We start from the raw sequence: 55,108 nt of genomic DNA on the forward strand, positions 1-55,108 counted from the left end.
GGGCGATCATCCTGCAAACCCTGATGGAGCTGGACCAGTTGCTCGACGGTTTGCCCGTACTGGTCAAACGCGCCTTCCTGCTGGCCCAGCTCGATGGCCTGACCTACGCGCAAATCGCTGCCGAACTGGGGATTTCCATCGCCACCGTCAAACGTCATCTGAACAAAGCGGCCATGCGCTGCTATTTCGCCCTATGAACCCCACCACACACTTCTCGACCCAGGTCGCCGAACAGGCGGTGCAATGGCTGATGCAAATGCAGCAAGGCCCGCTCAACCCGCGCCAACAGGCCAAATGGCAACACTGGCTGGAGGCCCACAGCGAGCATCAACGGGCGTGGGAGCATATTCAGCGGGTCAACCAACGCCTGCGCGGCATGCCCTCGCCCCTGGCCCATGCGGCGTTGAACGCACCGCAATCCAGCAGCCGGCGCCAGGCCCTGAAACTGCTGCTGATCCTCGGCGTCGGCTCGGCGGCTACGTGGGGCTTGCGCCAGCAGCACTTGATCCCGCCGTTGACCGCCGACTATCGCAGCCCCCTCGGCCAGCGCCGCAAGGTACAACTGGCCGACGGCAGCCAGCTGCAACTCAATACTGCCAGTGCGGTGGATGTGCAATTCGATGGCCCACAGCGCCTGATCCGCCTGCTCGAAGGCGAGATATTGCTGCGCACCAGCACCCCGTTGCAGATCATCACCGGCCAGGGCGTCGTCAGCACCCAGGCGGCACAGGTGAATGTGCGTCAGTTCAACGATCACACCCAGATCGCGGTGCTGGATGGCCAGGTGGAGATTGCACCCAGGTCCTACAGCGGCCTGCCCCTGCCCCTGGAAAAATCCCACCAGGTCAACCTCACCCGCAAAGGTTGGGATACCCCGCGCCTCACCGATGCCAACACGGGTGCCTGGGCCGACGGCATGCTGGTGGCATCGCACATGCGCCTGGCAGATTTCCTCGAGGAGCTGAGCCGTTATCGCCGCGGCCAATTGCAGTGTGATCCGCAGGTGGCCAACCTGCTGATCTCCGGCAGCTACCCGCTGGACGACAGCGAGCGCATCCTCGACCTGCTGCAAATCAGCCTGCCAGTCAAAGTGCGGCGGTTTACCCGCTATTGGGTCAGCGTCGAAGCCCGCGCCTGAATTATTTTCGACACCCGTGAGCCGTTTTCCGTACCTCGCGTGACAGAGAGGGAAAGCCACCCTGTTTCCCACCTCTGAGGAACGTTCTTCATGCCCCAGCAACCGACTCGCCTGACGCCACTCGCCCGTACGCTGCGCCACTTGCTGCTGGGCGCCAGCCTCAGTTTCAGCGCCCTGCCTTACGCCCTGGCGGCCGAGGCCAAGCCTTATCACATCGCCCCGGCGTCTCTGGAAGCGGCATTGAATCAATTTGGGCGTGAGGCTGGCGTGCTGATTTCGTTTGGCTCCGAAGTGACTGCCGGCGCGCAAAGCCAGGGCCTGCAGGGCAACTACACCACCGAGCAAGGTTTGAACGCATTGCTCAAGGGCACCGGCCTGCAAGCCCGCGCCGAAGGTGACAATGCCTATAGCCTGCAACCCCTGAACGCGCCGGCCCCGCTGGAGCTGGGCACCTCCAATGTGGTGGGCGACTGGCTCGGCGATGCGGCGCAGATCAATGTGTTCGAACACCCCGGCGCCCGCGATGTGATCCGTCGTGAAGAATTCGAGCGCCAGGGCGCAACCCAGGCCCGTGACGTGCTCAACCGTATTCCCGGGGTCAACGCGCCGGAAAACAACGGCACCGGCAGCCACGACATGGCGTTGAACTTCGGCATTCGCGGGCTCAACCCGCGCCTGGCGTCGCGCTCGACGGTATTGATGGACGGCATTCCGGTGCCTTTCGCGCCGTATGGCCAGCCGCAGCTGTCGTTCGCGCCCATCAGCATGGGCAACATGGATGCCGTGGACGTGGTGCGCGGCGGTGGCGCGGTACGCTACGGGCCGCAGAACGTCGGCGGCGTGGTCAACTTCGTGACCCGGGCAATTCCCGATGCACCGATGGTCAAGGGCGGCCTGCAGACCGAGACCAGCCCGTCTTCCAGCCACGATGGCTTCAAGACCACCGGCAACCTGCTGGCCGGCGGCACCGCCGACAATGGCCTGGGCGGCGCGCTGCTGTATTCCGGCACCCGCGGCGGTGACTGGCGTGAACACAGCGACACCCAAATCGACGACCTGATCCTCAAGGGCCACTACCAGCTGGACGAAGCCAACAGCTTCAATGCCATGGCCCAGTACTACGAGGGTCAGGCCGATATGCCCGGTGGCTTGAGCACGGCGGCCTACAAGGCCGACCCGTATCAATCCACCCGGCCCTACGACAAGTTCTGGGGCCGCCGTACGATGTTCAACGTAGGCTATCGCTACCAGGAAGATCGCCGGGAATTCACCGTCAACAGCTTCTTTACCAAGACCTTGCGCAGCGGTTATCTGGACCAGGGCAGCTTCCTTTCGCTGTCGCCGCGCGAATATTGGGTACGCGGCCTGGAAACCCGCCTGGCCCAAGGCTTCGACCTCGGCCCGAGCAGCCACGAGGTGGGCGTGGGCTACCGCTACATCAACGAGGCCGGGCATGAATTGCGCTACCGCACGCCGATCAGCGCCAACCAGCAACTGCCCAACACCGACAGCCGCAACGACCGCGACACCCGGGGTGGCACCGAAGCCAACGCGTTCTTTATCGACGACCGAATCGATATCGGCAAATGGACCGTGACCCCGGGCATTCGCTACGAGATGATCAAGTCCCAGCAGACCAACAACCTGACCGACGTCAAATACAAGGGTGACTACAACACCGCCCTGCCGGCGTTGAACGTGCTGTATCACCTGACTGACGACTGGAACCTGTATGCCAACACCGAAGGTTCCTTTGGCAGCGTGCAGTACAGCCAGATGCCCAACCGTGTGAGCAGCGGTGCGGTCAAGCCAGAAAAGGCCCGCACCTGGGAAGTCGGCACGCGCTACGACAATGGCGCGCTGCGCGCAGAAATCGGCGCGTTCCTGATCAACTTCGACAACCAGTACGAAAGCAACCAGACCAACGACTCGGTGATCGCCCGGGGCGAAACGCGGCACCAGGGTATCGAGTCCAGCGTCAATTACGCCCTCGACGGCTTGAGCCCGGCGCTGGCTGGCTTTGATGTGTACGCCAGCTACGCCTATGTCGATGCAACCATCCGCGAAGACGGCCCGAACAAAGGCAACCGCGTGCCCTTCTCGTCCAAGCACAAAGGCACCCTGGGCGTGGGCTACACCGAAGGCCAATGGAAGTTGAACCTGGACAGCACCTACCAGAGCAGCCAATTCGCCGATAACGCCAACACCCAGGCCGAACGCGTGGATGGCAGCAATGGGCGCATCCCCGGCTACATGCTGTTCAGCAGCCGCGCGGCATACGACTTCGGCCCGCAGTTGTCGGATCTGAATGTGGCGGTGGGGGTGAAAAACATATTCAACACCCAGTACTTCACCCGTTCGTTTGACGATAACAACAAAGGCAAATACGTGGGAGAACCGCGCACCGTGTATGTGCAGACCTCAGTCGCGTTCTGACGGGCCGGCAAAGATCCTGAATACACTGCTGGCCAGCTCCGACATTTGATACCTATCAGCCACAAAAAAACGGGCCTGCATCTGCAGGCCCGTTTTTTATGGGGTTGAAAAACAGTCAGCAATCAGCTGTTAAGCGCAGCCTGTTCGTTTTCCAGGAATTCCTCTTCAAGCCCGGCTTCATCGACTTGGTTGTTGGGCGTGCGTTTCTCTGCACGCGGCTTGCCTTGCAGTCTGCCGAACAGATGCTCCAGCGCGTTATCCAGCTTGGTGGCCGCCCCGTCGATCGCTTGTTCCAGGGTGTCGGCTTTATGGATGACCGAAATCGGTTGATGGCCCTTTGGCCGCGCTTCCAGGCGGCAACTCAAATCATGGGGGCCCGGCTTGTCGCCGTTCTCATCCCGCAGGTAGACCTCGACGCGGGTCAGGTCTTCTTCATAACGTTCGAGCGTGCTCTCAATGGTAGTACGTACCCACTCCTCCAGTCGGATGCTGCTTTCAATATGGTTGTCGCTGTTGACTTGGATTTGCATAGTGTTTCCCTTATTTCAGCTAGCTCGCCAGAGATCACAACTGCAACACCGATGCGGTGAAACCATGACCTCTTAACTACACAATTGAGCACCTGAAGGAACAATTCAACCCCTATGCAAAGATAAATCCTACATTACAAATTAAGCCTGACAGCCGCTCAAAGCGCTGTTATCGTCGGGAGTTGGGTATCCCCACCTACCTGCGTAATTCCTCACAATTGACCCTCTCCCAAGGGGTGCAATCCGCGAAAAATCCCCGCCTCTTCCACCAGCCAGTCATGCACCGCACGTACGCCGGGATGGTTCAGTGCGCCTGGCGCATACAGCAGCACGTAGCGCTTGTGATTCGGTACCGCAAGGCCGAATGGCACGATCAGGGTGCCGCGCTCCAATTCGTCATTGAGCAAGGTGCGCCGGGCAATCGCCACGCCCATGCCGGCAATCGCCGCCTCGATGGTCAGGTGGTTGCGGTTAAAGGTGTGCCCACGTCGCACGTCGGCGTCGGGATAGCCGATCGCATTCAGGTAAAACTCCCACTCGGCGTATTCATAACTCCCACGCCAGGCAGTGATGTCGTGCAACAGCGGGAAGTGGGCCAGGTCGGCCGGACCGTGCAACGGCGGCCGCCCGCGCAACAGGCTTGGCGCGCACACCGGAAATATCTGCTCGTCGAGCAAGGCTGTGGATAACAAACCGGGATAACTGCCGTCGTTGAGGTCGATGGCCAGGTCAAAGTCGCCTTCGTGCAAGGCAATGCTGCTGTCCTCGGCCACCAACCGTAACTGGATATCCGGGAAACGCTGCTGCAAACGCGGCAAACGCGGCGTCAACCATTTGCCCAGAAAGGACGGAATCGAGCGCAGCCGCAGGGTGCCGCTGATCATCCCCGCATCCAGGCGCTGCAACTCGGCATCAATGCTGCCGTAGGCCTCGCTTACCGTGGTCGCCAGCCGCTGCCCTTCGGCACTCAACTCCACGCCACGCGCCCGGCGATGGAACAGGCGAAAGCCCAGACGCTCCTCCAGTTGGCGAATCTGCTGGCTGACCGCCCCAGGGGTGATGTGCAGTTCTTCGGCGCAACGGGTAAAGGATAAATGCCGTGCAGCGCAGGCAAATACGTGCAACCAGACATAGGTCTGGGCATGCAGGGGGCGAGCCATAGAGTTTAGTCCTGCTAAAGGGTGTCTTAGGATAATTCGTTGGTCAGTGCCGATCTAGAGGCTCAGTATCGCGCCTCTTCCGCTTGTCCTACAAAACATGGCAGCGATTTCCTACTCCATAGCTTGTAAGGCTTTAGCATGGCTATCAGCGTTTTTGATCTATTCAAGGTGGGCATCGGCCCATCCAGCTCCCATACCGTGGGCCCTATGCGGGCTGCGGCAACCTTCGCCCAGTCCCTCACCGACCAACAATTGCTGGAGCACACCCAACGCGTGGAAGTGCGCCTGTACGGCTCGCTGTCTGCCACCGGCGTGGGCCACGCCACCGATCGCGCGTGCGTGATGGGGTTGATGGGCGAATGGCCAGATCGGGTTGACCCCACCTCGATCGGGCCGCGTATCCAGCAGTTGCGCGAATCCTCCAGGTTGATGCTCGCAGGCCAAAAAGAAATTGCCTTCAGCTGGCAGCACGATCTCCTGCTGCTGGAGGAAAGCCTGCCCTACCACCCCAACGCCATGTCCCTGCATGCCTACGGGGCAAACGGCCTGTTGAGCGAACAGACCTACTACTCGGTGGGCGGTGGTTTCATCATCGAGGCGGCCGAGGCCGAGTCGGGTATTGCTCCCACCAGCGATGTAGAGCTGCCCTACGACTTTTCCAGCGCCGTAGAACTGCTGGCCCTGTGCAACAAGCATGGCCTGCGGGTTTCTGAATTGATGATGGCCAACGAACGCGCCTGGCGTAGCGATGAAGAAATCCGTAGTGGCCTGCTGCACATCTGGTCGGTAATGCGCGAGTGCGTCGAGCAAGGCCTGCGTGATGAAGGCATCTTGCCCGGCGGCCTGGATGTGCCGCGCCGCGCCGCAAAACTGCACCGCAGCCTGCTGGAAATCGGCAAACCGAATGTGATCACCTCGACCTTGTCGGCCATGGAGTGGGTCAACCTGTTCGCCCTCGCCGTCAACGAAGAAAACGCCGCCGGTGGGCGCATGGTCACCGCACCGACCAACGGCGCGGCCGGGATCATTCCGGCAGTGCTGCACTACTACATGAAGTTCAATGCTGATGCGTCCGACGATGATGTAGTCAACTTCTTCCTGGCCGCAGCCGCCGTCGGCATCCTGTGCAAGAAAAACGCCTCGATCTCCGGCGCTGAAGTCGGCTGCCAGGGCGAAGTCGGTTCGGCCTGCGCCATGGCCGCTGCGGGCCTGGCGGATATTCTCGGCGCCACCCCCGAGCAACTGGAAAACGCCGCCGAAATCGGCCTGGAGCACAACCTCGGCCTGACCTGCGACCCCGTCGGCGGCCTGGTCCAGGTGCCCTGCATCGAGCGCAACGCCATCGCCGCCGTCAAAGCCATCAACGCCACACAAATGGCCCTGCGTGGCGACGGCAAACACTTCATTTCCCTCGACCGGGTGATCCGCACCATGCGCGATACCGGCGCCGATATGCATGACAAATATAAAGAAACTTCACGGGGCGGCCTGGCGGTCAGCTGGGTGGAGTGCTGAGGAGCACTGCTACCTGCCCCCTACGTGAGCCCGCGCAAAAATAATAATGAGGCAATAACGATGACCGATGTACGTACACCTGCTGCCGAAAATCCCGCTGCTGTCACGCAAACCGTAACGACCGGCTGGAGCAAGCACGACACCACCTGGATGCTGGGCCTCTACGGTACCGCCATCGGTGCTGGCACTCTGTTTCTACCGATCAACGCCGGGGTCGGCGGCTTCTGGCCGCTGATCGTACTGGCGCTGCTGGCCTTCCCCATGACCTTCTTCGCCCACCGTGGGCTGACGCGCTTTGTGCTGTCGGGCAAATCCGGCGACATCACTGACGTGGTGGAAGAACATTTCGGCGTCGGCGCCGGCAAGCTGATCACCCTGCTGTACTTCTTCGCCATCTTCCCGATCCTGCTGGTGTACAGCGTCGCGCTGACCAACACCCTCGGCAGTTTCATGGAACACCAACTGCACATGACTGCGCCGCCACGGGCGATCCTGTCCCTGGTGCTGATCCTCGGCCTGATGGCCATTGTGCGATGCGGCCAGGGCGTGATCGTCAAGGCCATGAGCGTGCTGGTCTACCCGTTCGTCGCCGCCTTGCTGCTGTTGGCCGTAAGCCTGATCCCCAACTGGAACGGCGCGTTCTTCGCCTCCGCCAGCGAGGGCATGCCCCTGCCGGTGTTCTTCAAGACCCTGTGGCTGGCGATTCCGGTGATGGTGTTTTCGTTTAACCATTCGCCGATCATCTCGGCCTTTGCGGTGGACCAGAAACGCGTGTACGGCGCCCAAGCCGAACGCAAGAGCAGCGGCATCCTGGCCACGGCCCACGGCATGATGGTGCTGACGGTGATGTTCTTCTGCTTCAGTTGCGTACTGGCGCTGTCACCGGCTGATCTTGCCGCCGCCAAGGCGCAGAACATTTCGATCCTGTCCTACCTGGCCAACCACTTCCAGACCCCGGTCATCGCCTACGCGGCGCCGTTGATCGCGCTGGTGGCCATCACCAAATCCTTCCTCGGCCACTACATCGGCGCCAGCGAAGGCTTCCAGGGCCTGATCGTCAAAACCCTGCGCGGGCGCAACCGCACCTTGTCGGCGCGCTGGCTGGAACGCTGCACCGCGGTGTTCATGATCCTCAGTTGCTGGGCCGTGGCCACGTTCAACCCAAGCATCCTGGGCATGATCGAAACCCTCGGCGGGCCGATCATCGCGTGCTTGCTGTTCCTGATGCCGATGTACGCAATCCGCCGCGTGCCATCGCTGCGCCAGTATTCGGGCCAGGTGTCGAATGTGTTTGTGGTGTTGGTGGGGCTGATTGCGCTGTCGGCGGTCATTTTCTCGCTGGTGCCCTGAAACAGCTCACTGCACAGATCAACCTGCGGGAGCGGGCTTGCCCGCGATAGCGCTGCATCAGTCACTGAATGGTTGGCTGATCCACCGCAATCGCGGGCAAGCCCGCTCCCACAGGGGCAGTTCGTCGTCAGAAAGATAGCTGTACGGCACGCCCCTTGCTGTACACCCACTGAAGGAAAACGGAGCTTGCGACCGGTGGTCAGGCAACACGAACCAATCGCCATACCGGTCGTCAATCAGTGCATGTTCTTCTCAGGCGGTAACGCACCATGGACAATCCTTTTCAACTGATCACCGACACGTTCGCCCCCCAATACCGGGTCAACCTGAGCATCCAGCGCCTGGACGGCAGCATCATGCTGACCCTCTCCGATGACAGCGGCGTGGTCGCCAAACGCATGATCAGCGCCGAACAGCGCAACGACCCGCAACGGCTCAAACGCCTGGTGCAAAGTGTGCAATTCGGCATTGCCATTGAACAAGGGCACAGCGCCATGGAGATTTTGGCAGTGATGACCGACGGCGACAGTCACAAACTGCTGCAGCGCCCGCCGAGCAACCGGCCGCCCATCGCGGCCGGGCTCTGACTCAGGATTCGGACTTTTCCTTGACCGATGGGTAGCGCGACGAAGCAAAACGCACCACCAGGATGGCGAACGCCAACAACAGAATCCCGCCACACAAGTAAATGATGCCCAGGTCCGGGGCATTGTGGTGGGACACGTCGCCGATCAGCAGGCGGGTCAACGCCGTGATCGCCACGTAGAGCAGGAAGCGGATCGGCATGTGGTTGGTCTTGAAGTAGATCCCCACCATGGCGCCCAGCTCCAGGTAGATAAACAGCAACAGGATGTCATCAACGCTGATGCCGCCTTTTTGCAACATGTCGATAAAGGTCATTATTGCCGCATAGGCGGTGATTGCACCGATACCAAAAAGCGCCAGATAGTGAAACGCCTCCACTGCCAGGTTGCCCAGGGAATCTGCATTCGCGTGCAGGCTTTTGCGCACTTTGTCGGCCCACTTCATTTCTGTCATTGCTCACCACCACTGTTTAAAAAATAACCAACCCGGCCAATACCTGCGTCGTGCCTCACGGCTGATCGGATAATGCCCGTTCGGCGTGACGATAGTTAGGCATGCAGAAAAAAGGCCAGGGATTGCAGAGTGAGATGATGGCGGGTTGATATGAGGCACTTCAATCAATTGAATGTCTTGCGACCTTGGCGTCAATCAGCGCCCGCATTTCTGCCATGACGTGATCATGAGGGACGCCACGGCTTGGATCATCAAGGGCAGCGTTCACCTCGGAACGAAACCAGTGGTCATAACTGGCGGAGGGCTCTTGGGTATCTGCGGGGATATCTGAGGGAAAAGAAGTCTCGATAAAAATTCAAAGCCTATGCCGATTTTGTAGGAGCTGGCTTGCCAGCTCCTGTGTATTGGGATCGGCCTATGCCACCTGCTCTAGCGCGCGGTCAACCAGTAAACCACCCATCTCCACCAACTGGTGAATTGCCAACAGCAAGCTGCGCTGTGAGCCATCAAGATCAAAAGCCAGTGTGCTTGCCATTTCACGGGCGCTATTCAAGGTTTCGCTGGCGTTGACCAGTAAGGTTTGCGTATCAGCCCGAGGCGTTACGCTGAAAAGCGTCGCGGGGGGCTCCGGAGCAGGTTGAAGCGATTCAGACCGCAAGTAGTGATCAATGGCCCGATTGGCAGCCGCTTGCAGCCGAGCGTCATTGCGTGAGTTGTCTGGGGGGTTGGGGGAGTTCTTTTTCATGGCGTATCTCTTCTTGATCGAATGGAGATCCACCGCCGTCTGCCGCCAAGCAGATTGGGTGACGGATTGCACAAGGTTGGCGGACCGGTAAGAAGAAACCCAGCACCCCGAAGGGTCCCTGCGCAACCCGCCATGACATAGGAAAGCAGGCGTTAAAACGCCAGCAATCTTGTTGGGGGGTCGTTGCGCTATCTTCTACCGGGCCGCCAAGCCCACTCGCTGCATACGCAGCGCCCGAGGAAGGTAAGCCACCGGACAAATCCAGCGCAACCCCGGCAAGTTGTCAGAAATTTCCGTTGTAGCAAACCCCCATTTCCCAACTACATTAAAAAGCTGCTACCCAAACCCCATGGATTGGCTTATCCTTTTAGCTGTATATAAATACAGTAGTCGCAATAGACAACTATCGTGAAGGCATGTGAGGTGGTGAATGGCCGTCGAAGTGGTATACCGCAGCAGCCGAGATCTGGAGCGTTTGTTCATGGATAAAGCCGAAGCTGACCGTCATGACAAGATGCTTGAACTCGCTGAGTTGCTCGCAGAAGTGTTGCAAAAAGCCGTGCCGTCCCTGAGCGAGCAGCAGGTGGAAGAAGCCGGGATCTACATGGCGAAGAATCGCGATGTGTTTGCCAAGGCGTTCAAGAGCCAGCCGGATGCGTTGTCCGAGTTGCTGAACCCGGCGGCGGAATAAAGCCCGAATTGAACAGGCCCTGAATCGTTGATTCAGGGCCTTTTTAATAAGGGCTCGGCGTACAGCAGGCGCTCGGCCAGTTCATCGGCCACCCGCGCAGGTGAGCGTTTTTCGGCCTGGGCGTGGCCGAAGATTTCGGTCAGGCGGGTGCCGATGTTGGACAGGTGCGCGGTGATGGTCGCCAGGTCCGCGCCGTTGTGCTTGAGGGCGACATAGATCAGGCCGCCGGAGTTGATCACGTAGTCCGGTGCGTAGAGGATGCCACGCGCCTCCAATTGGTCGGCCACTTGCAGGTGGGTCAGTTGCGCGCTGGCGGAGCCGGCCACGGCGGCGCAACGCAGTTGGGCGACGCTCTGGCGGTTGAGGACGGCGCCCAGGCCGCACGGCGCGAGAATGTCGCACGGGGTGCTGAGCAAGGCTTCGTTGGCAATCGGGTGGGCGCCCAGTTGCTCCATGGCCAGTTGCACTTTGCCAGGGTCGATATCGCTCACCAGCAATTCGGCGCCAGCGGCGTGCAGTTGTTCGGCCAGGGCGTAGCCGACGTTGCCCAGGCCCTGGATTGCCACACGCAGGCCTTCCAGGTTGTCGCTGCCCAGGCGGGCCATGGCGGCGGTGCGGATGCCGGCGAATACGCCCATGGCCGCATGGGGTGACGGGTCGCCGGCGGCGGTGGTGCTGGTGACAAAGCGCGTGTGCTGGGCGATGCAGTCCATGTCGGCCACAGAGGTGCCGCTGTCGATGGCGGTGATATAGCGGCCATCGAGCTGCTCAATACACCGGCCGAAAGCCTCGAACAGCGCGGCGCGGCTTTCCACATGGGCCGGGCGGATGATCACCGCGTTGCCACCGCCCACCGGCAGACCGGCCAGCGCGGCCTTGTAACTCATGCCTTGGGCCAGGCGCGCGGCATCGGCCACGGCGCTTTCATCGTCGGGGTAGGCCAGGTAGCGACAGCCACCCAGGGCCGGCCCCAAGCGACTGCTGTGGATGGCAATGACCGCCTTCAACCCGGTCACCGGGTCAACGCTCAGGTGCAGGGATTCAAGGCGGGTGCTGTGCATGAGAGCAAACATCGTCAAGCTCCCGAATCACTTCTTGTAGTCGCCAAGTATAGGCTGCCGGGAAAAGGTTGCCGGAGCGTGCAGGAATAAGCAGCCCGTAATTACAGGCTTTGCGACATATCCAGGTAGGCCGGTTCTCAAGAAGCTGGACGAAAGTTCTTGGCAAGGCTAAAACGGGACATCCGACGGAGAATGCAATGAATCCCCGCCAAGCCTTTTTCGAATGCCTGCACCGCTCGCCTCCGGCGCTGTTTGAGGCCGCGTTATGGATCGCTGCCGAGCACGACCCTGCCGTGGACTCGCAGGCGATCCTGGCTGACTTCACGGTGCTGCAACAGCAAGTCAGCCTCGGCATGCCGCTGCTGCCGGCCGATGAACTGGGCCAGCCGTTGCTGCGGATAATGAATGACCTGGGGTTCGCCCAGGATGACTTCACCCCCTTGCGCCCCGCCGCCGCCCTGTTGGACAAGGTGTTGCAGCGCCGCCGTGGACAACCCCTGGCCCTGGGCCTGATCGCCCTGGAGTTGGCGCGGCGCCTGGAGATCCCTATGGTGGGGGTCAATTTTCCGGGGCACTTCCTGCTGCGGGTAAGCGGTGCCGATCATTTGCTCGACCCCTGCGGCGGGCGGCGGCTGTACCCCAACGACTGCCGCGAACTGCTGCAACGCCAGTACGGCCCCAATCTCAAGCTGCAAGCCGAACACCTGCGCAGCGCCGAGCCGCGACTGATCCTGCAGCGGCTGTCGCGCAACCTGCGGCAACTGCACCTGACCAATGACCATCACCTCGCGGCGCTGATCGACGCCGAGCGCGTGCTGGAGCTGGGCGACGCCAGCGCCGCCGACTATCTGGCGCGGGCCAGTCTGTACAAGCACCTGGATTGCCCGAATGCCGAGCGCTTCGATCTTGAGCATGCGCTGTTGCTCAGTGAAGACCCGGTGCAGCGGCTGCGCCTGACGGAGCGGCTGGGGCATTTGCCGCCTGGGGCGGTGGTGCATTGACGGAGACCTTGAACCGCGCCGCCCCCATCGCAGCCTCGCTGGGGCTCGACAGCTCCCACAAGTAAGGGGGTTGCCCCTCAGGATTCAAGCGGGTGCTGAAGGATCTCAACCGGCGCCTTGGCCTCGGGCGAGCGCACCTGAATGATCAACAACGCGGCGATCACCGCCGGAATCGCGCAGAAGAAGAAAATCTGCTGCACCGGCACGTGCATCGCCAGCAGCATGCTGCCAAACAACGGCCCCAGGATCGAACCAAACCGCCCGACACCCAGTGCCCAGCCGGTGCCCGTGGCACGTACATGGGCCGGGTAGAAGTTGCTGGCAAATGCATTGAGGGTCAACTGGCCGCCGATGATGCAAAAGCCCGCCGCAAACACAAACGCCACCAGGTAACGCGGGTTGTCATGGTTGAGCCCCAGCAGAATCGTGCACACCGCCGCTGCCGCCAATACACCGGAAAGCAGGCGTACTTTGCTTTTCAGGCGGTCGGCAAACCAGGCCATGCCAATCGCGCCCAGGGTGCCGGCGAACAGGAACATCGAGGTCACTAGGTTGGCTTTGTTCAAGGCCATGCCACTTTCCAGCAGCAGTGACGGCAACCAACTGATCATGAAATACAGCAGGATCAGGCTGACAAAAAAGGTCGACCAGATCAGCAGCGTCGGCCGTGCATAGCCATTGCGAAACAACTCCACGACAGTCAGCTTGCTGCCCTGCTCCTGGCGATTCTGTTCTTCGCTGGCCGCCGGTGCCTGCCAACCGGGCAGCATGCGCGCCGTGACTTTCTGCAGGCGCGTATAGGGCGGTGCATCGCGCAACAAACGCGGCAAGGATTCAGGCAGCAGCCATACCAGAAAGGGAAACAGCAGCAACGGCGTCACGCCACCGGCAAGGAACACCGCCTGCCAGCCAAAGCTGTCGATAAACCCCGCCGCGACAAAACCGCCTGCTGCCCCGCCGAACGAGAACCCGCAGGCCGCCAGCGTCACCATCAACGTGCGCATACGCGGTGGCGAATATTCCGACATCAAGGCCATGGCGCTGGGCATCGCGCCGCCCATGCCAATGCCGCAGATAAAGCGCGCGGCCATCAGGGTATTCAGGGAGTTGGCGAATACCATCAGCACCGTGAGGCTGGCGTAGATCAGTACGCAGGCGAGCAGGATGCGGCGCACGCCGAAACGGTCGGCCAGGGGCGTCACAGCCAGGGAGCCCAAGGTCAGCCCCAGCAGGTTGGCACTGAACACCGGGCCGAAGGCGGCCTTTTCCAGGCCCCAGTCCTGGGCCAGGGCCGGGACCACGTAACCCAACACCTGGGCGTCGTAACCATCGGTGACCAGCAACAACGCTAACAACAGGAGAATCAACCACTGGTAGCGCGACACCGGACGGGCGTCGAGTGCCGCGCGAAAGCTGGCAATCTGATTGTGCATCGCAAGGACCTTTTTATTTTTATGGGGTATCACTTGTGGGAGCTGGCAAGTCAGCTCCCACATGGATCTAGGGGGTGTCAGGTGTGTCAGGTTGGTTGGAGGGGTGGGCCTGGATGAAGGCGGGGTGTTTGGCCGCCAATGCCGCGACACGCTGGATTCGCGGGTAACCCTCCAGCGCCACCTTGAAGCGCTCTGCCGCATACAACTGCGGGATCAGAAACGCATCCGCCAGCCCTGGCTGGTCACCGAAGCAATAGCCCTGGTCACCGATCAATTGCTCCACGGCGCCCAGGCCCTGGCTGATCCAGTGCCCGATCCACTCCAGCAATTGCGCCTCGTCATGCCCCCACTGACGCAGCAGGTTCTGAGTGCTGGAGTTGTGCAGCGGGTGGATGTCACAACCGATGATCGACGCCACTGCACGCTGATGGGCGCGGGCCGCCAGGTCCTTGGCGAGCAGCGGTACCTGTGGATAACGTTCGTCCAGGTATTCGATGATCGCCAGCGACTGGATCAACAGTTCGCCCTCGTCGGTACGCAACGCCGGGACACGGCCCTGGGGGTTGATCGCCAGGTACTCGGGCTGGCGGTGGGCGCCGCCCTTGGGCACCAGCAGGTTGACCGGCAGCGCGGTAAAGTCCAGGCCCTTGAGCGCCAGGGCGATACGCACCCGATAAGACGCCGTGGAACGATAGTAGGTATAGAGCTCCATCCCCTCGCCCCCTTAGCGCGCGGCGACCACAGTGCCACGGCATTCGCCGAAACCAATGGAGGCAAACCCCTCACGCTGGCAGCGGGCGCGCAGGATGATTTCATCGCCGTCTTCAAGGAACTTGCGCACTTCGCCGGAGGCCAGTTCGATCGGCTTTTTGCCGCCTTCGGTGATTTCCAGCAGGCTGCCGAACTGACCGGCCTCGGGGCCCGACAGGGTGCCCGAACCAAACAGGTCGCCGGCCTGCAGTTGGCAGCCGTTGACGCTGTGGTGCGCGACCATTTGCGCCACGGTCCAGTACATGTGTTGGGTGTTGCTCAGGGTCAGGCGATGGGGCGCCAGGTTCTGCTCGCGCATCGCGGCGGTGGTCAGCAGCACTTCCAGTTCGATATCAAAGCCGCCAGCGGCCTGATCACGGGGGGCCAGCAGGTACGGCAGCGGTTGTGGATCGCCGGCCGGGCGCGCGGGCTGGGCCTTGCGGAACGGTTCCAGGGCTTCGGCCGTGACCACCCAGGGCGAGATGCTGGTGATAAAGCTTTTCGACAGGAACGGCCCCAGTGGCTGGTATTCCCAGGCCTGGATATCGCGGGCCGACCAGTCGTTGAGCAGGCAGAAGCCAGCGATATGCTCGGCGGCATCGCCAATGGCAATCGAGTCGCCCATGGCATTGCCCTGGCCGATCCAGATGCCCAGTTCCAGCTCGTAGTCCAGGCGTGCGCACGGGCCGAAGGTCGGTTCGGTCTGGCCGGCTGGCAGGGTCTGGCCCTTGGGCCGGCGCACCTCGGTGCCGGAGGTACGGATGGTCGAGGCGCGGCCGTGATAACCAATCGGCACGTACTTGTAGTTGGGCAGCAAGGGGTTGTCCGGGCGGAACAGTTTGCCGACGTTCTGCGCGTGTTCGATGCCGACGTAGAAGTCGGTGTAATCGTTGATTTTCGCCGGCAGGTGCATCTGGCAATCGGCGGCCAGTGGCAACACCTGGGCGCCCAGGGCTTGCAGCTGGGCTTGTTGGCTGCTGCCCTCGGCGAGCAGTTCCAGCAGGCGTTCGCGCAGTGCCACCCGTGGGCCGCGGCCCAGTTCGAAGAAGGCGTTCAGTTGGCCGTCCGCCATAGCGTCGATGGCGCGGCGCGCTTCACCGTCAAACAGGTCACGGGCCGCTTGCAGATCAAAAATGTGCTCGCCGATCGCCACGCCACTGCGCGGTGCCGAACCGTTGTGGCTGAAGATGCCCAGGGGCAGGTTCTGCAGGGGGAAATCCGTGTGACCGTTGGCCGAGGCCACCCAACTGCGGGTGAGAGTGGACTGCGTCATGGCTTATCTCCGATTCGGGTTGAAGGTTGCCGGCAGCGTGGCCCAGCAAGCGTCGTAAGTGTTTTGCAATTGCGGGCAATCCAGGGCGAAGCGGGTCGGGCGCAGCACCTGGCTGGTCTCGAACATAAAGGCCATGGTGTTATCAATTTTGTGCGGCGCCAGGTCGACGGCGATGGCCTTGGTGCAGGTCTCGCCATCCGGGCCGTGGGCACTCATGCAACTGTGCAGCGACGCGCCGCCGGGCAGGAAGCCTTCGGCCTTGGCGTCATAGGCACCCTGGATCAGGCCCATGTATTCGTTCATCAGGTTGCGGTGGAACCAGGGTGGACGGAAGGTGTTCTCGGCCACCATCCAGCGCGGCGGGAAGATCACGAAGTCGAGGTTGGCCAGGCCGTGAACGCTGGTGGGCGAGGTCAACACAGTAAAGATCGACGGGTCCGGGTGATCGAAGCTCACCGTGCCGATGGTGTTGAAGCGACGCAGGTCATATTTGTACGGCACGTTATTGCCATGCCAGGCCACCACGTTCAGCGGCGAGTGGTCGAGGGTGCAGCCCCACAGCTCGCCGAGGAACTTCTGCACCAGAGGCGTAGGTTGCGAAAGATGTTCGTAGTGGGCGACCGGGGTCAGGAAGTCCCGGGGGTTGGCCAGGCCATTGCTGCCAATCGGCCCCAGGTCCGGCAGGCGCAGCGGCGCGCCGTGGTTTTCGGCGACGTAGCCGCGAGCCTTGGCATCCAGCAGCTCGATGCGAAATTTCAGGCCCCGTGGCAACACGACGATTTCCAGCGGCTCGACCTCCAGCACCCCCAGTTCGGTGGCGATGCGCAGGCGGCCTTGCTCGGGAACGATCAACAGTTCGCCGTCGGCATTAAAGAACACCCGCTCCATGGAGCAGTTGGCACGGTAGTGATAGATGCTGATGCCGGAGGGTTTCTCGGCGCCGGCGTTGGCCACCATGCCGACCAGGCCGTCGATAAAGTCGGTGGGTTGTGCAGGTATATCCAGCGGGTTCCAGCGCAGGCGGTTGGGCGTGACCTCGCCCAGCGGGCCGCCGGCCAGTTGCCGGTCCAGCTTGATGAATGCCGGGTGATTGGCCGACGGCTGGATGCGATACATCCAGGTGCGCCGGGCTTCGCTGCGCACCATGGTGAACGCGGTGCCGGAGAACAGTTCGGTGTACAGCCCGTAGGGCGCTTTTTGCGGGGAGTTCTGGCCGACCGGCAGTGCACCTGGCAAGGCTTCGCTGGCGAATTCATTGCCAAAGCCCGATTGATAATCGAGGGTCATGGATCGTCCTCAGTAAGGAAGTTGTTTTTATCGTAATCCAGTTACGCATAACGTAATTTGCTCCGTATCGACCGTCAAGCTATAAAGACCGCCATTCGTCTTTCGGACACACGCTCTCCATGGAAAAGCCGCCCGCCCCCCGCGACACCGGTAAACAGAAAGTCCGCTCGGCCGAAGTCGGCACCGACATCCTCAAGGCCCTGGCCGAACTGTCGCCGGCCACATCCCTGTCGCGCCTGGCCGAGCACGTGCAGATGCCGGCCAGTAAGGTCCACCGCTACTTGCAGGCCCTGATTGCCTCGGGGTTTGCCGAACAGAACGCGGCCACCAACCATTACGGCCTGGGCCGCGAGGCCTTGCGCGTGGGGCTGGCGGCGCTGGGCAGCATGGACGTACTGAAAGTCGCCACCCTGCCCCTGGCGCAGCTGCGCGACGGGTTGAATGAAACCTGCTTTCTCGCGGTATGGGGCAACCACGGCGCGACCGTGGTGCATATCGAACCGGCGGTGCGTGCGGTCACGGTGGTGACGCAATTGGGCTCGGTGCTGCCGCTGCTCAGTTCCTCGACGGGCCTGGTGTTCAGCGCGTTTTTGCCTGAGCGCGAAACCGTTGACCTGCGCGCGCAGGAGATCCAGGCCGGCATCGCCCATGCGCTGGCGGACGACCAGGCGTATGTGCAGGCCTGTGAGCAGATTCGCCAGCGTGGCCTGCACTTTGTGCATGGTTTGCTGATGCCGGGGGTCGATGCGCTGTCGGCGCCGGTATTCAATGCGCTGGGGCAGGTGGTGGCGGTGATGACGGTGGTGGGGCCGACCTCGTTGTTCCATGCCGATGAAGATGGACCGGCGGCCCGGCAATTGCTGGCAGCGAGCCAGGCGGTGAGTTGGCGGATGGGTTATCAACCCTGACTCGCTGGAGCTGAATGCATGTGGGCTAATGTGGGAGCTGGCTTGCCTGCGATGGCGGTGGGTCAGTTGATACATTCTGCGACTCATACACCGCCATCGCAGGCAAGCCAGCTCCCACCTGTTGATCGGCGTTGCTGGGAGTAATCAGGCCATCAGGCCCAGGCTCTTGGCCTTGGCCACCGCCTGGGTGCGCCGCTCCACCCCCAATTTGCTGTGAATCCGCCGTGCATGGGTTTTCACCGTGTGCAGCGAGATAAACAACAGGTCGGCAATTTCCAGATTGGAGTTGCCCAGCGCGATCAGTTGCAACACTTCCAGCTCCCGTTGGCTCAACGGGTTTTCCCCCGGCGCCGCCACTGCCTCCTGAGGTTCAAGCCCCAATTCACTGAGCAACCCCGGCTGGCGCAGGCGCAGTTCACGCACCGCCTGCTGCACCTGACAGCGCGCCGCCAGGGCCAGACCGGTTTGCAGCGCACGCACCGCCAGCGCTTTCTCCCCCAGTTGCCAGGCCACCTCGCCCAGCACCAACTGCAACTCCACTTCCAGGCACTGCATGCCAGACTCGCGGGCGGTGTCGAGCAAGGCGGTGAGCCGCTGGATGGGGTGCTCGGCACGGCGTAGTTTGACCTGGGCCAGCACCAGCAGATACTCCAGCCGGGGGATCAACTCCAGGGTCGCCGGCGGCGCCTGCTTGGCGTGGGGGCCGTGATAATGGCGCAGCACCCGGCTGACCGCTTCCAGGGTCAGTTCGGCCCGCCCCTGCTGTAGCCAGAAATGCCCGCTGAGCAACAGCAACACCGCCCGGTACACCGTATCGGGCACCTGCCGGCGCTGCATCAGGCGCTCGGCGTCGCGCAGTTGGATAAACGCCTGGGCGTAGTCGCCGCGGTTGGCCGCCAGCATTGCCAACCCGAGGAAGCCATACAGCACGCGCTTGTCCTGGCTATGCAGGCACATGCCCAGGCCGGCTTCGATACATTCGGTGGCCAGGGCGTCCTGCCCCTGGCGCAGTGCCAGATGCCCTCGGCGCAAGGCAATCCGGCCCATCAGCGGCCCGGTCTTGAGACGCTGCTGGATCAACATGGCCTGCACGCCTTCCAGCAGGCTCTGGGCCCGGTACGGTGCGCCCCGCTGCTCCAGCAGTTGCGCATGATCCAGCTCCAGTAGCGCCTCCAGCAACAGCGAACCATGGGCCCGCGCCAGACACAGCGCCTCGCGGTTGAGGGCCTGGGCCACGTCCAGTTCGCCGCGCAACAGCGCTTGCTGGGTCAGCCCGGACAGGCACATCAGGCGCGACGTCCAGGCGCTGTCCGGCAGATCATTCAACGCATCGAGAAAGTGCGCACGGGCCCGCACCGCTTCGCCCCCCAGATGCAACAACCACCCCAACTGCGCCTGCCAGCGCGCCAGCAGATGCCGTTGCAAGGCGGCCGTGGGTTGCGGGGTGAAACGTGCCAGTTGATCAACACATTGCGCGGCCTGCTCGAAACGCCCGGCAAACAGCAAGGCGGCGGTGACCAGCCCCACCCGTTGCGCCGAGCCGAGCATCAACTCGTCACCGTGCTGCTCATGCAGGCGCAACAACAACACGGCGTTTTGCTGACGGAACAGGTCTTCGAAACTGAAGTGCTCCAACAGGCTGACCGCCGCTTCGTACTCCTCGGCCAACAGCGCTTGCTCGAACGCCGCCTGCCAATCCTGGGCCGCGCTGAACCATTGGCAGGCGCGCCGGTGCCAGGAGCGCCGGGCCGGCCAGGGTTCGTCGCGCAGCAACTGGGCCAGGGGGGTGAAGACCTGCAGCCAGTCCGGCGAGTCTTCCCAGGGCTCGATAAACGCCCCCAGGGCCTGAAGTTCACGCAGGTAGTCGGCGCCATCGCCAAAGCCAAACAGGTGTTCGCATAGCCCCTGGTTAAAACGTGGCAAGTGCGCCAGTACGCGCCAGGCCTCCTCCAGCTCTTCAGGCAGGGTGCTGAACAGCTCGTGCTGCAGATAGTCGAGTAGGGTCTGGGAACGCCCATGCCAGGCGCCGCTGTCGGGATGGCTGTCGCCTTCCAGCAGGGCAATACGCACGCCAGCGCACCAACCGGCGCTGAATTGCAGGACCTTGTCGGCAGTCTGCCCGGCGGCGGCGTGATGCTCGAGCAGTTGCTGGACCTCGCGCTGATCGAACGCCAACTCGGTGCCGCCGCACTCCCACAATTCATCATCGAGCAACAGCCGCGGCCAATTGCAGGCCGGTCGGCGCCGCGCCCCCAGCCACCAGACCAAGGCCGGGCTGCTGGCCGTCAGCACCCGATCGAGCAAGGCATCCAGGGCTGGTGCCGACACCCGGCAATAGTCATCGAGAAACAGCCAGGCCGGCGCTTGCCAGCGGCTCAGGTCCAGCAGCAAGCTGGCTTCATCGACAAACGCGAGGCCCAGGCTTTGGGCCAGGCGCTGGCAGAAATCCAGCGGGGCCAAAGCCGCGCCATTGAGCGGCAACCAATACACCTGGCAGCTCGCCGGGGCCTGCAGGGCACATTCGGCCAACAAGGCGCTCTTGCCGCTGCCGGCCGGCGCGCACAGCAACCGGACCCGCGCCTCGGTACCCCGCAACGGCTCGGCCAGGCGTGGGCGCAGCAAATGGTGGGAAGACAGACGTGGCATGAATCCAGGACGATCCAGGCGACGGGTCATGGCGGTCATTACAGCGTCCCTTTTTTATTGTTATGCGGCGTGCGGACTACCGTAGTCCTGTCAATGGGCGTTGTTGAAGAAGTATTCAGCGGGCTGATTGCCGAGCATAAAAAAGCCGGGCTTCATGTGAGCCCGGCACAGGATTGGGTTTACAACCTCAGGTCAGCGTACGCCCGAGGCGCGCAAGGCCGCCGGGGTGTAGTCCGCTGCCTTGGCGTTGAAGCCGAACACAAAGCTGCTCTTCTCCTCGTTCTTCATGCCCAGGGCGATGTAGCGCCCGGCGATGATGTCGTACAGGGTCTCGACCGTGTAGGCCGGGGTCTGGTGGTTGTAGTAGAACTGCGCATGGCCTTCGGCAACGCGCCACAGTTGGCCACGGCCGTCGTAGTGATCCACCAGCGCCACTTGCCAGCTGTCTTCGTCGATGTACATGTGGCGCTTGGCATAGATGTGCCGTTCGTTGGGCTTGACCGTGCCGACCACTTCCCAGACCCGGTGCAGTTCATAGCGGGTCAGGTCCTGGTTGATATGGCCGGCCTTGATGATGTCGTCGTACTTGAGGGATGGCGAGTCGAGCTTGTAGGCGTTGTAGGGAATGTACATTTCCTTCTTGCCCACCAGCTTCCAGTCGTAGCGGTCTGGCGCGCCGGAGAACATGTCGAAGTTATCCGAGGTGCGCAGGCCGTCGGACGCGGTACCCGGCCCGTCGTAGGCCACTTGCGGTGCACGGCGCACGCGGCGTTGACCGGCGTTGTAGATCCACGCCAGGCGCGGTTCCTTCACCTGGTCGAGGGTTTCGTGCACCAGCAGCACGTTACCCGCCAGGCGGGCGGGCGCGGTGACCGACTGTTTGAAGAAGGTCAGCACGTTGGCGCCCTTGGCCGGGTCCATGTCCGGGATCAGTTGCGGCACCGCCACTTCTTCTTCGAAGCGGATCGGCGTGTAGCTGCCGTTGGTCTGCGGTGTGGCCTGGGTGATGATGCGCCGCAGGTTGCCGCCGTGGTAACGGGTGATGTGGTTCCACAACACCTCGACGCCATTCTTCGGAATCGGGAAGGCGTAATAGCGGTTGCCGGTGAAGTTTTCCAAGCCGTTGCCGTCGTTGATCGACTTGACGTTGAGCGCGCTGCGCTTGATCGACTCGTAGATATCGTCGGGCAGGTTGACCGTGCGGTGAGTGGTGTAGACCGGGATTTTGTAGGTCTCGGGATAACGCTTGAACATCGCCACCTGGCCGTCCGAGAGTTTGTCCTTGTACTTGTCGACCGTGGCCGCAGTGATCACGAACAGCGGTTTTTCATTGGCAAACGGGTCGGCCAAAAAGCCCTTGCTGTCCACCGCACCGGCGTTTTTCGGGATGCCGCCGGTCCAGGCCGGGATCGAGCCATCGGCGTTACCGGCCTTCTCCGCCCCCACCGGGGTCAAGGTGGTCCCCAGCTTGGCGGCTTCCTGCGGTGACACCGCGGCCATCACGTTGGCGGCCAACAGGCCGAGGGCCAGCACACCGCACTGCAAAATCGTCTTACGCATGGTTGTTGTCCTTGTTCTTTTTTAGCCGAATCAGAAGTTCACGCCGAAGCTGAGGGCGAGGAAGTCACGGTCGGTCAGGGTGTTGTAGTCACCGCCAAAAAAGTCGGTGTAGCTCAGGCTCGCGGTGTAGGTGTTGCGGTAGTCCGCATCGACCCCGACGCTGAGCGCCTTGGCCCCTTCGTTGAACAGGCCGTTGGGGCCGTAGCCCTTGACGTCATGGGACCAGGACAGGTTGGGCTTAAGGTTGATCCCGGCGATCACGTTGTTGTAGTCGAGGATCGCCCGGGCCCGATAACCCCAGGAGGTCGCGGTGACGAAGCCGTCGGTGTCACCGCCAAAGCCGTATTGGCCATAGACCGAATCGCGGCCGTAGCGCAGCTTGGTTTTGTTCTCCAGCCCGCCGACCCGCACGATGGCCGCCTCGCCCACCACGGTCAGGCGTTCGGCGCCCAGCACCTGGTCGAAAAACTGGGTCATGGTGGTCTGGAACTGGGTAATTTCCTTGCGCCGGTAGCCGATGTTGTCGGCGCCAAATGAGCTCCTGATAGGTGACACGGTGTTACCGGCAATCGGGTTGACCAGGGCCAGGGTCAGGTCAGTGGTGTTGAGTTGCACGGGGGCGTTGGGGCGGTAGCTGATTTCCCCGGTCCAGGCCGTGCCGGTGGGCAGGGTCGTGGAAAAGCTGGCGCCGTACAGGCGGATATCTTCGGGGTAATCCAGGTAGTACTGGCCGCGCCCGAGCATCACGCTCTGCGCCAGGCCGGCGCCACTGCCGGGGGCAATGCCGTTGGCGGTATTGATGATATTGCCGATGGTCGCCAGGTTGGTGTTGGCCGTGAGGGTGCCCACCGTCGGTGTGCGGCTGTGGTAGTTCATGAAGTACAGGCCGTACTCGGTGTCATCGCCCAACCAGCGCAAGGCCATGCCGAACTGCCCGGAATCCCGGGCGTCACGGTCGGCGGCGCGGCGTACGATCACCCCTTCATTGGTTACGCCAAAACCCTGGCCGAACGCGGCAGCGACCGGTTGCAGCGGGCGGATCGCCGGGCTGCCAACGGTGTAGTTGTCGGTGCAGCCATCGGCCGCCACGTCGCCACCAAAGTAGGTGCCGCAGTTATCCAGCACGGTCTGGTCCCATTCCAACTGGTAGAAACCTTCCACAGTCAGTTGGTTGGTCAGGCCCTGGGAGGCGAACAGCATGTTGACTGGAATCAGGCCCTCCTTGATCTCGGCGCCCGGCCGGCGGAAGGCCGAGACGTCAATGGGGTTGATGCTGTTGATGGAGTTGCCGATGAAGGTACTTTCGCCCCAACTGACCACCTGTTTACCGGCGCGCACGGTGCCCGGCAGGTCGCCCAGGGAATAGTTGTGATAGACGAAGGCATCGAGGATCTGCGCACCGCTGGACTTGGAGCCTTCCTTGCGGTTGTGGTCGCTGATCGGCTTGAACTCGCGGTCTTCGTCCTTGAGTTCGAAGTCGTACCAGTATTTGCCCCGCACAAACACACCGGTATCGCCGTACTTGAGTTCCAGGTCGTGCAGGCCCTTGAAGATTTTCGAGAAGGTTTCGCCCTTCTTGAAGTTCAAGCGCCCGTCATCCCCGGTGGAGGCCTGGCCACTGCCGCCGTTGACCGTCCCCACCAGCTTGCGGTCGGCATCGCGCATGCCCCAACTGGCCCCGACCGACAGCGATGAATCGAATTGACCCTCGATCTCGCCGATATTGAATGAAACAGCCTGCGCCTGAACGCAGCAGCCCAAAGCAACCGCAGCGGCCAGCGCCTGTGGCCTGAAGATGGCGCGCATTGTTGTTTTTGTCATGCGTCTTCCCCGGTGGTGTGACAGAAGGCCCCACCCTACTGCCCGCCAGCAGGAGCGATAAGCGCACCAAGGAGGTATTCGTTGTGTCGCTCGAAAGGATTAGCGCAGGCTCTAGCGTGGGTATCGGCGGGGCTATGGACGCAGTGGATGGAGCGCCATCAAGAGAATGGATACCCCCGCCCGGCAGGGGCGCCACTGTTGTTGTTTTGGTAACAGTCCTTGTCCTGAATCAGTGTTTTTCATTCTGTTACAACGGACTATTCTTGCCGGGCTTTCAAGGCAAACCGCCTGCTTCACGAAAGCCAGTTCTGGATGGATTGAAGCTTATTTTCAGTCTGTTAACGGTGTTCACTGACGTTGATTTGTAGCTCCTTGATCCAACGTCTTACTTCGGCCGCTGCTTTTGCAGCGGCCTTTTTTATGCCTGAAACAAAGCGGGGCGCTCTCAGCGCCCCGCAGGATTAAATGTTTTTCAGGTAACGATCACAGGCTGTACTTCTGCAGGTTGTCCATCATCTCTTTCAAGGCTTCGATATTGTCCTTGGGATGGGCCGCCCCTTCAAAGTCGCAGATCTGCTGCCAGTGCGCCGCCACATCCTCTGGCGAGAAGCCAGCCTCAGGATCAAAGCCTACGCCCAGGCTGCGTTCCCAGCGGGTCTTGCCGATCCAGCCGCCGCCCACTTCAAACAGCCCCGAGGTTTCCTGGCAGGTCTCGCTGCCCAGGTACACCACCAGCGGGCTGACCAGCTCGGGCTTGAGTCGCTCGAACACCTGCGGCGGAATCAACCCTTCAGTCATGCGCGTGCCGCCAGTGGGCGCGATGGCGTTGACCAGGATGTTGTGCTTGCGCCCTTCCAACGCCAGGGTGCGGGTCAGGCCATACAGGCCGAGCTTGGCCATGCCGTAGTTGGACTGGCCGAAGTTGCCGTAGATGCCTGAAGTGGACGCGGTGAAAATCACCCGGCCGTAGCCTTGCTCGCGCATATGCCGCCAGGCGGCGCGGGTCACTTTGTAGGCGCCTTCGACGTGCACGCGGTACACCAGGTCCCAGTCGCTGTCCTCCATCTTGTGGAAGGTCTTGTCCCGCAGGATCCCGGCGTTGTTCACCACCACGTCGATGCGGCCAAACACGTCGAGGGCGTGTTGCACGATCTTTTCGCCGTCGGTCACCGAATCGTGATTGGCCTCGGCAATGCCGCCGGCCTCACGAATCTCGGCCACTACGCGGTCGGCCGCCGAGGCGTTGGCGCCTTCGCCCTGAGTCGAGCCGCCAAGGTCGTTGACCAGTACCTTGGCCCCGTGCCTGGCGAACAGCAGCGCATGGGCACGGCCCAAACCACCCCCGGCCCCGGTGACGATCACGACTTTATCTTGGAACTGCACAGACTCACTCATAGGGAACTCCAGCGAAGACAGTGGACGATGGCTTGAGTGTCAGGCACCGGGCTTGTGGTCACAATAAATACGGGCGGGGGTGAATGGTGCGCAATAAGGCACGGGGATGATTGAACTGATGCAGGAGATAGCTTGTGTGGCAGTTGGCTTATGTGGGAACTGGCTTGCCTGCGATTGCATCACCTCGGTACAACTGATTTACCGAGGTGTACCCATCGCAGGCAAGCCAGCTCCTACACAAGCCAGTTCCCATAGCGGGTCTTTGCTGTTGCCGATGCCGTCGCGAAATGCCAGGTAATGCTTGAGCACCTGCACCGGCGCCTCGATCTGCGGGTAGTGGCCGATATTGGCCAGCAACACCGTGTCGGCGTCCGGTATCAACTCGCGGTAACGCGCGACCATGTGCGCGCCGGAGACCGGATCGACTTCGCCATCGATCACCCGCAACGGCACTTCGCCGCGCTGCATGGCCGCCACCCAGCGCTCACGCTGGCGACGGCGCTGGGGAATGTAGGCGATGAGTTTGTGCAGGATCCGCGGGCCGTCGTTGTTTTCGATCAAGCTCCAGAAATCATCCAGGGCACTTTCGCTGGGACGGGTGTCGGGGCCGAAGATCTGCTTGAAGCTGTCGGCCAGGGCGTTGCGCCCGAATGCGCGACCGATCATCCACCCCAGGGGGCTGAGCAAGAGTTTTTGTACCAGCGCCGCGCGGTGGGTCTCGGGGAACAGCCCGCCATTGAGAAATACACAACTGGCCAGTTGAAAACGACCTTCGTAGTGCCGGGCGAGCAGTTCCTGGGCCACGCTGTCGCCGTAGTCATGGGCCATGACATGCACCGGCTGTTGAATCCGCAGATGGGCCAGCAGCGCCTGTTGCAGGTCGGCCTGTTCCAGCAGGCAATAAGTGTGGTCCAGGGGCTTGGCCGAGTCGCCGAAGCCGAGCATGTCGCAGGCGATCACCTGATAACGCTGGGCCAGGGGCTGCCAGAGGTAATGCCAGTCCCAACTGGCGCTGGGGAAACCGTGGATCAGCAGCAAGGGCTCGCCCTGCCCGGCCACCCAATAACGCAGGGGCTGCCCGCGAAAGACAAAACTCTGCCCGCGCTTGCGCCAGGCGCTCAGGGGGATCTCGGCCAGTGGCATCAGAGTCGGTATCCTGGGTCTTGTTGGTCGAGCTTGCGCAGCAATGCCGGCCAGGCCAGCGCACCGCCCATGCCTTGGGCGCTCTTGGTCACCCCAGCAATCATCGCCTTGGCCCCCGCCAGAATCTGCGGCTCGATGGCAATCAATTCCGCACCGCCGTTTTGCGCCAGCACCTGGATATCGCAGGCGCGCTGGAAGGTGAACATCATCAGGAACGTATCGGCGATGGTCGCACCGCAGGTCAACAGGCCATGGTTGTGCAGCATCAGGAAATTGTTCGGCCCCAGGTCGGCCTGCAGGCGGGCCTTTTCCTCGTGGTTCAGCGCTACGCCTTCGTAGGCGTGATAGGCCAGGCTCGACAGCACGAACAGCGATTGCTGGCTGATGGGCAGCACGCCCTGCTTCTGCGCCGATACGGCCACACCGGCCGCCGTGTGGGTGTGCAGCACGCAGACCACGTCGTGGCGTACTTCGTGTACCGCGCTGTGGATGGTGTAGCCGGCCGGGTTGATCTCGTAGGGGCTGTCCATCAACTTGTTGCCGGCCTGGTCGACCTTGACCAGGCTGGAGGCGGTGATTTCGTGGAACATCAGCCCGAACGGGTTGATCAGGAAGTCTTCGGTGCCCGGCACCTTGGCCGAGATATGGGTAAAAATCAGATCATCCCAGCCATGCAGGGCCACCAGGCGATAGCAGGCGGCCAGGTCGATACGGGCCTGCCATTCGGCGGCGCTGACCTGGTCTTTCACACTCTGTGTCGATTGAACGGGGGCTAGGCTCACGGCAATGACCTCGACGCTGTGGTGTTCTTATTATTTTTTTAGGGTGATGGGCCAGTCTAGTCAGACCTCGGGGCAGCCGTAGTTGCGTTGGCAGCCAGCTTGATGACCGAGCGAGTCAACTACGAGGATAGTTCATATTCGTACAACAAGGTGTCAGAGAAGCGACGCCAATAAAGGCGCGGCAAACAGGTTGAGCAAACCGGTCAGGACCATCACCAGTCCGGCCACCGAGCCCTCCTCGCCCCCCACTTCATGGGCACGGCTGACGCCCGCACCGTGGGCGCCCACGCCAAACAACGCGCCCCGCGCCAGGGCACTGCGCAGCGGCAACCACTTGAGCAGTACCCCGCCGAGCATGGCGCCGAACACACCGGTGAACATCACAAATACTGCCGTCAGCTCCGGTACACCGCCCAAGTCATGGGCCAGGGGCATGGCAAAGGGCGTGGTGATCGAGCGTGGCACCAACGACATCGTGACCGAACTGTCCAGGGCCAGGGCCTTGGCCAGGCCAAATGAGGTGCCAATGGATGCCGCGCTACCCGCCAGCATCCCCAGCAGCAACGCCGACCAGTGCCGCATCAATAACTGGCGCTGCTGCCAGATCGGAATGGCGAACGCCACCGTGACCGGCCCCAGTACCAGCATCAGCCAATGGGTGTCGGTGGAGTACTCGGCATAGGCGGTGTTCAGTGGCACGGCCACCGCCAGCAGCAGCGCGGGCACAAGAATCAGTGGCGACAGCAGGTAGCGCCCGGTACGCCGATAGATCCAGCGGCTGAAACCATAGGCCACCAGGGTCAGGGCCAGCCAGAACAGCGGCATCAGTTCAAGCTTCATGGCGCAACTTCCAGCGGCAGACCAGTTCGACGGTAAACGCCGTGACCAGCATCACCATCAGGGTACTGAGGGCGATCACCAGCATGATCCGCCAGCCGTCATGGCGCATCAGGCCGCCGTAATCGAGCAGGCTCATCAGCGCCGGGATAAAGAACAGCAGCATCTCTGCCATCAGCAGGCCAGCGCCCAATTGCAGGGCCGCCGGTTTGATCAGGCCGCTGGCGAACACCAGCAACAGCAAGCCCAGGCCAATCACCCCGCCAGGGATCGGCCAGGCCAGCCACACGGCCACTTGGCAGCCCAGCAAGTAAATCGCCAGCAATACCAGCAACTCAACCAGCAGCCGGCCCAGATGTTTGAAGGTTAAGCGTTTAGTAGACATAGGTTCCTCGCAGGCCTTCATTTTAAAGAGCCGCGTGGCATACCCGAAGCGAATTGTTAGACTGCAAGCCATTCCAAACAGGAATTACCGCAATGGAATTCAAACAACTGCGCAGTTTTATCGAAGTGGTCCACCGTGGCGGGTTTACCCAGGCCGGGAAAACCTTGCATATCAGCCAGTCCGCCGTGAGCAAGCAAGTGGCGCAACTGGAGCAAAGCCTGGGCACGCCGCTGCTCGACCGCATTGGCTCCCAGGTGCGCCTGACCGCCGCCGGGCAGGTGGTGCTGCAACGGGCCGAAGCCATGTTGCGCCTGCAAACCGAGCTGCTGAGCGAGCTGGACGACTTGAATCAACTCACCCGTGGCGAGTTGCGCATGGGCCTGCCGCAGTTGGGGGGCGACACCCTGTTTGCCGGGCTGTTTGCCGAATATCGCCGGCGCTACCCCAATGTCAGCATCCAATTGCTCGAAGGCGGCAGCCGCAATATTGAGCAGGCGATCCTCGCGGGTGAGCTGGACGTCGGCGGCAGCCTGCTGCCCACCGATCCGGCTTTCGCCTGGCAAGCTTTCTGTGATGAACCCCTGGATGCGCTGCTGCCCGTGGACCACCCACTGGCGCAGCACACAGAGATTGGCCTTGAGGAGTTGGCCGACACGCCATTTTTGATGTACCAGCGCAGCTTTGTGCTCAATGACCGGCTACTCCAGGCCTGCCAGCAACTGGGCTTCACACCCCGGGAAAGTGGGCGCAGTGGCCAGGCGGACTTTCTGGTGGCACTGGTGGCCGCCGGCCAGGGCGTGGTGCTTCTGCCCAGCGTGGTCGCACGTGGGCTGGAACGTCCCGGCGTGGTGCGCCTGACACTCAGGGCACCGCAATTCCTACGTTGGGATATCGCCTTTATCTGGCGCAAGGGCGCCTATCTGTCGAAAGCCGCCCTGGCCTGGCTGGCGCTGCTGCGCGAATACCCGATCAGCCGCGCAGTGCGCTGACCAACTCTGCCAGCCATGGCTCCGCGTCAGCTTCCGGGGTGACGCTTTCGCTGGCATCCAGGCGCAGCATTGGCAGGACTTCGCGCACGCCCAATTCGCCGAACAGCTCACGCATCTGCTCGCCGCCGCCACAGAAGGTGTCGCCGTAGCTGGCGTCGCCCAGGCCGATCACCGCGCCAGGCAAACCGCGCCAGGCGGCGGGCAGTTGGTCGCGGATCATCGAATACAGCGGCATCAGGTTGTCCGGCAGTTCGCCCATGCCGGTGGTGGAGGTGACGGCCAGAAAGGCGTCCGGGGCGAAGGCCTGCACATCGGCCAGGGTCGCCCGCGGGTTATGCCAGGCCTCGAAACCGGCTGCATTGAGGATACCCATGGCGTGGCGGGCAACTTCTTCTGCCGTGCCATAGACCGAGCCGGAAAGGATGGCGACTTTCATCAATCTGATCCTGTAGTTGAGTGAAAACCTGGGATATTAACAGTTGGCAGCCGGGTGGGTTGCCCTACACTAAGAAATCGACAAACACGCTATGGATCGCTCAATGATCAACGCCAAGCTCATGCAAATGGTGGTCAATGCCTCCAACGACGGGATTGTCGTGGCGGAACGGGAAGGCAAGGACAAGCCGCTGATTTACGTGAACCCCGCCTTCGAACGCATGACCGGCTACAACCTGGACGACGTCCTTTATCAGGATTGCCGCTTCCTGCAATCGGGTGACCGCGACCAGCCGGCCCTGATGGCCATTCGCGAAGCCCTTGACAGTGGCGGCGCATGCCGGGAAATCCTGCGCAACTACCGCAAGGACGGCACGCATTTCTGGAATGAACTGTCATTATCGACGGTTTATAACCAGGCCGATCAGCAGACTTACTTCGTCGGCGTGCAAAAAGATGTCACGGTTCAGGTCAAGGCCCAGCAGCGTGTGACCCAGCTGGAAGCCCAGGTAGCAGCACTTACGGCCGAGTTGGCAACGCTCCGGGCGACGAGCGGATCTAACAAACTTTAGAAAATATGGTCTTTAGGGTGATAATCAGTTTAATCACGCATTTCCTTGAGCCACATCAATGCAACGCGACGCGCTTTTGACCCAGGACGAGCTGGATTTCATCCAGAACATGCACCACAACCCGCAGCTGAATGTGCGGGATGTGTCGTCGAGCCTGACGGTCAACGGTGGCGCGCAGATCCGCGACCTGCTTACGCGCCTGGCGGCCCATGAGCAGGTGACGATCCAGGCGCAGTTCGATAACCAGCAAATGACCTTTCCACTGCAACTGGTGGAAGACGAGTTCCATGCCGTGCACTTGCGTCTTGGGGTGCCGAGTATTTTCGAGGATGGGCCGATGATCCGGCCCTGGCGCCTGGTGCTTGAAGAGCCGGTCGCCCTGGAAAACGTCAGGGGTCAGCCGGGAGCGTTGTGGGTGCATGAAGTGTCGTTCAAGGGCCTGCTGGTGCAGTGTCGCGGCCGCAGCAAACCACCGCGCACGTTCTCGATGTGGTTCAGCCCCTCCGGCTACGAACGGATTGCCGTGCGTGGCACGTTAGAGCGCGAAACGGCTCGCGGCCTGTTTGCCTACCGCTTGAGCCAGGGTGATGCGGATGAAACCGAGCGCCTGCGTCAGTTCATCCTGCAACAGCATCGCCTGGCCCACCCCGAAGTGCATGCCTGATCTCAGGTATCCAGGGTTCCACTGAGAAACTGCTGCAAGCGTCGCTGCATCAACCGCCCTTCATTGCCCAGGCAACCGATGGCAGTACCGGCCAGTTGCTTGTCGGCCATGTCCGAGGCATCACCGGCCAATAGCAGCGGGCACTCCAGAGTCAGGGCCAAGCGCTCCAGCCGATTGGGCAAATCGTGGGTCGGTGAGTGGTTGGAGAACAGCACCAGCGCCTGCGGCCGGGTCTTCTCGCAGATCAGCGTCAACTCATCCAGGGGATGGCCCAAGCTCAACACGTGAACGGCCAGTTCATCACCACTGAGCATCAGCCCCGCCACCAGCAACTCCAGTTCTCGGCACTCCCCGGCAATGGCCGCCAGCAATACCTGTGGCGTACGGCCGGCACGGGCCATCTGCAGGCGCTGGGAAATCCGCGCCCGCAGGAAACTGTCGAAAAACAGCCATTCGCTGGCCTGGCCGAAACGCCCCTGGTGACGCAACAACTGTTGCCAAAGGGGCATCAGGATGTCCTGGAACACCACCGCAACGGGGTATGCCGCAAAAATCTGCCCGTACAGACGTTCCAGTTGCAGCTCATCAAAAGCGCCGATGGCAAGTTGCAACTGCTGCTGCCACTGAGTCGACTCGTGTTCTGCGTCGCCTTCCTGCAACTGGCGCACGAAAGAGGCCTGCGAATCGTCGCGCGCGAGGATCTTGCCAACTTTGCTGACCGCCACGCCACGCTCGATCCAATCCAGAATGCGATGGACGGTCTCAATATCCTTCTGCGTGTACAGGCGATGCCCGCTTTCGGTGCGTACCGGTTGGATCAAACCATAACGCCGCTCCCACGCTCGGAGCGTGACCGGGTTGATACCCGTCAATCTCGCAACTTCGCGAATCGGGAACAACTCATCTGCCGCACAGTGGGCGCTTGGTGCAATACCTTGGGATGGTGCTGTGATTACAGGCATCGGCTGACCAAAACTATACAAAGTTGGATCCCATTTAACGCTTTTATACCTGTCTTTTTCAAGGGAATTGCCCAGCCGTCCAATGTCGCTGGCGTATTTCGTCAAATCAGGAATAATCCTTGCCTGTTTTTTCTGCGTCGCCGCTCTACCCCGCGGTTTCGCCAGGGACGCCACCTACCCGGTACAGCGCTCCCACACATTCGGAGATACACAATGTCTACCCTCCCCGTCACCTTGATGGTCGCGCGCCGCGCTGCCCAAGGTCGCTATCAAGACATGATGAGCTGGCTGCGTGAAGGCGAGCAACTGGCCACTGACTTTCCCGGTTATCTGGGCTCCGGCGTGCTTGCCCCGCCTGCCGACGGTGGCGAATTCCAGATCATCTTTCGCTTCGCCGACGAGCAGACCCTGCACGCCTGGGAATTCTCGGCCTCGCGCAGCGCCTGGCTGGGCCGTGGCAGCGAGTTGTTTGCCGACCCTATGGAGCATCGGGTCAGCGGCATGGAGGGCTGGTTTGGTGCCGTAGGCCAACGCCCGCCGCGCTGGAAACAGGCCGTGGCGATCTGGCTGGCGTTTTTCCCGGTGTCGCTGCTGTTCAACTTTGGCCTTGAGCCCTTGCTGGCCGAACTGGGCCTGTTCAGCCGCATGCTGGTCAGCACCCTGGCCCTGACGCCGTTGATGGTCTATCTGTTCATTCCGCTGTCGACCCATTTGCTGGCAGGCTGGCTCAATCCTGCGCCGCCACGGGTAAAACCTGCCGAAGCAACCGTTTGAGCCGATCCGCAACAGGCCGGTCGCTGGTATAGTTTTAGCTTGCCCGCGACTCGAGCTTCCCATGACTTCTCCCGCTCCGATCCTGATCACCGGCGCCGGCCAACGTGTCGGCTTGCACTGCGCCCTGCGCCTGCTGGACGACAACCAGCCGGTGATCTTCAGCTATCGCAGTGAGCGTCCCGGCGTGCAGGCCCTGCGCGAACGTGGGGCGATTGGCGTGTTTGCCGACTTCTCCTCTGAGGCCGGCATCCTGGCATTTATCAGCGAACTCAAGAGCCATACCGATAGCCTGCGGGCGATTATCCACAATGCCTCGACCTGGGCCGCAGAAACACCTGGCGACGAAGCCCACGCCTTTATTGATATGTTCAGCGTGCACATGCTTGCGCCGTACCTGATCAACCTGCATTGTGCTGACTTGTTGCGCTGCTCGACGCTGGCCGACATTGTGCACATCAGCGACGACGTGACCCGCAAGGGCAGCCGCCAGCATATCGCCTACTGCGCCACCAAGGCCGGGCTCGACAGCCTGACCCTGTCCTTCGCCGCCCAATACGCGCCCCGGATCAAGGTCAATGGCATCTCGCCGGCCATGGTGATGTTCAACGACGGCGACGACGCGGCCTATCGCGCCAAGGTCCTGGCAAAGTCTGCATTGGGTATCGAGCCCGGGCCTGAGGTGATTTACCAGAGCGTGCGTTACCTGCTGGACAACCCATATGTGACTGGCACCACCCTGACCGTCAATGGCGGGCGGCATGTCAAGTAAACCCGAACACCAGCCGCCTGGGGTTCCTGCAACTGATTGGACGGAGCAAGTAGCAATGCCACAACTTCAACCAGGTATGGCGCGCATCCGGGTCAAGGACCTGTGTCTGCGCACCTTTATTGGCATCAACGAGGAGGAGATCCTCAACAAGCAGGATGTGTTGATCAACCTGACCATCCTGTATGCCGCACAAGACGCGGTGCGCGATAACGACATTGACCACGCCTTGAACTACCGCACCATCACCAAGGCCATCATCGCCCACGTCGAAGGCAACCGCTTTGCCCTGCTCGAACGCCTGACCCAGGAACTGCTGGACCTGGTGATGAGCAATGAGTCGGTGCTGTATGCCGAAGTCGAAGTCGACAAGCCCCATGCGCTGCGTTTTGCCGAGTCGGTGTCGATCACCCTGGCAGCCAGCCGTTAACCCCCTGAATCTGCGTGAACCCCATGACTGATCAACAACGCCTGGAACTCGAAGCCGCCGCCTTCCGCCGGCTGGTCGCACACCTGGACAGCCGCAAGGACGTACAGAACATCGACCTGATGAACCTCGCCGGGTTCTGCCGCAACTGCCTGTCCAAGTGGTACAAGGCCGAAGCCGACGAACGCCAGATCGAGGTCAGCCTCGATGACGCCCGCGAAGTGGTCTACGGCATGCCGTACGCCGAGTGGAAAGCCCAATACCAGCAAGAAGCCAGCGCCGAACAACAAGCGGCGTTTGCCAAAGGAAAACCCCATGACTGACCTGAACACCCTGCGCGCCAGCCTCAACAGCGGCGCACACGTCTTTGCCGACACCCTGGCGTTTATCGCTGCCGGCTACGACTACCAGCCCCAGGCCTTCACCAACGGTGGCGTAGAAAACGCCGCCGGGCAAAACGAGGGCTCGTGCAAGACCCTGGGCCTGGCGCTGCTGGAAGGCTTGAGCGACCAAGAGGCCCTGCTGGCGTTTGGTGAGCACTATCGTTCGGTGCTGGCGACGCCTGAGGGCACAGATCACGGCAATATCCGCGCGTTGATCGAGCATGGGTTGGCGGGTGTGAAGTTCGGCGCCCAGCCCTTGAGCCGTCGCTGATCGGGTTAACACGTCTGTACTCTGGCGTTGCTTGAATCGCGCCCATAAAAAAACCGGCCTCGCAGCCGGTTTTTTCATTGCAACGGTTTAGAAAGCAGCGTCTTTCAAGCCGTCGAGGTAACGCTCGGCATCCAGGGCCGCCATGCAGCCGGCGCCGGCCGAGGTGATGGCCTGGCGGTAGACGTGGTCAGCCACGTCGCCAGCGGCAAAGATGCCTTCGATGTTGGTCGCGGTAGCATTGCCTTCACGGCCGCCCTGCACCACCAGGTAACCGTCTTTGGCGGTCAGCTTGCCTTCGAACAGCGAGGTGTTCGGAGTGTGGCCGATGGCGATGAACACGCCGTCGACTTTCAGCTCGTCGAAGCTGCCGTCGTTGTTTTTCAGGCGCGCACCGGTCACACCCATATTGTCGCCCAGGACTTCATCCAGGGTGGCGTTGAGCTTGAGGATGATCTTGCCTTCGGCAACCCGCGCGTGCAGCTTGTCGATCAGGATCTTCTCGGCGCGGAAGGTTTCGCGGCGGTGAACCAGGGTCACGGTGCTGGCGATGTTGGCCAGGTACAGTGCTTCTTCGACAGCGGTGTTACCACCACCGACCACAGCCACCGGCTTGTTGCGGTAGAAGAACCCGTCGCAGGTCGCGCAGGCGGAAACGCCCTTGCCCATGAACGCTTCTTCCGATGGCAGGCCCAGGTAACGGGCGCTGGCGCCGGTGGCGATGATCAGCGCGTCACAGGTGTAGACGCCACTGTCGCCGGTCAGGCTGTAGGGCTTTTTCGAGAAGTCCACGGCATTGATATGGTCGAAGACGATTTCGGTCTCGAAACGCTCGGCGTGCTCTTTCATGCGCTCCATCAACACCGGGCCGGTCAGGCCGTGGACGTCGCCCGGCCAGTTGTCGACTTCAGTGGTGGTGGTCAACTGACCACCCGCCTGCATGCCGGTGATCAGCAACGGCTTGAGGTTGGCCCGGGCCGCGTAGACCGCAGCGCTGTAACCGGCAGGGCCGGAACCGAGAATAATCACTCGCGAATGACGGGTATCAGACATGACTCACTCCTATCGACCGCCCGGACTACAGAGCGGCTGGAATAAAAAAGGACCGCGAAGCACTTGGGGAAGGCTTTTTAACTCGCAGGCCCTAAAAATAATGGGTGCAGCGTATAGAGGGGGGCAAGATTAAGGAAATACGGATTAACAATCCAGCTCATAGGCGGTCTCTATGCTGTGGCACCTATTAATCAACATGTTTGTTACCGTTAATGTCGGCTTGCTGACCGTGCTTTCACCCTACCGGCAAAGCCGGTAAGGTCGGCGCGTTTACCCTTTTGCCCGGAGTTTTCCATGCCCGCCCCCGTTCTGTCAGGCCCACAATACCTGCGTGAAGGCCTGAAACTGGTCTTGAGCCCAGGCCTGCGCCTGTTCGTCCTGCTGCCCCTGGCGATCAACCTGATACTGTTCGTCGGGTTGATTTATTTTGCTGGCCATCAGTTCAGCCTGTGGGTCGACACCTTGATGCCGACACTGCCCAGCTGGCTGAGCTTCCTCAGCTACATCCTGTGGCCGCTGTTTGTGCTGCTGGTGGCCTTTATGGTGTTTTTCAGCTTCACCATGCTCGCCAATATCATCGCCGCGCCCTTCAATGGCTTCCTCGCGGAAAAAGTCGAAGTGGTGGTGCGCGGTACCGATGATTTCCCCGCCTTCAGCTGGGCCGAGCTGTTCGCCATGGTCCCGCGCACCCTGGCCCGGGAAATGCGCAAGCTGGGCTACTTCCTGCCCCGGGCCATCGGCCTGTTTATCCTGTCCTTCATCCCCGTGGTCAACCTGATTGCCGCACCGCTGTGGCTGCTGTTCGGGGTGTGGATGATGGCGATCCAATACATCGACTACCCGGCGGACAACCACAAGCTGGGCTGGAACGAGATGCTCGCCTGGCTGCGCCAGAAGCGCTGGCAGAGCATGAGCTTCGGCGGGATTGTTTACCTGGTGTTGCTGGTGCCGGTGGTCAACCTGCTGATGATGCCGGCGGCGGTGGCCGGGGCCACGTTGTTCTGGGTGCGTGAGCGCGGCGCCGAAACGATGCTGGCGCAAAAGCCCTAACCTGTTCGATTGACCTGGATCATGGCGATTTGCCCATACAGAGCACATGGTTATTAAAACTATAAGCCTGTGGGGAGCACACCGTGTACAGACCGTTAATGCTGATGTTCGGATTGATGTTGGGCGGCGAGGCCTGGGGGGACCGCCGCCAATGAACCCATCTTGCCGGTGCAACCGGCGAAGATCACCGATGCCAACAAAGTCGAGTTGGGCAAGCAATTGTTCTTCGACCCGCGCTTGTCCAAGTCCGGTTTTATTTCCTGCAACTCGTGCCACAACCTGAGCATGGGCGGCAGCGACAACCTGCCCACCTCCATCGGCCATAACTGGCACCAGGGCCCGATCAACTCGCCGACGGTGCTCAACTCGAGCATGAGCGTCGCGCAGTTCTGGGACGGGCGCGCGGCGACTCTGCAGGAGCAGGCCGGCGGCCCGATCGCCAACCCCGGCGAGATGGGCTTTACCCACGACCTGGCGGTGGACGTACTGCGCTCGATCCCGCAATACCAGGCGGCGTTCAAGAAGGTGTATGGCGATGACGGCATCAAGTTCGACGATGTGACCAATGCCATTGCGGCCTTCGAAGAAACCCTGGTCACCCCCAACGCCCCATTCGACCGTTGGTTGCTGGGCGATAAAAAAGCCATCAGCGCCACTGCGGCGCAGGGCTACCAGCTGTTCAAGAGCATCGGCTGTGTGGCGTGCCATAACGGCGAAGCGGTCGGTGGCAGCACCTTCCAGAAAATGGGCATGGTCGAACCCTATGCCACCCAGAACCCGGCCCAGGGCGTGGCGGGCCTGACCGGCAAGGATCAGGACCGGATGATGTTCAAGGTACCGACCTTGCGTAACGTCGCCCTGACCTACCCCTACTTCCACGACGGTGCCTACTGGAACCTCAGCGAAGCCGTGGACGTGATGGCCCGCCTGCAACTGGGGCGCAAGCTGAGCACCGATGAGGTCAGCCAGATTGTCGCATTCCTCGACACCCTGACCGGCGACCAGCCGGACTTCAAGCTGCCGATCCTGCCACCGTCCTCGGCCAAGACCCCGCGTCCTGCGCCGTTCAACTAAGCCAGTACCGGGCCTGTCGTCATAAATCCGTCATTGCGATGACACAATGACGACATGGCCCGCGCCGACACTGGCTGCATGACGACAGCTTCCCTGAATATCACCCTGATCACCGAAACCTTCCCACCGGAAATCAACGGTGTGGCCAATACCCTTGGCCGCCTGTGTGACGGCCTGCGCGCCCGTGGGCATCAGGTGGAGTTGGTGCGCCCGCGCCAGGGTGGCGACTTGAGCCGCCTCAGCGACGACGGCCTACTGTTGTGTCGCGGCTGGCCTCTGCCAGGGTATCCCGGCCTGCAATGGGGCCAGTCCTCGATGCACAAACTGCTGCGGCGCTGGAAACGCCAGCGTCCGGACGTGCTGTACATTGCCACCGAAGGCCCGCTGGGCTTGTCGGCCTTGCGCGCGGCACGGCGCCTGGGGATCAGCGTGGTCAGCGGTTTCCATACCAACTTCCAGCAGTATTCCAGCCAGTACGGCCTAAGCATGCTCAGCCGCATCCTGACCCACTACCTGCGCTGGTTCCACAACCGTTCCAGCCTGACCCTGGTGCCCAGCGTCAGCCAGCGCCTGGAACTGGAACGCCGCCACTTCGAGCGCCTGGACCTGTTGTCGCGCGGGGTCGACAGCCAACTGTTCCACCCGGCCAGGCGTGACAACACCTTGCGTGGGCAGTGGGGCCTGGGCAATGACGATATTGCGATCTTGCATGTCGGACGCCTGGCGCCAGAGAAAAACCTCGGCTTGCTCAAACGCTGCTTCGAGGGGTTGCAAGCCACTTATCCACAGCGTCGTTTGAAGCTGATCGTGGTCGGTGACGGGCCACAGCGGGAGACACTGGCAAAGAGCCTCCCCGAGGCGATTTTCTGCGGCACGCAACGCGGCGAGGAACTGGCCCGGCACTATGCGTCAGGGGACTTGTTTCTGTTCCCCAGCCTCACCGAGACCTTTGGCAACGTGGTACTGGAAGCCATGGCCTCCGGATTGGGCGTAGTGGCCTACGACCAGGCGGCCGCCACCCAGCATATCCGCCATGGCTACAGTGGTGCCGTGGCGATGCCGGGTGACGAGGAGGCATTTTGCGATGCCGCCAGTTGGTTACTGGAAGAACCCGAGAGTCTGCGCCGGATGCGCCTGAATGCCCGCCAACATGCCAGTCGCCAGGGCTGGCCGGCGATTATCGAGCAGTTCGAGCACCAACTGCGCAGCGTGTGCGGTGAGGAACCTGTCGATACAGGCAGCTCGCGCCTGGTGTGAGGTATATCCAGTTACTTTAGACATGGAACCATCAGCCCTCTAGCGCCATACAGATAGGGCTGCAGATTCAGGCTCGTGCAGGTCTGCGCAGACAATCATGCGATGGAGTCTTAACCATGTTAATCAACACCAACCCTTTACCGACCTCAGCCATCCCCCCGAACAACGGCCAGAAGGATCCCGCGCAGTATGATCATTTATGGCAAAAGCACGGCAGAGACATCGAACCCTTCACCGCCGACGAGCAGAAACTGCTGAACAGTGACCGATTCAATCGACTCACACATGAGGCAGACCTCCCTGATCAAACAGCCGTGCAGGAAAAAGCGCAGCGCAATCAACTTCGGCGGCAGTTGGGGATATCGTCGCAAGAGCCCTCACACTCACCCAGCCAAGTCAGCTCGGGTCAGCCTAAGGCAGAGTCCCGCCCCTTTGAGCCGCTTACTTCCGCCCCAAGGGTGGATAATCCGCTACCGCCCGAGGTTGCATCGCGCCCCTTGATGTACGCTCCGAACACCGCCAAGGGTGGATAGCCCGCCCTTCAGCCGCAGCTAAAGCATGGGGATGAGCCGGGCAAGCCGGCTCATCCTGAGCGTCACACCAAGGTCATCAGCGCTTCACGACTGAACGGCAAGATATCGCCCTCACGGCCTTCACGGACCTTCAGCGCCCAATCCGGGTCGACCAGCAGCGCACGACCAACGGCCACCAGGTCGAACTCATCGTTATTCAGGCGCTCCAGCAGTTTTTCCAGGCTCGCCGGCTGCGCCACTTTGTCAGTATTGACCATGAACTGCAGGAACTCGCCATCCAGGCCCACGCTGCCCACAGTGATGGTCGGCTTGCCAGTGAGCTTGCGGGTCCAGCCCGCCAGGTTCAGCTCGGAGCCTTCAAACTCCGGTTCCCAGAAACGCCGTGTGGAGCAGTGGAAAATATCCACACCCGCGTCCGACAACGGCTTGAGAAACTCACCCAGTGCCTCGGGCGTTTGCACCAGGCGCGCGGTGTAATCCTGCTGCTTCCATTGGGAGAAACGGAAAATGATCGGGAACTCGGGACCTACCGCTGCCCGCACGGCCTGAATCAACTCGATGGCGAACCGGGAGCGATTGGCCAGGCTGCCACCGTATTCATCGGTACGCTGGTTGCTGCCTTCCCAGAAGAACTGGTCGACCAGGTAACCGTGGGCACCGTGGATCTCCACGCCGTCCATACCGATGCTCTGGGCATCCTTGGCGGCCTGGGCGAAGGCAGCAATCACCGCCTGGATATCCTGGACCGTCATGCCGTGGACCACCACGTTGCCGTCCTTGAGTTTTTCCATCGGGCCATAGGCCGGCACGCTGGCATCGGGTTCTGTGCCTATGCGCCGCACGCTGCCAACGTGCCACAGTTGCGGGACGATCTTGCCGCCCTCGGCATGCACCGCGTCGACCACTTTCTTCCAGCCGGCCAATGCCGCTTCACCGTAGAAATGCGGGACATTCGGATAGCCGTTGGAAGCCTGGTGGCCCACCACCGTGCCCTCTGTGATGATCAGGCCAACGCCGGCCGCCGCGCGACGGCGGTAGTACTCGATGACTTTGGAATTGGGTACGCCACCGGGGGAAAACGAACGGGTCATCGGCGCCATGACCACGCGGGTCGGCAATTGCAGTGCACCGAGCTGGAAAGGTTTGAACAAGGCTTGGACAGGCATGGCAGCACTCCGCATGAAAGGGGTTTTATGATGCGGATAATATGGAGTGCAGACCGCACTGGATAGCACTATTGATTGCGGTGATTAAGGTGCAAAAGCGGGAGGATACATCGACTTGTGGCAAAGGGGCGTGCCCCCTCACCACAGCGCCAAATCAGGCCAGGGCCTTTTCGATGGCCTGGATAACACTCGGATCATCAGGCGCGGTACGTGGGGAAAAACGCGCCAGCACCCGCCCATCCTTGCCCAGCAGGAATTTCTCGAAGTTCCAGGTGATATCCCCTGGAAACTCCGCGCCCTCACCTGCCAGCAAGCGGTACAACTGATGACGATCGGGACCGTTGACCTCCAGCTTGCTGCCCAGGGGAAAGCTCACGCCATAGTTGAGGCTGCAAAACGCCTGGATCTCGTCTTCGGTCCCGGGCTCCTGGCCTGCAAATTGATTGCACGGCAGGCCCAGCACGGTGAAACCCTGGCCCTTGTACTGCTGATAAAGTTTTTCCAGCGCCGCATACTGCGGGGTCAGTCCACACTTGGAGGCGACATTGACCACCAGCACGACTTGCCCCTTATAGGGCGTCAGAGGCAGCTCCTGACCATCCAGGGCTGTGAGTTTAAGGTCGTGGAAAGCACTCATGACGAACTCCAGATTTCCCATATTCTGTGTAACGGCCATTCGAGATTACAGCCGCCCAGCCGGCAAGAATAGCCGCCAATCAAAAAAGGCGCCCGAAGGCGCCTTTCTTTTCAACTGACTGGACGTGGCCCGTCAATCAATGGTGGTGACCACCTTCGCCGTGTACGTGGCCGTGGGCAACTTCTTCCTGGGAAGCGTCGCGGATGGCAACGATCTTGACCTGGAAGTTCAGGCGCTGGCCTGCCAGCGGGTGGTTGCCGTCGACGGTGACATCGTCGCCGTCCAGGTCGCGGATGGTCACGATCTGCATTTGGCCGTCCGGAGCGGAGGCGTGGAACTGCATGCCCACTTCCAGTTCGTCGACGCCTTCGAACATGCTGCGGCTCAGGGTGCTGACCAGTTCGGCCGAGTACTCGCCGTAGGCATCTTCAGGTTCTACGGCAACGGTCAGTTCATCACCAACCTCTTTGCCTTCCAGGGCCTTTTCCAGGCCCGGGATGATGTTACCTGCGCCTTGCAGGTAGACCAGCGGCGCGCCGCCGGCGGAGCTGTCGATGACCTCACCAGCGTCGTTGGTCAGGGTATAGTCAATGGAGACAGCCTTGTTGGCGGCGATCGGCATGGGGCGAGACCTTTTGCATAAGAATGAAGAACGGACAAGTCTAAACAAGGATTTGCCCGAAAGCGAACACAACCCGGACAGACGGAGTCGATCCAGTGACTCGACGGTCGTCGGATTTCACCAGGACGCAGACGGCCACTGGGTCGCCGCGCTGTCCTGCGGCCATACGCAGCACCTGCGCCACCAGCCGCCCTGGCAATCCAGGGGCTGGGTGATTGATCCGGCGCAACGCCTGGCAAAAATAGGCCAGCCCTTTGCCTGTGGCTGGTGTGCGCAGCGCCCGGATAACGATACCCTTGGCAACTGATTCCCGGTCGGCGCGCAGCCATAGCGCACCACCGAAGCCATGCACCTTCAGAGAATTCGCATGCAGACTTTTTTTATCGCGCCCACCGATTTTGGTGTGGGTCTGACCTCCATCAGCCTTGGGCTGGTGCGTACCCTTGAGCGGGCCGGGCTGAAAGTCGGCTTTTTCAAACCGATTGCCCAGCCGCACCCCGGCGATACCGGGCCTGAGCGTTCCACCGAGCTGGTGGCGCGTACCCACGGCCTGAAACCGCCGCACCCCCTGGGGTTGGCCCATGTCGAGCGGATGCTCGGCGATGGCCAGCTCGATGAGTTGCTCGAAGAAATCATCACCCTGTACCAGCAGGCCGCCGTGGGCAAGGACGTGCTGATTGTCGAGGGCATGGTGCCGACCCGCAGCGCCAGCTATGCCGCACGGGTCAACCTGCACCTGGCGAAAAGCCTGGATGCCGAAGTCATCCTCGTCTCGGCCCCGGAAAACGAAGTGCTGACCGAACTGTCCGGCCGCGTGGAATTGCAGGCGCAACTGTTCGGCGGCCCGAAAGACCCGAAAGTGCTGGGCGTGATTCTGAACAAAGTGCAGACCGACGAAAGCATGGAAGTCTTCGCCGCGCGCCTCAAGGAGCATTCACCGTTACTGCGCAGTGGCGATTTCCGCTTGCTGGGCTGTATCCCGTTCCAGCCCGAGCTCAACGCCCCGCGCACTCGCGACGTGGCCGACCTAATGGGCGCACAAGTGCTCAATGCGGGCGACTATGAAACCCGGCGCATGAGCAAAATCATCATCTGCGCCCGCACCATGCGCAACACCGTGGAGCTGCTCAAGCCCGGCGTGCTGGTGGTGACGCCGGGGGATCGCGACGACATCATCCTCGCCGTCAGCCTGGCCGCGATCAATGGCGTGCCCCTGGCCGGCCTGCTGCTGACCAGCGACACCCTGCCCGACCCACGGATCATGGATCTGTGCCGTGGTGCGTTCCAGGCCGGGCTGCCGGTGCTGTCGGTGAGCACCGGCTCCTACGACACCGCCAACCAACTCAACAGCCTGAACAAGGAAATCCCGATTGATGACCGCGAACGTGCGGAGATCATCACCGATTTCGTCGCCAGCCACCTGGACGCGCGCTGGCTGCACCAGCGTTGCGGTACGCCACGGGAGATGCGCCTGTCGCCGGCAGTGTTCCGCTACCAGTTGATCCAGCGTGCCCAGGCCGCCAACAAGCGCATTGTGCTGCCCGAGGGCAGCGAGCCGCTGACCGTGCAAGCCGCCGCCATCTGCCAGGCCCGGGGCATCGCCCGTTGTGTGCTGCTGGCCAAGCCGGCTGACGTCGAAGCCGTGGCCCGCGCCCACGGCATCGAGTTGCCCGAAGGCCTGGAGATTCTTGACCCCGACCTGATTCGCGAGCGCTATGTCGAGCCGATGGTGGCCCTGCGCAAGAGCAAAAGCCTCAACGCGCCGATGGCCGAGCAGCAACTGGAAGACACCGTGGTAATCGCCACCATGATGCTGGCGCTGGATGAAGTGGACGGCCTGGTCTCCGGGGTCATCCACTCCACCGCCAATACCATCCGCCCGGCCCTGCAACTGATCAAGACCGCGCCGGGCTGCACCCTGGTGTCGTCGGTGTTTTTCATGCTGTTCCCTGAACAAGTACTGGTCTACGGCGACTGCGTGATGAACCCGCACCCCAGCGCCGCGGAACTCGCGGAAATCGCCCTGCAGAGCGCCGACTCGGCCGCCGCCTTCGGCATCACCCCGCGCGTGGCGATGATCAGCTACTCCAGTGGTGACTCGGCCAGTGGCGAAGAAGTGGAGAAAGTCCGCGAGGCCACCTTGCTGGCCCACGAACAACAAAGCTCGCTGCTGATCGATGGCCCCTTGCAGTACGATGCCGCCGCCAACGAAAACGTCGCCCGGCAACTGGCGCCCAACAGCCTGGTGGCGGGCAAGGCCACGGTCTTTGTGTTCCCCGACCTCAACACCGGCAACACCACCCACAAAGCCGTGCAGCGCAGTGCCGATTGCGTCAGCCTCGGCCCGATGCTCCAAGGCCTGCGCAAACCTGTAAACGACCTGCCCCGTGGGGCCCAGGTGGACGATATCGTCTACACCATCGCCCTGACCGCGATTCAAGCCGCCAACCGACCTATGGATGCCTAAATGCTGGACTTTCTGCCTGCCCCCCTGCGTGGGGTCATTGCCTCGCTGCTGCTGGCGTTGAACACCATCCTGCTGTGTTCATTCCTGTTTATCGTCGCGCTGTTCAAGGCGCTGCCGTTCGCCAAACGCTTCAGCGAGTGGTTGATGAACCACACCCATGAAGCGTGGATCAGCAATAACAAGGCCTGGATGAACCTGGTGTGCCGCACCCGCTGGCATCTCAAGGGCCTGGAAGGCCTGGACTACCAGCACTCGTACCTGGTGACCAGCAACCACCAGAGCTGGGTCGATATCATGGTGTTGCAGTACGTGCTCAATCGACGGATCCGCCCACTGAAGTTTTTCCTCAAGCAAGAGCTGATCTGGGTACCGGTGATTGGCCTCGCGTGGTGGGCGCTGGGCTTCCCCTTCATGAAGCGTTACACCAAAGCCTACCTGGAGAAACACCCGGAGAAGAAAGGCAAGGATCTGGAAACCACCCGCAAGACCTGTGCGAAATTTCGCGACAACCCGGTGGGTATTTTCAACTTTGCCGAAGGCACGCGGTTTACCCCTGGCAAACATGCCCAGCAACAATCGCCGTTCCGCTACCTGCTCAAGCCCAAGGCCGGCGGCATTGCGTTTGTACTGGATGCCATGGGCGAGCAACTGAAGTCACTGGTCAATGTGACTATCCACTACCCAGGCGGGCGCCCGGGGTTCTGGGACTTGCTGTGCGGCAATGTAAAAGACGTGGTGGTGCAGTTTGAAGAGGTGCAGATCCCGGCCGAGTTCATTGGCAAGAATTATGAACAGGATGGGGAGTATCGGTTGGCGTTCCAGGGCTGGATCAACCAGTTGTGGGAAGACAAGGATGCCCTGTTGAGCCGGCTTCACATCGAGTACCCAGGCAATCGGTGATCAACCTGTGTGTGGCGTGCCTGCGATAGCGGTCTGTCAGATGTAAGTGCATTGCCTGAACCACTGCCATCGCAGGCAAGCCAGCTCCCACACTGACTGTGTCAACCTGAAGAATGTGAAAAGCCCGCCACCGAGTGATCGGTGGCGGGCTTTTTTGTGGCAGCGAGGTTTAGATCGCGCCGCGCTGGCGCAACAGCTCCAGCACTTGCTTGACGCTGTCGTCCAGCGACAGGGCCTGGGTGTCGAGCACCAGGTCGGCATTCAACGGCACGTCGTACGGGAACGACTCACCAGGGATGTTATCCCCACCCGCAGCATACAGGCCTTGCGGGTCACGCTCGGCACACACCAACGGCGAGGCCTGCACGTACACGGTCAGCAAACGATCACTGCCGATCAACGCCTTGGCCTGTTCACGGCCCTCGGCATCCGGCGCCACGAAGGCCGCCAGGGTCAGCAAGCCGGCTTCGTTGAACTGACGCGCCACGTGAGCAGCACGCCGCCAGTTCTCGGTACGCCCGGCTCGGTCCTGTGGCAGACCTTTATTGAGGTCATGGCGCAGGTTCTGGCCATCGAGCACAAACACCGCACGGCCCATGTCGAACAATTTACGCTCAACTGCATAGGCCAAGGTGCTCTTGCCTGCGCCCGACAGGCCGCTGAACAACACGGTGGCCGGCTGCTGGCCGAAACGCTGGGCGCGCTCTTCGGTGGCCACGTGGGCCAGCTTGCCGTGCTGCGCCGCGCTGCCATGGCTGACCGGTGGTGCGATGATCATGCCCGCGGCCACAGTGCCGTTGGTCAGGCGATCAATCACGATAAAGGCGCCGGTGGTGCGGTTGCTGGCGTAACCGTCCAGGGCAATCGCCGCGTCGAGGCTGACCTTGACCCGACCGATCTCGTTCAGTTGCAAGGCACTGGCTGGGCCTTCTTCCAAGGTGTTCACATCCACACGATGCACGATGCTGGTGATGGAACCCGGCACGTAGCTGGTAGCACGCTTGATGTCGTATTTCTTGCCCGGCAGCATCGGCTCCTCGGCCATCCACACCAGCATGGCGTCGAAGGCGTCGGTCACTTGCGGCACGTTGTCGGCATGCACCAGCAGGTCGCCACGGGAGATGTCGATCTCGTCTTCCATGGTCAGGGTCACGGCCTGGCCTGGGCCTGCGTGCTCCAGCTCACCTTCGAAGGTGACGATGGATTTGATGCGGCTGCTCTTGCCCGACGGCAACACCACCACTTCGTCGCCCTTGTGCACGATGCCGCTGGCCAGGGTGCCGGCGAAACCACGGAAGTTCAGGTTCGGGCGGTTGACGTACTGCACCGGGAAACGCAGGTCGGTGTAGTTGCGGTCGTTGGCGATCTCGACGGTTTCGAGGATCTCCATCAGCGACTGGCCGGTGTACCACGGCGAACGCTCGCTCTTGTTCACCACGTTGTCGCCCTTGAGCGCCGACATCGGCACAAAGGCCATGGTGCTCGGCTTGAACGCAATGCCCTCGGCAAACTTCAGGTAGTCGGCCTTGATCGACTCGAAGATACTCTCGTCGAAACCGTTGAGGTCCATCTTGTTGATCGCGATGACGATGTGCTTGATGCCCAACAGCGAGGCGATAAAGCTGTGGCGACGGGTCTGGGTCTGCACGCCGTAGCGCGCATCCACCAGGATGATCGCCAGGTCACAGGTGGACGCACCGGTGGCCATGTTGCGGGTGTACTGCTCATGACCGGGGGTGTCGGCGATGATGAATTTGCGCTTGGCGGTGGAGAAATAGCGGTAGGCCACATCAATGGTGATGCCCTGCTCACGCTCGGCCTGCAGGCCGTCGACCAGCAAAGCCAGGTCGATATCGTCACCGGTGGTGCCGACTTTCTTCGAATCGCGGGTGATGGCTTCCAGATGGTCTTCGTAGATCATCTTGGAGTCGTGCAGCAGGCGCCCGATCAGGGTGCTCTTGCCGTCGTCGACGTTGCCACAGGTCAGAAAGCGCAGCATTTCCTTGCGTTCGTGCTGGCCCAGGTAGGCGAGGATGTCCTCGCTGATCAAATCAGATTGATGCGACATGACAGCCCCTTAGAAATAACCTTGACGTTTTTTATCTTCCATCGAGCCTGCACCATCGTGGTCGATGACACGGCCCTGGCGCTCGGAAGTTCGCGTCAGGAGCATTTCCTGGATGATGTCCGTCAGCGTCTCGGCTTCGGACTCCACCGCGCCCGTCAACGGGTAGCAGCCAAGGGTACGGAAACGGACTTTCTTTTTGACGATGCGGGCTTTGTCCTCGTCGGACAGGTGCTCGAGGATGCGCTCGTCGTCGATCATGATCAGCGTGCCGTTCTTCTCGATCACTTCACGTTCGGCGGCGAAGTACAGCGGCACGATGGGGATGCCTTCCAGATAGATGTACTGCCAGATATCCAGCTCGGTCCAGTTGGACAGCGGGAACACGCGGATCGACTCGCCCTTGTTGACGTTGCCGTTGTAGACGTTCCACAGCTCCGGGCGCTGGTTTTTCGGGTCCCAGCGGTGCTTGCTGTCGCGGAACGAGTACACACGCTCTTTGGCGCGGGATTTCTCTTCATCGCGACGGGCGCCGCCGAAGGCTGCGTCGAAACCATGCTGGTCCAAGGCTTGTTTCAGGCCTTCGGTCTTCATGATGTCGGTGTGCTTGGCGCTGCCGTGGGTGAACGGGTTGATGCCCTGCGCCACACCGTCCGGGTTGACGTGAGTGATCAGCTCCAGGCCCAGTTCCTCGACCATGCGGTCGCGAAACTTGTACATTTCCTGGAATTTCCACTGGGTGTCCACATGCATCACCGGAAACGGCAGCTTGCCCGGGAAGAATGCCTTGCGCGCCAGATGCAGCATCACGGCGGAGTCTTTGCCGATGGAGTAGAGCATCACGGGGTTGTCGAACTCGGCGGCAACCTCACGGATGATGTGGATGCTCTCCGCCTCCAGCTGTTTCAGATGCGTCAGTTTGTCGACCATGGCTACTCACGGAAAAACGATCTTATGGACGGCCTGCGGGCCGTGTTCGAGCGAGGCATGCTAGCACAGCACCTGCTTCTATTCAGGGAGCTGGCTAGATCGAAACGGTATATGGATATACCGCTCGGTTTGCCTGCAATGACGGGCCTGTGGGGAGGCTTAGATCGGGTTGGGGCAGTCGATAAACAGGTGCTCGAGGGCAAAGCGCCGGGCCAGGTAATCGCCCAGGGCCTGCACGCCATAACGCTCGGTGGCATGATGGCCGGCGGCGATAAAGCTGATGTCGTTTTCCCGGGCACTGTGGAAAGTCTGTTCCGAGGCCTCGCCGCTGAGGTACAAATCCACCCCGGCCAGCACGGCCTGGTCGATGTAGCCCTGGCCGCCGCCGGTGCACCAGCCCACGCGGCGGATCATCGCGCTGCCTTCGATCAGCAGCGGCTCGCGGCCCATGGCTTCCTGCACACGGCGGGCGAAATCCCGTGCCGACAGGGGCTCGGCCAAGGAGCCGACCAGGCCGACGACCTTGAGGTTGTCCGGGTCCAGCGGGCCTTCGACGGTGATGTCCAACTGGCGGGCCAACTGCACGTTGTTGCCCACGTCCGGGTGCAGGTCCAGCGGCAGGTGGTAGGCCAGGAGGCTGATGTCGTGCTTGAGCAGGGTCTTGAGGCGGCGCTGTTTCATGCCGGTGATGCACGGGCTCTCGCCTTTCCAGAAATAACCGTGATGCACCAGCACCAGGTCGGCCTTGGCCTCCACCGCCGCGTCGAGCAGCGCTTGGCTGGCAGTCACGCCACTGACAATGCGCAACACCTGCGGCCGGCCTTCGACCTGCAGGCCATTGGGGCAGTAATCGGCAATTTTCGCGCTGTTCAAGTAGCGATCCGCTTCTTCAACCAGGGTGCTCAGGGCGACGGCCATAAAAGACTCCTAAATATCCCGTTCAGAGGCGCTCGCGGCCTCGTATAATGCGCGACATTATGGGCGCTCCCGCGCCCCCTGCAACCTGTCAGGACTTACTTGATGCTCAAGGCGCTGCGTTTTTTTGGATGGCCATTGTTGGCCGGCGTGCTGATCGCGATGCTGATTATTCAGCGTTATCCGCAATGGGTCGGCCTGCCAAGCCTGGACGTCAACCTGCAACAGGCACCGCAAACCAGCGCGGTGCAACAAGGCCCGGTGACCTACGCCGATGCGGTGGTGGTCGCTGCGCCCGCAGTGGTCAACCTATACACCACCAAAGTCATCAATAAACCGGCGCACCCGCTGTTTGAAGACCCACAGTTCCGGCGGTTCTTCGGTGACAATTCGCCCAAGCAGCGCCGCATGGAGTCGAGCCTCGGCTCCGGGGTGATCATGAGCCCCGAAGGCTACATCCTGACCAACAACCATGTAAGCACCGGGGCCGACCAGATTGTCGTGGCCCTGCGCGATGGCCGCGAAACCCTGGCGCGGGTGGTGGGCAGCGACCCGGAAACCGACCTTGCGGTCCTGAAGATCGACCTGAAGAACCTGCCCTCCATCACCATCGGCCGCTCCGAAAGCCTGCGGGTCGGTGATGTGGCCTTGGCGATCGGCAACCCGTTCGGCGTCGGCCAGACCGTGACCATGGGCATCATCAGCGCCACCGGGCGTAATCAGTTGGGCCTTAACAGCTACGAAGACTTTATCCAGACCGACGCGGCGATCAACCCGGGCAATTCCGGCGGCGCGCTGGTGGACGCCAATGGCAACCTGACCGGCATCAACACGGCGATTTTTTCCAAGTCCGGCGGCTCCCAGGGCATCGGTTTTGCGATCCCGGTGAAGCTGGCGATGGAAGTGATGAAGTCGATCATCGAGCACGGCCAGGTGATCCGTGGCTGGCTGGGGATTGAAGTGCAACCGCTGACCAAGGAGCTGTCGGAGTCGTTTGGCCTGACCGGGCGCCCAGGCATCGTGATTGCCGGCATCCTGCGCGGCGGCCCGGCGGAGAAAGCCGGGATGCAGGTGGGCGATGTGATCCTCAGCATCGACGGTGAACCGGCGGGCGATGGTCGCCGTTCGATGAACCAGGTGGCGCGGATCAAACCGACGGAAAAGGTCGCGATCCAGGTGATGCGCAACGGCAAAGAGATCAAGCTGCTGGCCGAAGTGGGCCTGCGCCCGCCGCCCGCCCCGGTGAAAGAGCAGGAATAAAGGGCGATCCTTAAAGAGATACACTCTCAATAGTAATGTTATATTATTTCAATATTGATATTGGAATGTTAGACCATGACGTCTCGAAAGTTTGCGCCCCTGGCCGGTCTCGCCCTGGGATTGCTGGTGGACCCGGTGTTTGCAGAAGACACCAACACCCTTGAACTGGGCACCACCAGCATCACCGGCGAGGCGTATGAATCCGCTACCGGCCCGGTCACGGGTTACCGTGCGACCCGCTCGGCCAGCGGGACCAAGACCGACACCGCCCTGCGGGATATCCCACAGTCAATCAGCGTGATCCCCACCACAGTGCTCAAGGACCTGGGCAGCAACAACGTCGAGCGCGCCCTGGAGTTTGCCGGCGGGGTGTCCAAGCAGAACAACTTCGGTGGCCTGACCCTTTACGAATACAGTATTCGCGGCTTCACCACCTCGGCGTTCTACCAGGATGGTTTCAGCGCCAACCGTGGCTACCCGAGCACGCCGGACACGGCCAATATCGAACGTATCGAAGTGCTCAAGGGCCCCGCCGCCAGTCTCTATGGCCGTGGCGATCCCGGCGGCACCGTGAATATCGTCACCAAAAAGCCCCAAGCCGAAGCCTTTACCACCCTGCAGACCAGCGCCGGCAGTTGGGACCGCTACCGCACCGCCGTCGATATCAACACCCCGCTGGACAGCGAAGGCAATGTGCTGTCGCGGGTCAATCTGGCAGTGGAAGACAACCACAGCTTTCGTGACCACGTGCAGAGCAAGCGGGTGTTTGTCGCCCCTTCGTTCAGTTGGCAACTGGACCCGGACACCAGCCTGTTGGTGGAAAGTGAGTTCGTGCGCCACAGCTCAACGTTCGACCGGGGCATCGTCGCGCCGAATGACCGCTGGAGCGGCATGTCCCGCTCGACCTTCCTCGGCGAGCCCAACGACGGCGATATCGACAACCACAATAACCGCCTGCAAGCCACCCTCGAGCATCACTTGAACGATGCCTGGAAACTGCGCCTGGCCAGCCATTACAAACAAGGCAGCCTCTGGGGCCACGCCTCGGAAAGCCGCCCGCTGAATGCCGATGGGCATACCGTCAACCGCCGTTACCGCGAACGCTCCACGGGTTGGCACGACAGCATCACCCAGTTGGAGCTGCGCGGTCTGTTCGATATCGGCAGTTGGCAGCATGAATTGCTGATCGGCACCGAGTACGAGGACTACCGCAAGAAAGAACGGGTGACCGCCATCGCCGGCAGCTACCCGATTGATATCTACCAACCGGTCTATGGCCAGCCCAAGCCCAATGGCAAGCCCACGGGCACTGATTTTTTCACCCAGGTGAAAAGCCAGGCGCTGAACCTGCAAGACCAGATCGTATTTACCGACCGCCTGCGCGGCCTGGTGGGCGTGCGCCTGGAGCACGTCGAGCAAAGCTCAGAGGACTTCACCCGCAACGGCGCCAAGAGCCAGAAAACCCACGATGTCATGACCCAGCGGGCCGGCCTGCTGTATCAACTGACCCCGCAGGTGGGGCTGTTTGCCAACGCCAGTACCTCGTTCAAGCCGCAAAGTGACCTGGACGCAGCCGGTAAATTCCTCGAGCCCGAAGAAGGCGTTGGTTATGAAGTCGGTATCAAGACAGAGCTGTTCGACGACCGCCTGAGCGCCACCGTCGCCGCCTTCCATATCAATAAAGAAAACACCCTGGCCACCGACCCGGCCACCGACCTCAAGCGCGCCATTGGCAAGGCCCGCAGCCAGGGGGTTGACCTGCAACTGAGCGGGCAATTGACTGACGCTGTGCGGGTGATTGGTGCCCTGGCCTACATCGATGCGCAAGTGACCAAGGGTGACAAAGACATCCCCACCGGCAGCCGCGTCCCTGGCGTGGCCAAGCGCAGTGGCAGCCTGTTGGGCGTGTATGAGTTCCAGGATGGCGCCCTGCGGGGCTCGGATCTGGGCGCGGCCTTTACCTACGTCGGCGACCGCTCGGGCGAGGCCGGTAAAAGCTTCGAGTTGCCGGCCTACCACACGGTCGACCTGCTGGCCCATTACAAGGCCAGCGACAACCTCACCGTGGGCCTGAACCTCAACAACCTGTTCGATGAAAAGTACTACGAGCGCTCCTACAGCAACTACTGGGTAACACCCGGAGAGCCGCGCAACTTCACCGTCAGCCTGACCCTCAATCTGTAAAAGGACCTCACCATGCAAGCGCTCAAATCATTGGCCGTGCTCGGCCTGCTATTCGCCACCCAGGTATCGGCCCACGGTCTGTGGACCGAGCAACGCCGGGGGCATATCGAGGTGGTCTATGGCCACGGTGCCGAAGACGAAGCCTTCAAGGCCAGGAAAGTCAGCGGCGCCTGGGCCTATGACGCCAGTGGCCGGATGATCCCGGTGACCGTACAACGCCTGGACGACCAGGCGCGCCTGCAACCGCTCAAATCTCCTGCGGTGCTGGCCGTGGCGTTTGATAACGGCCTGTGGACGCAAACCCCAGACAAGAAATGGGTGAACAAGGGCCACAGCCAGGTGCCGGGCGCCGTCGAAACGACCCAGGCCCTGAAGTACAGCCTGGCGATCTATCAGGCCGGGGCAAAACTGCCCAAGCTGGATCAGTTGAGGATGGTGATCGTGCCCGAAGTCGACCCGCTGACCGTCGGCCCAGGCCAATCGCTGCCTGTACGGGTGCTGATCGACGGCAAGCCCGCCGCCGGAATCAAGTTGATTGGCGACTACCGCAGCGCGCCGAACACCTTGAGTACCGAGACCGACAAGGATGGCCGGGCCCAGGTACTGGTGCGCAATGAAGCGCTGAATGTGATTGCGGCGCAGGCACAAGTGCCGGTCAAAGATAACGGCGAGGTCCACATCCGAGCGCTGTTCAGCTCACTGACCTTTCTTGGCCAGCCCCATCACGAGTAAAGCCCGCTGAAGCCATGTGGGAACTGGCTTGTATGGGAGCCAGCTCCCGTACAAGCCGCCACATTAGAGGCTGACGGGCGCTCTTTCGCACAAGGTGTTAAGTGCCGCCGCCCACTGCGGATCATCATTGAGGCACGGCACCAGCACTAACTCCTCGCCCCCGGCTTCGCGGAACTGTTCCAGGCCGCGATCACCGATCTCCTCCAGGGTCTCGATGCAATCGGCGACAAACGCCGGGCACATCACCAGCAACTTCTTCACCCCCTGCTGAGCCAGGGCCTCCAGGCGGGCCTCGGTGTAGGGTTCGATCCACTTCGCCCGGCCCAGGCGCGACTGGAACGCCACCGACCATTTACCCTCAGGCAGGCCCATGCGCGCGGCAAAGTCGCGGGCGACGCTGAAGCATTGCCCGCGATAACAGGTGGTACGCACCTCAGGCGACGCATTGGCGCAGCAGTCGCCCGCACCGTCCAGGGAATGCCCGGGGTTGAGTTTATTCAGATGGCGTTCCGGCAGGCCATGGAAGCTGAACAGCAGGTGATCGTAATCCTGCTGCAAATGCGGCCTGGCACTGGCCACCAGGGCATCGAGGTATTCCGGCTGGTCGTAGAACGGTTGCAGGATCGAGAACTGCAGGTCGAGTTTCTTCTCGCGCACCACCCGCCGCGCTTCTTCGATCACCGTGGTCACGGTGCTGTCGGCAAACTGTGGATACAACGGCGCCAGCGTGACCTTATGGATGCCCTGGCCGGCCAGGCGGGTCAGCACGCTTTCAATCGACGGTTCGCCATAACGCATCGCCAGTTCCACCGGGCCATGGGTCCATTGGCTGGTCATCTGCTGCTGCAGGCGGCGACTGAGGACCACCAGCGGCGAGCCTTCGTCCCACCAGATCGAGGCGTAGGCGTGGGCCGACTGCTCGGGACGCTTGATCAGGATCAGCGACACCAGCAAGCGCCGCACCGGCCATGGCAGGTCGATCACATACGGGTCCATCAAGAACTGATTGAGGTAGCTGCGCACATCGGCCACCGAAGTGGACGCCGGCGAGCCCAGGTTGACCAGTAACAACGCGTGATCCGTCATGCAACATCCTATCTCTAGAGGCGGCTGGACAAGTCGTCCAGGGCCGCGTGCA

The 55,108-nt window shown here is 61.5% G+C and carries 56 protein-coding genes (2 of these 56 only partly in view); 27 read left to right on the forward strand and 29 right to left on the reverse strand.

Translation table 11 applies throughout. From position 1 onward, the window contains the following. The 3 genes from HBR94_RS11855 to fecA all read left to right on the forward strand — a co-directional run. On the forward strand, positions 1–197 hold the 3' portion of the coding sequence (locus tag HBR94_RS11855; RefSeq protein WP_170044844.1) for a sigma-70 family RNA polymerase sigma factor. Its footprint begins 292 nt before the window's first position; 197 of the gene's 489 nt are visible here — the last part of the coding sequence; its start codon lies off the left edge, out of view; the stop codon is at positions 195–197. Then, positions 194–1,138, forward strand: coding sequence for a FecR family protein (locus tag HBR94_RS11860; protein ID WP_115127454.1), 945 nt, complete (start codon positions 194–196; stop codon positions 1,136–1,138). The genes HBR94_RS11855 and HBR94_RS11860 overlap by 4 nt, the downstream gene beginning before the upstream one ends. Positions 1,139–1,228: 90 nt before the next feature. Beyond that, on the forward strand, positions 1,229–3,574 hold the full coding sequence (gene fecA, locus HBR94_RS11865; protein WP_170044845.1) for a TonB-dependent Fe(3+) dicitrate receptor FecA: 2,346 nt from the start codon (positions 1,229–1,231) through the stop codon (positions 3,572–3,574). A 122-nt stretch (positions 3,575–3,696) separates the two neighbouring features. Here the strand turns inward: fecA and HBR94_RS11870 are convergent, their stop codons facing one another. After that, positions 3,697–4,104: an HPF/RaiA family ribosome-associated protein gene (locus tag HBR94_RS11870; protein ID WP_057437847.1), complete on the reverse strand. Its 408-nt coding sequence runs from the start codon at positions 4,102–4,104 to the stop codon at positions 3,697–3,699. A gap of 212 nt (positions 4,105–4,316) precedes the next feature. After that, positions 4,317–5,264 carry a LysR substrate-binding domain-containing protein gene (locus HBR94_RS11875; protein WP_057437845.1) on the reverse strand — a complete coding sequence of 316 codons (948 nt, stop codon included), beginning with the start codon at positions 5,262–5,264 and terminating at the stop codon, positions 4,317–4,319. A gap of 138 nt (positions 5,265–5,402) precedes the next feature. Here HBR94_RS11875 and HBR94_RS11880 point away from each other — a divergent pair, with 138 nt between their 5' ends. From HBR94_RS11880 to HBR94_RS11890, 3 genes are all read left to right on the forward strand, one after another. Next, a complete protein-coding gene (locus tag HBR94_RS11880; protein WP_170044846.1) occupies positions 5,403–6,779 on the forward strand; it encodes an L-serine ammonia-lyase in 1,377 nt (458 codons plus the stop codon). A 60-nt stretch (positions 6,780–6,839) separates the two neighbouring features. Beyond that, positions 6,840–8,129 carry a serine/threonine transporter gene (locus tag HBR94_RS11885; protein WP_057437841.1) on the forward strand — a complete coding sequence of 430 codons (1,290 nt, stop codon included), beginning with the start codon at positions 6,840–6,842 and terminating at the stop codon, positions 8,127–8,129. Between the two features lie 269 nt (positions 8,130–8,398). Then, positions 8,399–8,716: a DUF3509 domain-containing protein gene (locus tag HBR94_RS11890; protein WP_057444533.1), complete on the forward strand. Its 318-nt coding sequence runs from the start codon at positions 8,399–8,401 to the stop codon at positions 8,714–8,716. Between the two features lies 1 nt (position 8,717). Here the strand turns inward: HBR94_RS11890 and HBR94_RS11895 are convergent, their stop codons facing one another. The 3 genes from HBR94_RS11895 to HBR94_RS11900 form a co-directional block, all read right to left on the reverse strand. Further along, positions 8,718–9,167, reverse strand: a complete 450-nt coding sequence (locus tag HBR94_RS11895) for a phosphate-starvation-inducible PsiE family protein (RefSeq protein WP_032857668.1) — start codon at positions 9,165–9,167, stop codon at positions 8,718–8,720. A 160-nt stretch (positions 9,168–9,327) separates the two neighbouring features. Further along, positions 9,328–9,516, reverse strand: a complete 189-nt coding sequence (locus HBR94_RS28655) for an antitoxin (RefSeq protein WP_346342840.1) — start codon at positions 9,514–9,516, stop codon at positions 9,328–9,330. Positions 9,517–9,582: 66 nt separating this feature from the next. Then, positions 9,583–9,912: a DUF6124 family protein gene (locus tag HBR94_RS11900; protein ID WP_164844828.1), complete on the reverse strand. Its 330-nt coding sequence runs from the start codon at positions 9,910–9,912 to the stop codon at positions 9,583–9,585. 430 nt (positions 9,913–10,342) lie between these two features. Here HBR94_RS11900 and HBR94_RS11905 point away from each other — a divergent pair, with 430 nt between their 5' ends. Continuing rightward, on the forward strand, positions 10,343–10,603 hold the full coding sequence (locus HBR94_RS11905; RefSeq protein WP_003188807.1) for a YebG family protein: 261 nt from the start codon (positions 10,343–10,345) through the stop codon (positions 10,601–10,603). 32 nt (positions 10,604–10,635) lie between these two features. On the opposite strand, the gene HBR94_RS11910 is transcribed toward HBR94_RS11905, so the two are convergent. After that, positions 10,636–11,676, reverse strand: a complete 1,041-nt coding sequence (locus HBR94_RS11910; protein ID WP_057958339.1) for a Glu/Leu/Phe/Val dehydrogenase dimerization domain-containing protein — start codon at positions 11,674–11,676, stop codon at positions 10,636–10,638. A gap of 185 nt (positions 11,677–11,861) precedes the next feature. Here HBR94_RS11910 and HBR94_RS11915 point away from each other — a divergent pair, with 185 nt between their 5' ends. Next, positions 11,862–12,665 (forward strand): tetratricopeptide repeat protein, encoded by an 804-nt coding sequence (locus tag HBR94_RS11915; protein WP_170044847.1) that lies wholly within the window; start codon positions 11,862–11,864, stop codon positions 12,663–12,665. A gap of 77 nt (positions 12,666–12,742) precedes the next feature. Here HBR94_RS11915 and HBR94_RS11920 read toward each other — a convergent pair whose 3' ends face one another. The 4 genes from HBR94_RS11920 to hmgA form a co-directional block, all read right to left on the reverse strand. Beyond that, positions 12,743–14,098: an aromatic acid/H+ symport family MFS transporter gene (locus HBR94_RS11920; RefSeq protein ID WP_057437836.1), complete on the reverse strand. Its 1,356-nt coding sequence runs from the start codon at positions 14,096–14,098 to the stop codon at positions 12,743–12,745. 67 nt (positions 14,099–14,165) lie between these two features. Further along, positions 14,166–14,810, reverse strand: a complete 645-nt coding sequence (maiA, locus tag HBR94_RS11925) for a maleylacetoacetate isomerase (RefSeq protein WP_169990151.1) — start codon at positions 14,808–14,810, stop codon at positions 14,166–14,168. 12 nt (positions 14,811–14,822) lie between these two features. After that, positions 14,823–16,121, reverse strand: a complete 1,299-nt coding sequence (fahA, locus tag HBR94_RS11930; protein ID WP_170044848.1) for a fumarylacetoacetase — start codon at positions 16,119–16,121, stop codon at positions 14,823–14,825. A 3-nt stretch (positions 16,122–16,124) separates the two neighbouring features. Continuing rightward, positions 16,125–17,408 (reverse strand): homogentisate 1,2-dioxygenase, encoded by a 1,284-nt coding sequence (gene hmgA / locus HBR94_RS11935; protein ID WP_170044849.1) that lies wholly within the window; start codon positions 17,406–17,408, stop codon positions 16,125–16,127. A gap of 119 nt (positions 17,409–17,527) precedes the next feature. Here hmgA and HBR94_RS11940 point away from each other — a divergent pair, with 119 nt between their 5' ends. Then, on the forward strand, positions 17,528–18,316 hold the full coding sequence (locus tag HBR94_RS11940) for an IclR family transcriptional regulator (protein ID WP_170044850.1): 789 nt from the start codon (positions 17,528–17,530) through the stop codon (positions 18,314–18,316). Between the two features lie 144 nt (positions 18,317–18,460). On the opposite strand, the gene HBR94_RS11945 is transcribed toward HBR94_RS11940, so the two are convergent. The 8 genes from HBR94_RS11945 to HBR94_RS11980 form a co-directional block, all read right to left on the reverse strand. Then, a complete protein-coding gene (locus HBR94_RS11945; RefSeq protein WP_170044851.1) occupies positions 18,461–21,001 on the reverse strand; it encodes a LuxR C-terminal-related transcriptional regulator in 2,541 nt (846 codons plus the stop codon). 153 nt (positions 21,002–21,154) lie between these two features. Beyond that, positions 21,155–22,522, reverse strand: coding sequence for a DUF1329 domain-containing protein (locus tag HBR94_RS11950; protein ID WP_169960569.1), 1,368 nt, complete (start codon positions 22,520–22,522; stop codon positions 21,155–21,157). Positions 22,523–22,552: 30 nt separating this feature from the next. After that, complete coding sequence (locus HBR94_RS11955) at positions 22,553–24,343, reverse strand: DUF1302 domain-containing protein (RefSeq protein ID WP_120731682.1); 1,791 nt, start codon at positions 24,341–24,343, stop codon at positions 22,553–22,555. Positions 24,344–24,826: 483 nt separating this feature from the next. Next, positions 24,827–25,738: an SDR family oxidoreductase gene (locus HBR94_RS11960; RefSeq protein WP_169960570.1), complete on the reverse strand. Its 912-nt coding sequence runs from the start codon at positions 25,736–25,738 to the stop codon at positions 24,827–24,829. A 198-nt stretch (positions 25,739–25,936) separates the two neighbouring features. After that, on the reverse strand, positions 25,937–26,881 hold the full coding sequence (locus HBR94_RS11965; protein WP_120731678.1) for an alpha/beta hydrolase: 945 nt from the start codon (positions 26,879–26,881) through the stop codon (positions 25,937–25,939). Continuing rightward, positions 26,881–27,663 (reverse strand): class II aldolase/adducin family protein, encoded by a 783-nt coding sequence (locus tag HBR94_RS11970; protein ID WP_057958329.1) that lies wholly within the window; start codon positions 27,661–27,663, stop codon positions 26,881–26,883. The genes HBR94_RS11965 and HBR94_RS11970 overlap by 1 nt, the downstream gene beginning before the upstream one ends. 153 nt (positions 27,664–27,816) lie before the next feature. Then, positions 27,817–28,503: an LrgB family protein gene (locus tag HBR94_RS11975; RefSeq protein WP_057958328.1), complete on the reverse strand. Its 687-nt coding sequence runs from the start codon at positions 28,501–28,503 to the stop codon at positions 27,817–27,819. Continuing rightward, on the reverse strand, positions 28,493–28,885 hold the full coding sequence (locus HBR94_RS11980; protein ID WP_120731676.1) for a CidA/LrgA family protein: 393 nt from the start codon (positions 28,883–28,885) through the stop codon (positions 28,493–28,495). The genes HBR94_RS11975 and HBR94_RS11980 overlap by 11 nt, the downstream gene beginning before the upstream one ends. 92 nt (positions 28,886–28,977) lie before the next feature. Between HBR94_RS11980 and HBR94_RS11985 the strand changes: the two genes are divergently transcribed. After that, positions 28,978–29,874 carry a LysR family transcriptional regulator gene (locus HBR94_RS11985; protein WP_057437816.1) on the forward strand — a complete coding sequence of 299 codons (897 nt, stop codon included), beginning with the start codon at positions 28,978–28,980 and terminating at the stop codon, positions 29,872–29,874. Here HBR94_RS11985 and HBR94_RS11990 read toward each other — a convergent pair. Continuing rightward, the gene (locus tag HBR94_RS11990; RefSeq protein WP_057444540.1) at positions 29,855–30,310 is read right to left on the reverse strand and encodes a flavodoxin; all 456 of its coding nucleotides are present in this window, start codon (positions 30,308–30,310) and stop codon (positions 29,855–29,857) included. The two genes, HBR94_RS11985 and HBR94_RS11990, sit on opposite strands and share 20 nt — an antisense overlap. A gap of 103 nt (positions 30,311–30,413) precedes the next feature. Here HBR94_RS11990 and HBR94_RS11995 point away from each other — a divergent pair, with 103 nt between their 5' ends. After that, the gene (locus HBR94_RS11995) at positions 30,414–30,881 is read left to right on the forward strand and encodes a PAS domain-containing protein (RefSeq protein ID WP_057437813.1); all 468 of its coding nucleotides are present in this window, start codon (positions 30,414–30,416) and stop codon (positions 30,879–30,881) included. Positions 30,882–30,939: 58 nt separating this feature from the next. Further along, positions 30,940–31,545, forward strand: coding sequence for a hypothetical protein (locus HBR94_RS12000; RefSeq protein ID WP_115127440.1), 606 nt, complete (start codon positions 30,940–30,942; stop codon positions 31,543–31,545). 2 nt (positions 31,546–31,547) lie between these two features. Here the strand turns inward: HBR94_RS12000 and HBR94_RS12005 are convergent, their stop codons facing one another. Next, on the reverse strand, positions 31,548–32,507 hold the full coding sequence (locus HBR94_RS12005; RefSeq protein WP_057437810.1) for a MerR family transcriptional regulator: 960 nt from the start codon (positions 32,505–32,507) through the stop codon (positions 31,548–31,550). Positions 32,508–32,720: 213 nt separating this feature from the next. On the opposite strand from HBR94_RS12005, the gene HBR94_RS12010 reads away from it, so the two are divergent. From HBR94_RS12010 to HBR94_RS12030, 5 genes are all read left to right on the forward strand, one after another. Then, positions 32,721–33,281, forward strand: coding sequence for an antibiotic biosynthesis monooxygenase (locus tag HBR94_RS12010; protein WP_170044852.1), 561 nt, complete (start codon positions 32,721–32,723; stop codon positions 33,279–33,281). A gap of 61 nt (positions 33,282–33,342) precedes the next feature. Beyond that, the gene (gene folM / locus HBR94_RS12015; protein WP_057437799.1) at positions 33,343–34,050 is read left to right on the forward strand and encodes a dihydromonapterin reductase; all 708 of its coding nucleotides are present in this window, start codon (positions 33,343–33,345) and stop codon (positions 34,048–34,050) included. A gap of 55 nt (positions 34,051–34,105) precedes the next feature. Beyond that, positions 34,106–34,477: a dihydroneopterin triphosphate 2'-epimerase gene (gene folX / locus HBR94_RS12020; RefSeq protein ID WP_057437798.1), complete on the forward strand. Its 372-nt coding sequence runs from the start codon at positions 34,106–34,108 to the stop codon at positions 34,475–34,477. A 23-nt stretch (positions 34,478–34,500) separates the two neighbouring features. Further along, entirely contained in the window at positions 34,501–34,797 is a 297-nt protein-coding gene (locus tag HBR94_RS12025; protein WP_057437796.1) for a DUF1244 domain-containing protein, read from the forward strand. Continuing rightward, positions 34,790–35,128 (forward strand): HopJ type III effector protein, encoded by a 339-nt coding sequence (locus tag HBR94_RS12030; RefSeq protein ID WP_057437794.1) that lies wholly within the window; start codon positions 34,790–34,792, stop codon positions 35,126–35,128. The genes HBR94_RS12025 and HBR94_RS12030 overlap by 8 nt, the downstream gene beginning before the upstream one ends. 87 nt (positions 35,129–35,215) lie before the next feature. Here the strand turns inward: HBR94_RS12030 and trxB are convergent, their stop codons facing one another. After that, positions 35,216–36,178, reverse strand: coding sequence for a thioredoxin-disulfide reductase (trxB, locus tag HBR94_RS12035; RefSeq protein ID WP_057958322.1), 963 nt, complete (start codon positions 36,176–36,178; stop codon positions 35,216–35,218). A gap of 294 nt (positions 36,179–36,472) precedes the next feature. Between trxB and cysZ the strand changes: the two genes are divergently transcribed. The 4 genes from cysZ (at position 36,473) to HBR94_RS12055 (ending at position 40,092) form a co-directional block, all read left to right on the forward strand. Next, positions 36,473–37,228, forward strand: coding sequence for a sulfate transporter CysZ (cysZ, locus tag HBR94_RS12040; protein ID WP_029295586.1), 756 nt, complete (start codon positions 36,473–36,475; stop codon positions 37,226–37,228). Positions 37,229–37,396: 168 nt separating this feature from the next. Beyond that, the gene (locus HBR94_RS12045) at positions 37,397–38,302 is read left to right on the forward strand and encodes a cytochrome-c peroxidase (RefSeq protein WP_346342841.1); all 906 of its coding nucleotides are present in this window, start codon (positions 37,397–37,399) and stop codon (positions 38,300–38,302) included. 78 nt (positions 38,303–38,380) lie between these two features. Continuing rightward, positions 38,381–39,559: a glycosyltransferase family 1 protein gene (locus HBR94_RS12050; RefSeq protein WP_169960576.1), complete on the forward strand. Its 1,179-nt coding sequence runs from the start codon at positions 38,381–38,383 to the stop codon at positions 39,557–39,559. Positions 39,560–39,675: 116 nt separating this feature from the next. Continuing rightward, complete coding sequence (locus HBR94_RS12055) at positions 39,676–40,092, forward strand: hypothetical protein (RefSeq protein WP_170044853.1); 417 nt, start codon at positions 39,676–39,678, stop codon at positions 40,090–40,092. A 62-nt stretch (positions 40,093–40,154) separates the two neighbouring features. Here the strand turns inward: HBR94_RS12055 and HBR94_RS12060 are convergent, their stop codons facing one another. The 3 genes from HBR94_RS12060 to HBR94_RS12070 form a co-directional block, all read right to left on the reverse strand. Further along, a complete protein-coding gene (locus HBR94_RS12060) occupies positions 40,155–41,258 on the reverse strand; it encodes an NADH:flavin oxidoreductase (protein WP_057437784.1) in 1,104 nt (367 codons plus the stop codon). A gap of 154 nt (positions 41,259–41,412) precedes the next feature. Continuing rightward, positions 41,413–41,895 (reverse strand): glutathione peroxidase, encoded by a 483-nt coding sequence (locus HBR94_RS12065; RefSeq protein ID WP_057958318.1) that lies wholly within the window; start codon positions 41,893–41,895, stop codon positions 41,413–41,415. A gap of 136 nt (positions 41,896–42,031) precedes the next feature. Continuing rightward, positions 42,032–42,517: a peptidylprolyl isomerase gene (locus tag HBR94_RS12070; protein ID WP_017476012.1), complete on the reverse strand. Its 486-nt coding sequence runs from the start codon at positions 42,515–42,517 to the stop codon at positions 42,032–42,034. On the opposite strand from HBR94_RS12070, the gene HBR94_RS12075 reads away from it, so the two are divergent. From HBR94_RS12075 to HBR94_RS12085, 3 genes are read left to right on the forward strand one after another with little or no spacing between them, the layout of a single operon-like run. Beyond that, positions 42,486–42,824, forward strand: coding sequence for a DUF3565 domain-containing protein (locus HBR94_RS12075; protein WP_081044174.1), 339 nt, complete (start codon positions 42,486–42,488; stop codon positions 42,822–42,824). The genes HBR94_RS12070 and HBR94_RS12075 overlap by 32 nt on opposite strands. 60 nt (positions 42,825–42,884) lie before the next feature. Beyond that, entirely contained in the window at positions 42,885–44,984 is a 2,100-nt protein-coding gene (gene pta / locus HBR94_RS12080; RefSeq protein ID WP_169960578.1) for a phosphate acetyltransferase, read from the forward strand. After that, on the forward strand, positions 44,985–45,884 hold the full coding sequence (locus HBR94_RS12085; RefSeq protein WP_170044854.1) for an acyltransferase: 900 nt from the start codon (positions 44,985–44,987) through the stop codon (positions 45,882–45,884). 169 nt (positions 45,885–46,053) lie between these two features. On the opposite strand, the gene cysN is transcribed toward HBR94_RS12085, so the two are convergent. The 3 genes from cysN to HBR94_RS12100 form a co-directional block, all read right to left on the reverse strand. Beyond that, a complete protein-coding gene (gene cysN, locus HBR94_RS12090) occupies positions 46,054–47,952 on the reverse strand; it encodes a sulfate adenylyltransferase subunit CysN (protein ID WP_057958315.1) in 1,899 nt (632 codons plus the stop codon). 9 nt (positions 47,953–47,961) lie between these two features. Continuing rightward, on the reverse strand, positions 47,962–48,879 hold the full coding sequence (gene cysD, locus HBR94_RS12095; RefSeq protein WP_057437780.1) for a sulfate adenylyltransferase subunit CysD: 918 nt from the start codon (positions 48,877–48,879) through the stop codon (positions 47,962–47,964). Between the two features lie 159 nt (positions 48,880–49,038). Then, the gene (locus HBR94_RS12100) at positions 49,039–49,797 is read right to left on the reverse strand and encodes a Nif3-like dinuclear metal center hexameric protein (RefSeq protein ID WP_057958314.1); all 759 of its coding nucleotides are present in this window, start codon (positions 49,795–49,797) and stop codon (positions 49,039–49,041) included. A 102-nt stretch (positions 49,798–49,899) separates the two neighbouring features. On the opposite strand from HBR94_RS12100, the gene algW reads away from it, so the two are divergent. From algW to HBR94_RS12115, 3 genes are all read left to right on the forward strand, one after another. Continuing rightward, a complete protein-coding gene (algW, locus tag HBR94_RS12105; protein WP_057437778.1) occupies positions 49,900–51,054 on the forward strand; it encodes a Do family serine endopeptidase AlgW in 1,155 nt (384 codons plus the stop codon). A 75-nt stretch (positions 51,055–51,129) separates the two neighbouring features. Next, a complete protein-coding gene (locus HBR94_RS12110; RefSeq protein ID WP_170044855.1) occupies positions 51,130–53,238 on the forward strand; it encodes a TonB-dependent receptor in 2,109 nt (702 codons plus the stop codon). 12 nt (positions 53,239–53,250) lie between these two features. Further along, positions 53,251–53,970, forward strand: coding sequence for a DUF4198 domain-containing protein (locus HBR94_RS12115; protein WP_057958312.1), 720 nt, complete (start codon positions 53,251–53,253; stop codon positions 53,968–53,970). Between the two features lie 63 nt (positions 53,971–54,033). Here the strand turns inward: HBR94_RS12115 and hemH are convergent, their stop codons facing one another. Next, a complete protein-coding gene (gene hemH, locus HBR94_RS12120) occupies positions 54,034–55,056 on the reverse strand; it encodes a ferrochelatase (RefSeq protein ID WP_057958311.1) in 1,023 nt (340 codons plus the stop codon). Positions 55,057–55,070: 14 nt separating this feature from the next. Beyond that, positions 55,071–55,108: the final stretch of a TIGR01777 family oxidoreductase gene (locus HBR94_RS12125; RefSeq protein WP_057437775.1), read on the reverse strand. 862 nt of this gene lie beyond the right edge of the window; only the last 38 of its 900 coding nucleotides appear in the window; the start codon falls outside the window, past its right edge; the stop codon is at positions 55,071–55,073.

Origin of the sequence: Pseudomonas sp. WS 5412 (assembly GCF_012985615.1) — a bacterium.
GTDB classification, from domain to species: Bacteria; Pseudomonadota; Gammaproteobacteria; order Pseudomonadales; family Pseudomonadaceae; genus Aquipseudomonas; species Aquipseudomonas shahriarae.

What these genes read in the sequence shown, in the direction of transcription:
- HBR94_RS11995 (WP_057437813.1), top strand. Translation starts at nt 30,414, where the DNA reads ATGATCAACGCCAAGCTCATGCAAATGGTGGTCAATGCCTCCAACGAC.
- HBR94_RS12075 (WP_081044174.1), top strand. Translation starts at nt 42,486, where the DNA reads ATGGAGACAGCCTTGTTGGCGGCGATCGGCATGGGGCGAGACCTTTTG.
- HBR94_RS11890 (WP_057444533.1), top strand. Translation starts at nt 8,399, where the DNA reads ATGGACAATCCTTTTCAACTGATCACCGACACGTTCGCCCCCCAATAC.
- HBR94_RS11870 (WP_057437847.1), bottom strand. Translation starts at nt 4,104, where the DNA reads ATGCAAATCCAAGTCAACAGCGACAACCATATTGAAAGCAGCATCCGA.
- HBR94_RS11905 (WP_003188807.1), top strand. Translation starts at nt 10,343, where the DNA reads ATGGCCGTCGAAGTGGTATACCGCAGCAGCCGAGATCTGGAGCGTTTG.
- HBR94_RS11975 (WP_057958328.1), bottom strand. Translation starts at nt 28,503, where the DNA reads ATGAAGCTTGAACTGATGCCGCTGTTCTGGCTGGCCCTGACCCTGGTG.
- folX (WP_057437798.1), top strand. Translation starts at nt 34,106, where the DNA reads ATGCCACAACTTCAACCAGGTATGGCGCGCATCCGGGTCAAGGACCTG.
- trxB (WP_057958322.1), bottom strand. Translation starts at nt 36,178, where the DNA reads ATGTCTGATACCCGTCATTCGCGAGTGATTATTCTCGGTTCCGGCCCT.
- HBR94_RS12085 (WP_170044854.1), top strand. Translation starts at nt 44,985, where the DNA reads ATGCTGGACTTTCTGCCTGCCCCCCTGCGTGGGGTCATTGCCTCGCTG.
- HBR94_RS11875 (WP_057437845.1), bottom strand. Translation starts at nt 5,264, where the DNA reads ATGGCTCGCCCCCTGCATGCCCAGACCTATGTCTGGTTGCACGTATTT.
- HBR94_RS11945 (WP_170044851.1), bottom strand. Translation starts at nt 21,001, where the DNA reads ATGACCGCCATGACCCGTCGCCTGGATCGTCCTGGATTCATGCCACGT.
- HBR94_RS11885 (WP_057437841.1), top strand. Translation starts at nt 6,840, where the DNA reads ATGACCGATGTACGTACACCTGCTGCCGAAAATCCCGCTGCTGTCACG.
- HBR94_RS12000 (WP_115127440.1), top strand. Translation starts at nt 30,940, where the DNA reads ATGCAACGCGACGCGCTTTTGACCCAGGACGAGCTGGATTTCATCCAG.
- HBR94_RS12115 (WP_057958312.1), top strand. Translation starts at nt 53,251, where the DNA reads ATGCAAGCGCTCAAATCATTGGCCGTGCTCGGCCTGCTATTCGCCACC.
- cysD (WP_057437780.1), bottom strand. Translation starts at nt 48,879, where the DNA reads ATGGTCGACAAACTGACGCATCTGAAACAGCTGGAGGCGGAGAGCATC.
- HBR94_RS12070 (WP_017476012.1), bottom strand. Translation starts at nt 42,517, where the DNA reads ATGCCGATCGCCGCCAACAAGGCTGTCTCCATTGACTATACCCTGACC.
- HBR94_RS12055 (WP_170044853.1), top strand. Translation starts at nt 39,676, where the DNA reads ATGTTAATCAACACCAACCCTTTACCGACCTCAGCCATCCCCCCGAAC.
- HBR94_RS11910 (WP_057958339.1), bottom strand. Translation starts at nt 11,676, where the DNA reads ATGTTTGCTCTCATGCACAGCACCCGCCTTGAATCCCTGCACCTGAGC.
- HBR94_RS12010 (WP_170044852.1), top strand. Translation starts at nt 32,721, where the DNA reads ATGTCTACCCTCCCCGTCACCTTGATGGTCGCGCGCCGCGCTGCCCAA.
- HBR94_RS11955 (WP_120731682.1), bottom strand. Translation starts at nt 24,343, where the DNA reads ATGACAAAAACAACAATGCGCGCCATCTTCAGGCCACAGGCGCTGGCC.
- pta (WP_169960578.1), top strand. Translation starts at nt 42,885, where the DNA reads ATGCAGACTTTTTTTATCGCGCCCACCGATTTTGGTGTGGGTCTGACC.
- HBR94_RS12005 (WP_057437810.1), bottom strand. Translation starts at nt 32,507, where the DNA reads ATGCCTGTAATCACAGCACCATCCCAAGGTATTGCACCAAGCGCCCAC.
- HBR94_RS11880 (WP_170044846.1), top strand. Translation starts at nt 5,403, where the DNA reads ATGGCTATCAGCGTTTTTGATCTATTCAAGGTGGGCATCGGCCCATCC.
- HBR94_RS12110 (WP_170044855.1), top strand. Translation starts at nt 51,130, where the DNA reads ATGACGTCTCGAAAGTTTGCGCCCCTGGCCGGTCTCGCCCTGGGATTG.
- HBR94_RS11900 (WP_164844828.1), bottom strand. Translation starts at nt 9,912, where the DNA reads ATGAAAAAGAACTCCCCCAACCCCCCAGACAACTCACGCAATGACGCT.
- HBR94_RS12030 (WP_057437794.1), top strand. Translation starts at nt 34,790, where the DNA reads ATGACTGACCTGAACACCCTGCGCGCCAGCCTCAACAGCGGCGCACAC.
- hmgA (WP_170044849.1), bottom strand. Translation starts at nt 17,408, where the DNA reads ATGACCCTCGATTATCAATCGGGCTTTGGCAATGAATTCGCCAGCGAA.
- fahA (WP_170044848.1), bottom strand. Translation starts at nt 16,121, where the DNA reads ATGACGCAGTCCACTCTCACCCGCAGTTGGGTGGCCTCGGCCAACGGT.
- maiA (WP_169990151.1), bottom strand. Translation starts at nt 14,810, where the DNA reads ATGGAGCTCTATACCTACTATCGTTCCACGGCGTCTTATCGGGTGCGT.
- fecA (WP_170044845.1), top strand. Translation starts at nt 1,229, where the DNA reads ATGCCCCAGCAACCGACTCGCCTGACGCCACTCGCCCGTACGCTGCGC.
- HBR94_RS11960 (WP_169960570.1), bottom strand. Translation starts at nt 25,738, where the DNA reads ATGAGTGAGTCTGTGCAGTTCCAAGATAAAGTCGTGATCGTCACCGGG.
- HBR94_RS11965 (WP_120731678.1), bottom strand. Translation starts at nt 26,881, where the DNA reads ATGCCACTGGCCGAGATCCCCCTGAGCGCCTGGCGCAAGCGCGGGCAG.
- hemH (WP_057958311.1), bottom strand. Translation starts at nt 55,056, where the DNA reads ATGACGGATCACGCGTTGTTACTGGTCAACCTGGGCTCGCCGGCGTCC.
- cysZ (WP_029295586.1), top strand. Translation starts at nt 36,473, where the DNA reads ATGCCCGCCCCCGTTCTGTCAGGCCCACAATACCTGCGTGAAGGCCTG.
- HBR94_RS11915 (WP_170044847.1), top strand. Translation starts at nt 11,862, where the DNA reads ATGAATCCCCGCCAAGCCTTTTTCGAATGCCTGCACCGCTCGCCTCCG.
- HBR94_RS11985 (WP_057437816.1), top strand. Translation starts at nt 28,978, where the DNA reads ATGGAATTCAAACAACTGCGCAGTTTTATCGAAGTGGTCCACCGTGGC.
- cysN (WP_057958315.1), bottom strand. Translation starts at nt 47,952, where the DNA reads ATGTCGCATCAATCTGATTTGATCAGCGAGGACATCCTCGCCTACCTG.
- HBR94_RS12065 (WP_057958318.1), bottom strand. Translation starts at nt 41,895, where the DNA reads ATGAGTGCTTTCCACGACCTTAAACTCACAGCCCTGGATGGTCAGGAG.
- HBR94_RS12025 (WP_057437796.1), top strand. Translation starts at nt 34,501, where the DNA reads ATGACTGATCAACAACGCCTGGAACTCGAAGCCGCCGCCTTCCGCCGG.
- HBR94_RS11895 (WP_032857668.1), bottom strand. Translation starts at nt 9,167, where the DNA reads ATGACAGAAATGAAGTGGGCCGACAAAGTGCGCAAAAGCCTGCACGCG.
- HBR94_RS12050 (WP_169960576.1), top strand. Translation starts at nt 38,381, where the DNA reads ATGACGACAGCTTCCCTGAATATCACCCTGATCACCGAAACCTTCCCA.
- HBR94_RS11950 (WP_169960569.1), bottom strand. Translation starts at nt 22,522, where the DNA reads ATGCGTAAGACGATTTTGCAGTGCGGTGTGCTGGCCCTCGGCCTGTTG.
- HBR94_RS11940 (WP_170044850.1), top strand. Translation starts at nt 17,528, where the DNA reads ATGGAAAAGCCGCCCGCCCCCCGCGACACCGGTAAACAGAAAGTCCGC.
- algW (WP_057437778.1), top strand. Translation starts at nt 49,900, where the DNA reads ATGCTCAAGGCGCTGCGTTTTTTTGGATGGCCATTGTTGGCCGGCGTG.
- HBR94_RS12060 (WP_057437784.1), bottom strand. Translation starts at nt 41,258, where the DNA reads ATGCCTGTCCAAGCCTTGTTCAAACCTTTCCAGCTCGGTGCACTGCAA.
- HBR94_RS11990 (WP_057444540.1), bottom strand. Translation starts at nt 30,310, where the DNA reads ATGAAAGTCGCCATCCTTTCCGGCTCGGTCTATGGCACGGCAGAAGAA.
- HBR94_RS12100 (WP_057958314.1), bottom strand. Translation starts at nt 49,797, where the DNA reads ATGGCCGTCGCCCTGAGCACCCTGGTTGAAGAAGCGGATCGCTACTTG.
- HBR94_RS11980 (WP_120731676.1), bottom strand. Translation starts at nt 28,885, where the DNA reads ATGTCTACTAAACGCTTAACCTTCAAACATCTGGGCCGGCTGCTGGTT.
- HBR94_RS11860 (WP_115127454.1), top strand. Translation starts at nt 194, where the DNA reads ATGAACCCCACCACACACTTCTCGACCCAGGTCGCCGAACAGGCGGTG.
- HBR94_RS11920 (WP_057437836.1), bottom strand. Translation starts at nt 14,098, where the DNA reads ATGCACAATCAGATTGCCAGCTTTCGCGCGGCACTCGACGCCCGTCCG.
- folM (WP_057437799.1), top strand. Translation starts at nt 33,343, where the DNA reads ATGACTTCTCCCGCTCCGATCCTGATCACCGGCGCCGGCCAACGTGTC.